The 57,671-nt window shown below is 39.3% G+C and carries 58 protein-coding genes and 5 pseudogenes (2 of these 63 cut by a window edge); 42 read left to right on the top strand and 21 right to left on the bottom strand.

The window, feature by feature from the left end:
• The 5 genes from J7E66_RS23095 to J7E66_RS23075 form a co-directional block, all read left to right on the top strand.
• On the top strand, positions 1-134 hold the 3' portion of the coding sequence (locus J7E66_RS23095; RefSeq protein ID WP_215004132.1) for a hypothetical protein. Its footprint begins 22 nt before the window's first position; only the last 134 of its 156 coding nucleotides appear in the window; its start codon lies off the left edge, out of view; the stop codon is at positions 132-134.
• Positions 135-500: 366 nt separating this feature from the next.
• Positions 501-2,069, top strand: coding sequence for an L-glutamate gamma-semialdehyde dehydrogenase (gene pruA, locus J7E66_RS23090; RefSeq protein ID WP_215004130.1), 1,569 nt, complete (start codon positions 501-503; stop codon positions 2,067-2,069).
• Positions 2,070-2,147: 78 nt separating this feature from the next.
• Entirely contained in the window at positions 2,148-3,062 is a 915-nt protein-coding gene (locus J7E66_RS23085) for a proline dehydrogenase family protein (protein WP_215004128.1), read from the top strand.
• 158 nt (positions 3,063-3,220) lie between these two features.
• Positions 3,221-4,519 (top strand): Glu/Leu/Phe/Val family dehydrogenase, encoded by a 1,299-nt coding sequence (locus tag J7E66_RS23080; RefSeq protein ID WP_215004126.1) that lies wholly within the window; start codon positions 3,221-3,223, stop codon positions 4,517-4,519.
• Positions 4,520-4,566: 47 nt separating this feature from the next.
• Positions 4,567-4,821: a biotin/lipoyl attachment domain-containing protein gene (locus J7E66_RS23075; RefSeq protein ID WP_214713742.1), complete on the top strand. Its 255-nt coding sequence runs from the start codon at positions 4,567-4,569 to the stop codon at positions 4,819-4,821.
• Between the two features lie 311 nt (positions 4,822-5,132).
• On the opposite strand, the pseudogene J7E66_RS32950 reads toward J7E66_RS23075, so the two are convergent.
• The 3 genes and pseudogenes from J7E66_RS32950 to J7E66_RS23060 form a co-directional block, all read right to left on the bottom strand.
• A pseudogene (locus J7E66_RS32950) lies at positions 5,133-5,221 on the bottom strand (hypothetical protein); the annotation flags it as partial.
• 96 nt (positions 5,222-5,317) lie between these two features.
• A complete protein-coding gene (locus J7E66_RS23065) occupies positions 5,318-5,539 on the bottom strand; it encodes a hypothetical protein (protein ID WP_308162569.1) in 222 nt (73 codons plus the stop codon).
• Between the two features lie 5 nt (positions 5,540-5,544).
• Entirely contained in the window at positions 5,545-6,846 is a 1,302-nt protein-coding gene (locus J7E66_RS23060) for an MFS transporter (RefSeq protein ID WP_308162568.1), read from the bottom strand.
• A 204-nt stretch (positions 6,847-7,050) separates the two neighbouring features.
• Between J7E66_RS23060 and J7E66_RS23055 the strand changes: the two genes are divergently transcribed.
• On the top strand, positions 7,051-7,275 hold the full coding sequence (locus tag J7E66_RS23055) for a hypothetical protein (protein ID WP_215004122.1): 225 nt from the start codon (positions 7,051-7,053) through the stop codon (positions 7,273-7,275).
• Between the two features lie 506 nt (positions 7,276-7,781).
• Here J7E66_RS23055 and J7E66_RS23050 read toward each other — a convergent pair.
• Positions 7,782-8,123 carry a hypothetical protein gene (locus J7E66_RS23050; RefSeq protein ID WP_374103881.1) on the bottom strand — a complete coding sequence of 114 codons (342 nt, stop codon included), beginning with the start codon at positions 8,121-8,123 and terminating at the stop codon, positions 7,782-7,784.
• Between the two features lie 179 nt (positions 8,124-8,302).
• Between J7E66_RS23050 and J7E66_RS23045 the strand changes: the two genes are divergently transcribed.
• Entirely contained in the window at positions 8,303-8,557 is a 255-nt protein-coding gene (locus J7E66_RS23045; RefSeq protein WP_215004120.1) for a DUF1292 domain-containing protein, read from the top strand.
• A 59-nt stretch (positions 8,558-8,616) separates the two neighbouring features.
• Here the strand turns inward: J7E66_RS23045 and J7E66_RS23040 are convergent, their stop codons facing one another.
• From J7E66_RS23040 to J7E66_RS23030, 3 genes are all read right to left on the bottom strand, one after another.
• On the bottom strand, positions 8,617-8,853 hold the full coding sequence (locus J7E66_RS23040; RefSeq protein WP_168244628.1) for a hypothetical protein: 237 nt from the start codon (positions 8,851-8,853) through the stop codon (positions 8,617-8,619).
• 139 nt (positions 8,854-8,992) lie between these two features.
• Positions 8,993-9,913, bottom strand: coding sequence for a DMT family transporter (locus tag J7E66_RS23035; protein WP_251033090.1), 921 nt, complete (start codon positions 9,911-9,913; stop codon positions 8,993-8,995).
• 172 nt (positions 9,914-10,085) lie between these two features.
• Positions 10,086-10,223, bottom strand: a complete 138-nt coding sequence (locus J7E66_RS23030) for a hypothetical protein (protein WP_168244534.1) — start codon at positions 10,221-10,223, stop codon at positions 10,086-10,088.
• 161 nt (positions 10,224-10,384) lie between these two features.
• Here J7E66_RS23030 and J7E66_RS23025 point away from each other — a divergent pair, with 161 nt between their 5' ends.
• From J7E66_RS23025 to J7E66_RS23005, 5 genes are all read left to right on the top strand, one after another.
• Positions 10,385-11,113, top strand: a complete 729-nt coding sequence (locus J7E66_RS23025; RefSeq protein ID WP_215004118.1) for a gamma-glutamyl-gamma-aminobutyrate hydrolase family protein — start codon at positions 10,385-10,387, stop codon at positions 11,111-11,113.
• 35 nt (positions 11,114-11,148) lie between these two features.
• Entirely contained in the window at positions 11,149-12,264 is a 1,116-nt protein-coding gene (locus tag J7E66_RS23020) for a cysteine desulfurase family protein (RefSeq protein WP_215004116.1), read from the top strand.
• Between the two features lie 342 nt (positions 12,265-12,606).
• Positions 12,607-13,593: an aldo/keto reductase gene (locus J7E66_RS23015; protein WP_215004114.1), complete on the top strand. Its 987-nt coding sequence runs from the start codon at positions 12,607-12,609 to the stop codon at positions 13,591-13,593.
• Between the two features lie 250 nt (positions 13,594-13,843).
• The gene (locus J7E66_RS32390; protein WP_374103879.1) at positions 13,844-13,954 is read left to right on the top strand and encodes a DinB family protein; all 111 of its coding nucleotides are present in this window, start codon (positions 13,844-13,846) and stop codon (positions 13,952-13,954) included.
• Positions 13,955-14,016: 62 nt separating this feature from the next.
• On the top strand, positions 14,017-14,799 hold the full coding sequence (locus tag J7E66_RS23005; RefSeq protein WP_098933267.1) for a putative protein N(5)-glutamine methyltransferase: 783 nt from the start codon (positions 14,017-14,019) through the stop codon (positions 14,797-14,799).
• Between the two features lie 172 nt (positions 14,800-14,971).
• Here the strand turns inward: J7E66_RS23005 and J7E66_RS23000 are convergent, their stop codons facing one another.
• From J7E66_RS23000 to J7E66_RS22985, 4 genes are all read right to left on the bottom strand, one after another.
• On the bottom strand, positions 14,972-15,751 hold the full coding sequence (locus J7E66_RS23000) for a Cof-type HAD-IIB family hydrolase (RefSeq protein WP_215004112.1): 780 nt from the start codon (positions 15,749-15,751) through the stop codon (positions 14,972-14,974).
• Between the two features lie 400 nt (positions 15,752-16,151).
• Positions 16,152-16,832 carry a zinc metallopeptidase gene (locus J7E66_RS22995; protein ID WP_215004110.1) on the bottom strand — a complete coding sequence of 227 codons (681 nt, stop codon included), beginning with the start codon at positions 16,830-16,832 and terminating at the stop codon, positions 16,152-16,154.
• A gap of 181 nt (positions 16,833-17,013) precedes the next feature.
• The gene (locus J7E66_RS22990) at positions 17,014-17,295 is read right to left on the bottom strand and encodes a hypothetical protein (RefSeq protein ID WP_088088321.1); all 282 of its coding nucleotides are present in this window, start codon (positions 17,293-17,295) and stop codon (positions 17,014-17,016) included.
• Between the two features lie 127 nt (positions 17,296-17,422).
• Complete coding sequence (locus J7E66_RS22985; RefSeq protein WP_215004108.1) at positions 17,423-17,614, bottom strand: hypothetical protein; 192 nt, start codon at positions 17,612-17,614, stop codon at positions 17,423-17,425.
• Between the two features lie 230 nt (positions 17,615-17,844).
• Here J7E66_RS22985 and J7E66_RS22980 point away from each other — a divergent pair, with 230 nt between their 5' ends.
• The 6 genes and pseudogenes from J7E66_RS22980 to J7E66_RS22960 all read left to right on the top strand — a co-directional run bounded on the left by J7E66_RS22980 (position 17,845) and on the right by J7E66_RS22960 (position 24,719).
• On the top strand, positions 17,845-18,414 hold the full coding sequence (locus J7E66_RS22980) for a class I SAM-dependent methyltransferase (RefSeq protein ID WP_215004106.1): 570 nt from the start codon (positions 17,845-17,847) through the stop codon (positions 18,412-18,414).
• Between the two features lie 105 nt (positions 18,415-18,519).
• Complete coding sequence (locus J7E66_RS22975) at positions 18,520-19,683, top strand: iron-containing alcohol dehydrogenase (protein WP_215004104.1); 1,164 nt, start codon at positions 18,520-18,522, stop codon at positions 19,681-19,683.
• 227 nt (positions 19,684-19,910) lie between these two features.
• Positions 19,911-20,036, top strand: a pseudogene (locus J7E66_RS32005) (phosphogluconate dehydrogenase (NAD(+)-dependent, decarboxylating)); the annotation flags it as partial.
• A gap of 39 nt (positions 20,037-20,075) precedes the next feature.
• On the top strand, positions 20,076-20,738 hold the full coding sequence (fsa, locus tag J7E66_RS22970) for a fructose-6-phosphate aldolase (protein ID WP_215004102.1): 663 nt from the start codon (positions 20,076-20,078) through the stop codon (positions 20,736-20,738).
• A 412-nt stretch (positions 20,739-21,150) separates the two neighbouring features.
• Positions 21,151-22,374 carry an AraC family transcriptional regulator gene (locus tag J7E66_RS22965; protein WP_215004100.1) on the top strand — a complete coding sequence of 408 codons (1,224 nt, stop codon included), beginning with the start codon at positions 21,151-21,153 and terminating at the stop codon, positions 22,372-22,374.
• A gap of 221 nt (positions 22,375-22,595) precedes the next feature.
• Complete coding sequence (locus J7E66_RS22960) at positions 22,596-24,719, top strand: glycoside hydrolase family 3 protein (RefSeq protein ID WP_215004098.1); 2,124 nt, start codon at positions 22,596-22,598, stop codon at positions 24,717-24,719.
• Between the two features lie 70 nt (positions 24,720-24,789).
• Here J7E66_RS22960 and J7E66_RS22955 read toward each other — a convergent pair whose 3' ends face one another.
• Together J7E66_RS22955 and J7E66_RS22950 are read right to left on the bottom strand one after the other, a co-directional pair.
• Positions 24,790-25,194 (bottom strand): YsnF/AvaK domain-containing protein, encoded by a 405-nt coding sequence (locus J7E66_RS22955; RefSeq protein ID WP_215004096.1) that lies wholly within the window; start codon positions 25,192-25,194, stop codon positions 24,790-24,792.
• Between the two features lie 74 nt (positions 25,195-25,268).
• A complete protein-coding gene (locus J7E66_RS22950; protein ID WP_215004094.1) occupies positions 25,269-25,793 on the bottom strand; it encodes a YsnF/AvaK domain-containing protein in 525 nt (174 codons plus the stop codon).
• A gap of 254 nt (positions 25,794-26,047) precedes the next feature.
• Here J7E66_RS22950 and J7E66_RS32385 point away from each other — a divergent pair, with 254 nt between their 5' ends.
• The 4 genes from J7E66_RS32385 (at position 26,048) to J7E66_RS22930 (ending at position 30,348) form a co-directional block, all read left to right on the top strand.
• Positions 26,048-27,211, top strand: a complete 1,164-nt coding sequence (locus J7E66_RS32385; protein WP_285289249.1) for a YecA family protein — start codon at positions 26,048-26,050, stop codon at positions 27,209-27,211.
• Positions 27,212-27,225: 14 nt separating this feature from the next.
• Positions 27,226-28,215 carry a Gfo/Idh/MocA family protein gene (locus J7E66_RS22940; RefSeq protein ID WP_215004092.1) on the top strand — a complete coding sequence of 330 codons (990 nt, stop codon included), beginning with the start codon at positions 27,226-27,228 and terminating at the stop codon, positions 28,213-28,215.
• Positions 28,216-28,925: 710 nt separating this feature from the next.
• Positions 28,926-29,231 carry a hypothetical protein gene (locus tag J7E66_RS22935; RefSeq protein ID WP_215004090.1) on the top strand — a complete coding sequence of 102 codons (306 nt, stop codon included), beginning with the start codon at positions 28,926-28,928 and terminating at the stop codon, positions 29,229-29,231.
• 421 nt (positions 29,232-29,652) lie between these two features.
• On the top strand, positions 29,653-30,348 hold the full coding sequence (locus tag J7E66_RS22930) for a YoaK family protein (RefSeq protein WP_215004088.1): 696 nt from the start codon (positions 29,653-29,655) through the stop codon (positions 30,346-30,348).
• Positions 30,349-30,430: 82 nt separating this feature from the next.
• Here the strand turns inward: J7E66_RS22930 and J7E66_RS22925 are convergent, their stop codons facing one another.
• Positions 30,431-30,688, bottom strand: a complete 258-nt coding sequence (locus J7E66_RS22925; protein ID WP_098933234.1) for an HPr family phosphocarrier protein — start codon at positions 30,686-30,688, stop codon at positions 30,431-30,433.
• Between the two features lie 238 nt (positions 30,689-30,926).
• On the opposite strand from J7E66_RS22925, the gene J7E66_RS22920 reads away from it, so the two are divergent.
• From J7E66_RS22920 to J7E66_RS22900, 5 genes are all read left to right on the top strand, one after another.
• Positions 30,927-31,364 carry a heterocycloanthracin/sonorensin family bacteriocin gene (locus J7E66_RS22920; protein WP_308162571.1) on the top strand — a complete coding sequence of 146 codons (438 nt, stop codon included), beginning with the start codon at positions 30,927-30,929 and terminating at the stop codon, positions 31,362-31,364.
• 175 nt (positions 31,365-31,539) lie between these two features.
• The gene (locus tag J7E66_RS22915) at positions 31,540-33,504 is read left to right on the top strand and encodes a putative thiazole-containing bacteriocin maturation protein (RefSeq protein WP_215004084.1); all 1,965 of its coding nucleotides are present in this window, start codon (positions 31,540-31,542) and stop codon (positions 33,502-33,504) included.
• Complete coding sequence (locus J7E66_RS22910; RefSeq protein WP_215004082.1) at positions 33,501-35,447, top strand: TOMM precursor leader peptide-binding protein; 1,947 nt, start codon at positions 33,501-33,503, stop codon at positions 35,445-35,447. The genes J7E66_RS22915 and J7E66_RS22910 overlap by 4 nt, the downstream gene beginning before the upstream one ends.
• A 24-nt stretch (positions 35,448-35,471) precedes the next feature.
• Positions 35,472-37,049, top strand: a complete 1,578-nt coding sequence (locus J7E66_RS22905; protein ID WP_215004080.1) for a SagB family peptide dehydrogenase — start codon at positions 35,472-35,474, stop codon at positions 37,047-37,049.
• A gap of 331 nt (positions 37,050-37,380) precedes the next feature.
• A complete protein-coding gene (locus J7E66_RS22900; protein ID WP_215004078.1) occupies positions 37,381-39,180 on the top strand; it encodes a S9 family peptidase in 1,800 nt (599 codons plus the stop codon).
• Positions 39,181-39,416: 236 nt separating this feature from the next.
• Here J7E66_RS22900 and J7E66_RS22895 read toward each other — a convergent pair whose 3' ends face one another.
• The 4 genes from J7E66_RS22895 to J7E66_RS22880 are packed head-to-tail and all read right to left on the bottom strand — an operon-like array spanning position 39,417 to position 43,590.
• Positions 39,417-40,514, bottom strand: a complete 1,098-nt coding sequence (locus tag J7E66_RS22895) for a Gfo/Idh/MocA family protein (protein WP_215004076.1) — start codon at positions 40,512-40,514, stop codon at positions 39,417-39,419.
• Between the two features lie 49 nt (positions 40,515-40,563).
• A complete protein-coding gene (locus J7E66_RS22890; protein WP_215004189.1) occupies positions 40,564-41,283 on the bottom strand; it encodes a ThuA domain-containing protein in 720 nt (239 codons plus the stop codon).
• Positions 41,284-41,330: 47 nt separating this feature from the next.
• Positions 41,331-42,491, bottom strand: a complete 1,161-nt coding sequence (locus J7E66_RS22885) for a Gfo/Idh/MocA family protein (RefSeq protein ID WP_215004074.1) — start codon at positions 42,489-42,491, stop codon at positions 41,331-41,333.
• A 58-nt stretch (positions 42,492-42,549) separates the two neighbouring features.
• Positions 42,550-43,590 (bottom strand): LacI family DNA-binding transcriptional regulator, encoded by a 1,041-nt coding sequence (locus J7E66_RS22880; RefSeq protein WP_215004072.1) that lies wholly within the window; start codon positions 43,588-43,590, stop codon positions 42,550-42,552.
• Positions 43,591-43,798: 208 nt separating this feature from the next.
• Here J7E66_RS22880 and J7E66_RS33105 point away from each other — a divergent pair.
• Positions 43,799-43,897 (top strand): annotated as a pseudogene (locus J7E66_RS33105) (KPN_02809 family neutral zinc metallopeptidase); the annotation flags it as partial.
• Between the two features lie 53 nt (positions 43,898-43,950).
• On the opposite strand, the gene J7E66_RS22870 reads toward J7E66_RS33105, so the two are convergent.
• The gene (locus J7E66_RS22870; protein WP_215004070.1) at positions 43,951-44,628 is read right to left on the bottom strand and encodes a cell wall hydrolase; all 678 of its coding nucleotides are present in this window, start codon (positions 44,626-44,628) and stop codon (positions 43,951-43,953) included.
• 312 nt (positions 44,629-44,940) lie between these two features.
• On the opposite strand from J7E66_RS22870, the gene J7E66_RS22865 reads away from it, so the two are divergent.
• From J7E66_RS22865 to J7E66_RS22835, 7 genes and pseudogenes are all read left to right on the top strand, one after another.
• On the top strand, positions 44,941-46,299 hold the full coding sequence (locus J7E66_RS22865; RefSeq protein WP_215004068.1) for an amino acid permease: 1,359 nt from the start codon (positions 44,941-44,943) through the stop codon (positions 46,297-46,299).
• 272 nt (positions 46,300-46,571) lie between these two features.
• Positions 46,572-47,300 carry an amino acid ABC transporter ATP-binding protein gene (locus tag J7E66_RS22860; protein WP_088088296.1) on the top strand — a complete coding sequence of 243 codons (729 nt, stop codon included), beginning with the start codon at positions 46,572-46,574 and terminating at the stop codon, positions 47,298-47,300.
• Between the two features lie 15 nt (positions 47,301-47,315).
• Entirely contained in the window at positions 47,316-48,122 is an 807-nt protein-coding gene (locus tag J7E66_RS22855; RefSeq protein WP_214713811.1) for a transporter substrate-binding domain-containing protein, read from the top strand.
• A 90-nt stretch (positions 48,123-48,212) separates the two neighbouring features.
• Positions 48,213-48,851 (top strand): amino acid ABC transporter permease, encoded by a 639-nt coding sequence (locus tag J7E66_RS22850; RefSeq protein WP_168244506.1) that lies wholly within the window; start codon positions 48,213-48,215, stop codon positions 48,849-48,851.
• 12 nt (positions 48,852-48,863) lie between these two features.
• The gene (locus J7E66_RS22845) at positions 48,864-49,526 is read left to right on the top strand and encodes an amino acid ABC transporter permease (protein WP_215004066.1); all 663 of its coding nucleotides are present in this window, start codon (positions 48,864-48,866) and stop codon (positions 49,524-49,526) included.
• A gap of 200 nt (positions 49,527-49,726) precedes the next feature.
• Positions 49,727-49,823: pseudogene (locus J7E66_RS22840) on the top strand (thioredoxin family protein); the annotation flags it as partial.
• Between the two features lie 233 nt (positions 49,824-50,056).
• Positions 50,057-51,127: pseudogene (locus J7E66_RS22835) on the top strand (pyruvate kinase).
• A gap of 150 nt (positions 51,128-51,277) precedes the next feature.
• Here the strand turns inward: J7E66_RS22835 and J7E66_RS22830 are convergent.
• Both J7E66_RS22830 and J7E66_RS22825 read right to left on the bottom strand, forming a co-directional pair.
• Positions 51,278-51,463 (bottom strand): hypothetical protein, encoded by a 186-nt coding sequence (locus J7E66_RS22830; RefSeq protein WP_088088290.1) that lies wholly within the window; start codon positions 51,461-51,463, stop codon positions 51,278-51,280.
• A 213-nt stretch (positions 51,464-51,676) separates the two neighbouring features.
• On the bottom strand, positions 51,677-52,192 hold the full coding sequence (locus J7E66_RS22825; RefSeq protein ID WP_215004064.1) for a J domain-containing protein: 516 nt from the start codon (positions 52,190-52,192) through the stop codon (positions 51,677-51,679).
• Positions 52,193-52,458: 266 nt separating this feature from the next.
• Here J7E66_RS22825 and J7E66_RS32380 point away from each other — a divergent pair, with 266 nt between their 5' ends.
• From J7E66_RS32380 to J7E66_RS22790, 7 genes are all read left to right on the top strand, one after another.
• Positions 52,459-52,668, top strand: coding sequence for a Fur-regulated basic protein FbpA (locus J7E66_RS32380; RefSeq protein WP_308162567.1), 210 nt, complete (start codon positions 52,459-52,461; stop codon positions 52,666-52,668).
• Positions 52,669-53,103: 435 nt separating this feature from the next.
• Positions 53,104-53,955: a MurR/RpiR family transcriptional regulator gene (locus J7E66_RS22815; protein ID WP_215004060.1), complete on the top strand. Its 852-nt coding sequence runs from the start codon at positions 53,104-53,106 to the stop codon at positions 53,953-53,955.
• A 23-nt stretch (positions 53,956-53,978) separates the two neighbouring features.
• Complete coding sequence (locus J7E66_RS22810) at positions 53,979-55,130, top strand: amidohydrolase (protein WP_215004058.1); 1,152 nt, start codon at positions 53,979-53,981, stop codon at positions 55,128-55,130.
• 12 nt (positions 55,131-55,142) lie between these two features.
• Positions 55,143-55,931 carry a transporter substrate-binding domain-containing protein gene (locus J7E66_RS22805; RefSeq protein ID WP_215004056.1) on the top strand — a complete coding sequence of 263 codons (789 nt, stop codon included), beginning with the start codon at positions 55,143-55,145 and terminating at the stop codon, positions 55,929-55,931.
• 12 nt (positions 55,932-55,943) lie between these two features.
• A complete protein-coding gene (locus J7E66_RS22800; protein WP_215004054.1) occupies positions 55,944-56,600 on the top strand; it encodes an amino acid ABC transporter permease in 657 nt (218 codons plus the stop codon).
• A gap of 49 nt (positions 56,601-56,649) precedes the next feature.
• Positions 56,650-57,372: an amino acid ABC transporter ATP-binding protein gene (locus J7E66_RS22795; RefSeq protein WP_215004188.1), complete on the top strand. Its 723-nt coding sequence runs from the start codon at positions 56,650-56,652 to the stop codon at positions 57,370-57,372.
• Between the two features lie 28 nt (positions 57,373-57,400).
• Positions 57,401-57,671 carry the beginning of a GNAT family N-acetyltransferase gene (locus tag J7E66_RS22790; RefSeq protein WP_215004052.1) on the top strand. It continues 557 nt past the right edge of the window, so only the first 271 of its 828 coding nucleotides appear in the window; its start codon is at positions 57,401-57,403; its stop codon lies off the right edge, out of view.

Genomic DNA, 57,671 nt, shown 5'->3' with positions numbered 1-57,671 from the left:
TAAATTCAAACAATATTACAATGTTTGAATTTGACACGAAAAAAGAAGCAATAGAAGCTTTCGAAAAAATCCAAGGTTGCAAAATTCTTTCGGAGGTTGTTTATTTTAGTGATTCCTGTTTAGCTGCGGTTTAAGATTCTGGATCAAAATTTACTGTTTGCAAAAAACCTTCCAATTTCGTAAATTGGAGGTTTTTTTTGTGCATCTGGTATTTCCAACGTTTTATTTTTGATAAAGATTCATCAATTGAACATAGTTGTTCATTTTAAATTAATTTATTAAGCAATTATGTTTAATAAATTAAAATATGAACAATTTTTAAAAAAGGTGTACAAAGTTGTTTAAAGTATTTATAATTCATTTATACACAAGTCGAAACATTGCACAGATTTTAAATTTTCCGACAATAGCAAAGGTGGCGATATTGCAGTAACACAAACTTTTTATGGAAAAATAGAAAAAGTTAAAAAATTACTATTATTCAAAAGGGAGAGAAACTCATGATAACAGAATATAAAAACACGGTTAAACCATATAAACATGAACCATTTACCGATTTTGCACTTGAAGAAAATAAAAGAGAATTTGAAAAAGCGTTAGAAAATGTACAGTCAGAGCTAGGGAAAGAGTATCCACTTGTCATTGGAGAAGAATTTATCAAAACGGATGAACAAATAGTATCTATTAATCCAGCGAATAAGGAAGAAGTCATTGGCCGAGTTTCCAAAGCTAATAAAGAATTAGCAGAAAAAGCGATGCAAGCAGCACTATCCACCTTCAATACATGGAAAAAGGAAGATCCAGAAGTACGTGCGAACATTTTATTCCGTGCAGCGGATATCATTCGTAGTCGCAAACATGAGTTCTCAGGTTATCTGGTTAAAGAGGCTGGAAAGCCATGGAAAGAAGCTGATGCAGATACAGCAGAAGCAATTGATTTTCTAGAGTTTTATGCTCGTCAAATGATGCAATTAAAAGACGGGGTACCTGTACAAAGTCGTGAAGGAGAAGTAAACAAATTTAATTATATTCCACTTGGTGTAGGTATCATCATTTCTCCATTTAACTTTCCATTAGCCATTATGACAGGAACGGCAGCTGCAGCAATTGTGGCAGGAAACACGATTCTTTTAAAACCAGCTAATAATACGCCAGTTGTGGCAGCGAAGTTCGTTGAAGTGATGAATGAAGCAGGTCTTCCACAAGGTGTGCTGAACTACATTCCAGGAAGTGGTGCAGAAGTAGGAGATTATTTGGTTAATCATCCTAAAACTCGTTTTGTCTCTTTTACTGGTTCTCGTGAAATTGGCTGCCGTATTTATGAGCGTGCCGCAAAGGTACAACCAGGACAAATTTGGTTAAAGCGTGTCATTGCCGAAATGGGTGGAAAAGACACGGTCGTTGTAGATAAAGATGCAGATTTAGACTTAGCAGCGTCTTCTATCGTTTATTCTGGATTTGGATTCTCAGGGCAAAAATGTTCTGCTGGTTCTCGCGCAGTAATACATCAAGATGTGTATGAGGAAGTACTTGAAAAAGCAATAACTTTAACAAAGACGTTAACGTTAGGGAATCCAGAAGATGTAAATACCTATATGGGACCCGTTATTGATCAAGCTTCTTATAACAAAATTACAAAATATATCGAAATTGGAAAAGAAGAAGGCCGGTTGGTGGCAGGTGGAGAAGGGGACGATTCCAAAGGATTCTTTATTCAACCAACTATTATTGCTGATGTAGATGAAAAAGCACGTCTCATGCAGGAAGAAATTTTTGGACCTGTTGTTGCCTTCTGTAAAGCACGTGATTTCAATCATATGATGGAAATAGCGAACAATACAGACTACGGATTAACGGGTGCGTTACTTTCTAACAATCCTGATCACATTGAGCGTGCAAAAGAAGAATTCCATGTAGGGAACCTTTATTTCAATCGTGGTTGTACAGGAGCAATCGTTGGGTATCATCCGTTTGGTGGGTTTAATATGTCAGGAACGGACTCCAAGGCAGGAGGACCCGATTACCTTATTTTGCACATGCAAGCGAAAACAACTAGCGAAACACTTTAAGAATAGGTTGGGCAACTTTTTGGTTGCCCGCTATAAAATATATCATTCAAAAAGAGGAACATATCTGGGGGGATATAAATGTTGGCAGAGGTATCAAAAAATGTTTTTCTTCACGCTTCCCAAAGTAAAGCTTTAAATCAGGCAGCGAAAAAATGGGGTCTTCGGTTTGGCGCTTCTCAAGTTGTGGCGGGAGACACAATCGAGAGTGCCGTTAAAAAAGCCCAGGAATTAAATAAAAAAGGCTTGATTTGTACAATGGATCATTTAGGAGAATTCGTTTCAAGTAGAGAAGAAGCGTTAGAAGCAACAGAATATAACGTAAATACGTTAGAAGCCATCGCCAAGGCTGGAGTAACTAGTAATTTATCTGTGAAAATGACCCAGTTGGGGTTGGATATTGATCGGGATTTTTGCGTTAGTAACATGCGGAGAATTCTTGAGACTGCAAAAAAACACAACAATTTTGTCCGAATCGATATGGAAGATCACGCACATTGTCAAATCACTTTAGATATCCTGAGAGAACTGCGCCAAACCTATGATAATGTAGGAACCGTGATTCAAGCCTACTTGTACCGTGCTGAACAAGATGTGAAAGGATTAAAAGGAATTCCTCTGCGATTAGTCAAAGGAGCTTACAAGGAATCTCCAGAAGTCGCTTATCAAGAAAAAGAAGAGGTAGATCAAAATTATATGAGAATCATTGAAGAGCATTTGCTAAGCGGAAGTTATGCAGCGATTGCTTCCCATGATCATCATATTATTGCCAAAGTAAAAGAATTTGCTCAAAAACATAATATCCCACGTGATCAATTTGAATTTCAGATGTTATATGGATTTAGAACAGATATGCAGCTAAGTTTGGTTAAAGAAGGATATAAAATGCGTGTTTACATACCTTTCGGCAATGATTGGTTTGGGTATTTTATGCGCCGTTTGGCAGAAAGACCACAAAATGTAACCTTTGCTCTTAAAGGACTCTTCTCCAAGTAAATGTGGAACGAAAAGATAGGTGGGCCTAAAAACTATCATTACTATAATATTGAAAGGAAAACTACCTTTTAGGGATAGGAACAAGAGACATAAAACCATAGACCGTCTTCACAGAATGTTTCAAATGCAAACAACTCATAATATAAGAGGTGTAGAGAATGAAAGCGACCGCTCTTGCTAATAGTGACCTAGTTAAAAAGCCAGACCAACAGAAAAGTGAAACGTTAGATTTATTAAGTTCAACTCAGTCTATTATAAAAGAGGCGATTCAAAAGTTAGGTTATAGCGATGAAATGTATGAATTGTTGAAAGAACCGCTTAGAATCCTTACTGTACGTATTCCTGTTCGAATGGATGATGGTTCCATTAAAATTTTTACTGGCTACCGTTCTCAACATAATGACGCTGTTGGTCCTACAAAAGGGGGAATACGTTTTCATCCTGAAGTCAGTGAAGACGAAGTAAAAGCTTTGTCCATGTGGATGAGTTTAAAGTGTGGTATTTTTAATCTTCCTTACGGTGGGGGAAAAGGCGGAATTATATGCGATCCTCGTAGCATGTCTCTTCGAGAGTTAGAACGTTTAAGCAGGGGATATGTACGTGCCGTTAGTCAAATTGTTGGACCCACGAAAGATATTCCCGCACCAGATGTATTTACTAATCCGCAAATTATGGCCTGGATGATGGATGAATATAGCCGTATCCAAGAATTTGATTCACCAGGATTTATTACTGGAAAGCCGATTGTACTTGGTGGTTCGCAAGGGCGTGAAACAGCTACAGCAACAGGAGTCAGCATTTGTATCGAAGAGGCAGCAAAAAGAAAAGAGATTCCATTAAAGGGCGCGCGCGTGATTATCCAAGGATTTGGAAATGCAGGAAGTTACCTTGCAAAATTTATGCAAGAGGCAGGGGCAAAAGTAATTGGTATTTCTGATGCATATGGGGCGCTGTATAACCCGGATGGGCTTGATATTAATTATTTGCTTGATCGACGCGATAGTTTTGGCACCATAACTAATTTATTCACAAACGTCATTACAAATCAGGAATTACTTGAAAAAGAATGTGAAATTCTTGTTCCGGCTGCCATTTCCAATCAAATTACAAGTGAAAATGCACGTAATATTCAAGCTAAAATTGTTGTCGAAGCTGCAAACGGGCCAACAACGCTTGAAGCGACTAAAATACTAGCAGAGCGTAACATATTACTTGTACCGGACGTACTTGCTAGTTCAGGTGGCGTAACCGTTTCATATTTTGAGTGGGTCCAAAATAACCAGGGTTTTTATTGGACAGAAGAAGAAGTATCCCATAGGTTACACCATAAAATAGTTGAGTCTTTTGAAAGTGTTTTCTCTACAGCACAAAGATACCAAGTAGATATGCGTTTGGCTGCATATATGGTTGGAATAAGAAGGATGGCAGAAGCATCTCGTTTTCGTGGCTGGTTATAAGTTTTTAATTTTATTTAAATTATATGTGTGAAAGAGAGGATTAAAAATTGAAAGAAGTTATAGAACCTATCTATAGTCCTTGTTGCGGAAAAATCGAGACCCTATTTGTTAGCCAAAATTCTTATGTGTATGAGTGGGAAAAGTTGATGTTAATTCATACACCCGATAACCATAAAGTTGAGGTAAGGGCTGGTGTAAGTGGTCATATTGTTTCACTAGAAGTAATAGAAAAGCAAAGTATTACCAATGATACTTTGTTAGTAAAGGTAAAAGATGATCTATTAATCACAGGAAGTGAATGATAATAGAATTTAGCAGCTCCTGTTCTCAAAACATATAGTACCATCAGTTGTAAATAAGATACAAAGGGGTTAATAGTTTGAAAGAAAAAACTGTCATTTATCTTGGAAAAGAATACACACTGTTTTACCAGTATGATTCAGGATATTGTGAGATTATGGGAAGGGACACGGCTATAGACAACGTAAAATTAGTGCATTTCTCGGAGCTCGAACATGAAAATTTAAAAAAAGGGTAGGCAAAATTTAATCTGTACCCTTTGTAATGGACATTTTAAAAAAGAGGCTAGGCTGCCTTAAGTAGGTGATCACTGTTAATGAACAGGGATCATTTTTTTTAAATCCACTAGTACCTATAGTGGTTGTAGTAAGTCATATACTCCATAATTTCCCCTTTAAATTCCTCATGAGTTTGGCAGGAGATTTGTCCATCATAAGGTTCACATGTGAAACTTCAAAGTGCCCGACCTCAGCAAGAGTGGTCATGGGCACAGTTAATCTAGCTCGATAAACGTATGTTGTTTTGGTTTCCTGTTAAATTGTTAACCATTTTTTTAGTTTCGTCAACAGTGTTCATAGCCACGTTTTCCGTGGTTTCTAACGCACTATGAATGGTATGAAAGGCTGCTCCTGCGGTTTCTTTAATGCCATCTGCAACGTATTTGTTCCTTTTTGCTTGGTCCGACATCGCTAAATCCATTTCCCTATATCTATTAATCACTTATATTAGCTTTTTTCAGTCATGGTTTGATTGCTACGAGACCAGATCACAACAGGGATTAGAAGTAAGGAAAGGATCCCTCCAGCAAATGAGAGTCCAGCATAACTTGTTTGTGCAACCACCATTCCGGAAAGCGCTCCCCCGGATGCCCCAGCCAAAGCAATTAAAACATCTACCGTTCCCTGTGTTTTGGCCCGGTTAGAGGGGGATGTTGAATCGACAATCAGTGCAGTCCCACTAATTAACCCAAAGTTCCAGCCAAGCCCGAGCAAAACGAGTGCAATGATAAGGACCAGCATGGAATCAGGAGGTGCACTGCCAGCAAGAATGCCAGCTGCCAGGAGCGTGGCACCGGAAGCGATGGCCATTGTAGTTCGGCCTATCTTATCTACGAGAATACCTGTTATGAGAGAGGGAAGGTACATGGCACCTATATGGAAGCCGATGACCATTCCGACTTCTCTCAGACCATGCCCATGATGTTTCATGTAAACTGGTGTCATTGTCATGATGGATGTCATGACAATCTGAGTTAAAACCATAATTGTCGCAGCAACAACGATTCCTCGTTTATTGATTGCTAGATTGCTAGATTGTTTTACTAAAGGATTACTACTATTGATTTGCTGCTTAACTGCAATGGCATCGGCAACAATCAGAGGATCTGGGTGCAGGAAAGCTAAAAGTACTAAACCAGCAAGGATAAAGGCAGCCGCGCCAAGAATAAATGGACCGGCTAGAGCAGGGACACCAATTGACGTGGCAAATCGACCCATTACATCGACCAAATTGGGTCCCGCCACAGCGCCGAATGTGGTTGATACCATGGCAATACTGATTGATGTTGCTCGCTGTGTTGGTTTTGCTAAGTCAGTTCCGGCATAGCGCGCTTGTAAGTTTGAAGCTGAGCCTGCACCATAGACCAGAAGCGAGGCGAAAAGAAGAAAGATATTACTTGTGATGGCGGAAACGATCACTCCAATCGCACCGATACCGCCAGTCAAGAATCCTCCCGCAAGTCCTATTCGTCGGCCGAAACGTTGTGAGACTCGACCGATAAGCCACGCTGCCCCAGCAGAACCCAACGTTAACAACGCTGCTGGAATCCCTGCATAACTATCCGTCCCTAACATATCTTGGGCAAGAAGTGCGCCAACCGTAATTCCAGCAGCAAGCCCTGCCCCACCGAAAATCTGTGACATGACAACAATCAGTAATGTCCGTCGATATAACTTCTCCTGCTTTTCTGGTGAATTTATGTAACTCTTCAACCAATCTGGTTTTGAATCGAACGGGTTGTGTGCCACACGAAACCTCTTTCTGAAGGACAAACCCTTCTTCATTTGTTTTTTATTTTATCAAGAAAAAATAGCAGTTTATATAGAGAAATGTCGAAAAATTCAATATTTGTTCATATGAACTAGGCGGTGATGGAGTTTATTTATGATAGGATAATAGTGGTTGTATTACTATATGTTTACAGCTAATAAATTAGAAAAAGGAGTTAGAAAATGGAACTGGATATGTATTTAGTTTCTGTACCTAAGATCACAGGAATGGACTATGATGAAATCGTTTTAGCAAGTGCACAAATAAGTAAGCATAAAGCAGATCAGGATAAAATCTATGAAAAGCTAAAGCCACATATTAAGCATTTTAAGGAATATGATTCCTCATGGTCAAGTATTTATGAAGAAGTTGCGTACTGGCGAAAGGCCAACCAAATTCACAATTGATTTGTGGAAACACTCTATAACGGGGAAGATGACCCTCTTTTCACACAAGAAGGTACAAAGAAAAATTTGCTGGACCTAAATAACTTATGTCTTCAAGTTCTAAAGGAAAAGGACCCTCCTAATAATATTTTACAACAAGACCTGGTTGTTTTTTTGGAAGCCTCTCTTATGATTCCTATTATTACAGGGAACTAGAAGAGACCCAGAAGTTATTAGCAGCCCTCATTAAACACTTCAATTTTGAAACCCACTATTTATTGTACCAATGTTCTTGGTAAACACACTTAAACCCTTTTTACCTTTCAAAAAAATTCAATAATAATACAATCAAACCTTTAAGATTATGTGAAAAGAGAAAGAAGTCTAAGCGACCGAACACAGGAAGAAAGAGAGAGAAGGGTCGCCAAAATGGCGTCTAAGCGACCGAACACATGAAAAAGAGAGAGTGGGTTCGCCAATATGTTTTTTACCTAGTCCTTATTTCCTTTTTTATCAAAGTCAAAGTATTACTGTTTATACTCTGCATCATAGGAATTTTCACCGGCATGAACCGACAGCAGAGTATCCGCGTACCCAACGAGTTTATTTACCACCTCGTCTGCGACCGCATAGACAAGAGGGTGGACATCTGGTTGAAATAGAGCAGGATCGTCAATTATCACCGTGGTATTAATAAAAATGTCTCGATTACCGTAAAGATCATAATGGACAATAGCTTTCCCAGCGGCTCCTCCTGTTCGAGGATCTTGATATCCAGGCAAAAAAAGATACCACTCTTCAGCCGTGGCCGAACGAAAATTTTTCGTAAAAGTCATGCCATTAACCATTCGATCGATTTCTTGTTGCATCTGCGGTGTGACTGCCTCAATAATTTTGTCTGTCATAATAGTCCCCTTATTAAAGCTTGTTATATTATTTTTCCCAATTTCCAATCGAGTATTTAATGGTATTAACAATATTTTTCCACTGAACTTTTTTGTGGGTAAGGGAACAATATTTCTGAGTACTTTTGTTGAGGTGAGGGACGATGAATCATGATGAACCACGTGATTATATAACGATTGAAGATGACCACGGGAATCTTAAAGAATTTGCTGTTGAAGCCTTGTTTGATATGAAGGATGAATCCTATGCTCTACTAAATGCAGAGGATGAAACCATCGTAATGAAGATTGAGGGTGAGGAAGGTAACCAAGACTTAGTGGGTATTAATAACCCTTCCGAAAGTGAAGCGATTTTGGCTGCATACCAAATCGCCGTGGAACATGCTCCGGCTGAATAAAACATAGCGCAACGAAAGGTAGCCCGGATAATAGGGGGTCCTTTCGCTGCGTTTTTTAATCAGTAGTAATTAAAGCCAAGATAAATGATATAAATAATGATAGCTGCAATGGCGATAATCCAAACAAGAAACACTGGATTCAGTAAATAAGGATGTCTTTGAGTTTTTTCATTGATTTGCGTATCAAATTCACCTGATCTAGTACTGACCATTCTTCCAGTCCCTAACGTAAAAATTAAACCGCCAATCAACACTAACAATGCAATACCAGACAAAATGAGATGCCAATTACTCACTTATATAACCACCTTTTTTTCATATAATTTGAAAAAAAGTAGAGAAATATGCATTTATCTTTTTGATAAGTAGGTTTAAATTTCATCAGGAAAGAAAACGGCGGTGATTAGCTAAATCACTGCCGTTTTGACCTTTAAGTCATGCTGCTTGTAATTTTCTTCTAAATAGTTTCGTGTTGGTTCCAATATATACCCCAGTTAAAACAAAGGCGGCACCTATTCCTTGAGCAAATGTAAAGGTCTCACCTAAAAAGAAGGTAGCCATCAAGACAGCTGATAACGGCATCACATTAATAAAGATAGAAGCCTTCGCAGCACCAACCTCTTTTATGCCGTAATAGTACATGATAAATGAAACCACCGTTACAAAAATGCTCATATGTGAAATGGCGATCCAGGTTGAAACACTAGCAGTTTGTACATCGTGCCAGGATGTTTCCACGTATGCAAACGGAAATAAAAATATGGTACCAAATGCAACCGCATAAGTGGTGGATTCCACCGCACTGAATTTTTTTAAAACGACTTTACCAACCACACTGTACAATGCCCAGCTTATTACTGCACCTAGTAAAACAAAGTCGACCGTCTCAAAACCGTATTGGAAAAGTGAGAGTAGGTGACCATCGGTAATAATGAAGGTAACCCCAGTTAGGGCAATCACCATTCCAATCATATGATTTTTGGTGATTGTTTCTTTTAAAAATAATCCTGATAAAAGGACAATCAGTACTGGGTTTGAGGCAATAAATAAGGAACTCTTAATAACCGGTGCATGTTTGGTAGCCATAAAAAAACAAATATTATATATTGCAATGCCTGTTAATCCAAGAACGGCAAATAATCCATAATCTTTGAGGGTGGGCTTCTTTCGATTTTTTTCCATCAGCCACATTAGCGGAAACAAAAGGATCGCAGCCCCCAAAAAACGTAAAAAAGCAACGGTTGCCGGTTCAAAGTCTTTTACGGCGACTTTACCAGCAAGAAATGCACTTCCCCATGTAGCCGTGGCAAAAAATAACATCCCATAAATCAGCCATAGCTTCTTATTCTTATTCATCCAATCCCCTACAATCCATTTCAATTTAATAAATAGATTTTAACATCTTTTTCGAATTTCGAAATAAATTTTAATAAAATATTTAAATTATTTAATCAATTAAAAAATCATACACACTTTTTAAGCATGAAAAAAGCTGGTTAAGGAGTTTTCCTTTTCCAGCTTTATCTTTTTAAGTTAGATTTTTTAATTCTGATAAATGAACCAATTGTACATTATGAACACTTTCTATTTCTTTAATCTCGCAGTACCCAGAATCATACGTATAAAGGATAATATATTTCTTTCCATTGTAAAGAACATGCTCCATAGTATCTCCATCCTTTGATCATGTTAATATTATTGTATAATTACAATACAGATTAATATATGAAGTACATTTTAAGATTATGTAAATTTTTTCACAGCTGTATTGAAAAATTATTGTGTTAAGATATCAATATTAGTGTCAAAGTCATAGGGGGAAGAAAGATGAACAGAAAACCAATTATCGGAATAACGGGTGCCTATGTTAAACATAACGACTATATGGAAGGTGTTTATGTGCACCATGATTACCATAAAAGTGTTGTCGCCAATGGTGGGATTCCTATTATCCTTCCATATATTAACCCCGAAATTTCTTTAGAAACGCTTGGTTTATGTGATGGAATTATCCTAAGCGGGGGAGAGGACGTCGATCCTAAACTTTTTAATCAGGATCCTCATCACCACTTAGGTCCAACTACACCAGAGCGGGACTTGGCAGAGATAGCGATTGTTAAATATGCGCTTGAGAACGATATTCCCCTTCTTGCGATTTGCAGAGGTGTGCAAATTTTGAATGTTGCTCTGGGAGGAACCTTAATTCAGGATATCCCGAGTCAAGTCAATGAACCAATCCAACACTCTCAGAAGATTGATAGAAGTCAAGATACCCATTGGGTGACCATCTCCAAAAATAGTAGATTGTTTGAAATAGTAGGATCTGATCGTATCCGAGTTAATAGTCTCCATCATCAAGCAATCGGTGAGGTAGCCAGCGATCTTCGTATCGTTGCACAATCATCCGATGGAATCGTTGAAGCAGTAGAATATAGCCATCCAACCACATTTACGGTGGGTGTTCAGTGGCATCCTGAATCCATGGCAAGTACAAACGCTGAGATGAATAATTTGTTCTTAGAATTTATTAAAAACAGTGCAAAGGTCATGGTTTAATCATCGGTTTATAGTGGAAGGGAAGGAATCAATCGATGGAAAAAATTTATCTTGATTACAATGCCAGCACACCTATGGCTCCTGAAGTAGTAGAGGCCATGAAACCGTTGCTAGATGATTTTTATGGGAATCCATCCGCCTTACATTGGGCGGGGAGACCTGTAAAAGAATTATTACATAGTGCCCGAAAACAGGTTGCTGAGTTAATTGGATGTTCCCCTAGAGAAATTATTTTCACAAGTGGGGGCAGCGAAGCCAATAACCTTGCATTAAAAGGTTTTTATTTTAAAAATCGGCATAAAGGAAACCATATCATTACTTCTAAAATTGAACATCCTGCAATTATGAATCCTTGCAAATTCCTCGAACAAATTGGGGCAAAGGTCACATATGTAGACGTGGATGGGACCGGGAAAGTTACACTAGAAGAAATAGAAAAGGCGATTACCAAGGAAACGATCCTGATTTCGTTTATGCATTCCAATAATGAAACAGGTACCTTACAGCCAATCCAAGCGATCGGTGATATAGCTAAAGAGCATGGGATAGCTTTTCATACGGATGCTTCTCAATCGGTTGGAAAAGTCCCGGTAAATGTGAATGATTTGAAGGTAGATATGCTCACGATTGCCGGCCATAAACTCTATGCTCCGAAAGGAATTGGAGCACTCTTTATACGAGAGGGAATCGAATTGGAACCACTCATACATGGGGCTGGGCATGAGTTTGGCCTGCGTGCTGGCACAGAAAATACTTTACTAGCAGTGGGATTAGGAACGGCTTGTGAAATTGCTAAACAACAGGAAGGGAATCGTGGCATAAAAGATTTGACCGACTATTTTTGGCAGCAATTACAGGATGCATTTGGAGACCAGGTAGTATTGAATGGACACCCAGAGGAACGTCTGCCCAATACTTTAAATGTAAGTTTTGTAAGAAAAATTGGTCAAGACTTGTTGTCAGCCATCCCATATTTAGCGGCTTCAACTGGATCAGCCTGTCATGCCGGCAGCATTGAATTATCTCCGGTATTAAAAGAGATGGATGTTCCTAAAGAGGTGGGCATGGGTGCGATCCGCTTTAGCTTAGGCCGATATACGGCGAAAGATGAGATAGATCAAGTGATGGAATCGTTAAAAAGAATCTATTAATTTCTTCGGTCAGGGACTAACTATTGGCAGTTAGTCTTTTTTCTCTGGGATTAAAGGTTCCTATCTTTACATAAGCTTTTAGAATCGCTCTATACTACTGATGTCAGATAATTTATTGGGTTAGGGTAAGAAAGAGGTGCTTTATCTCACCGAAGTTAGATAATTTATCGGGATAGAGTAAGAAAGAGCCAGTTTATTTTACCGAAGTCAGTTAGTTTATCGGGTATAGGTATAATAGAGCCACTTTTCTATATTCACTAGTATCTTTAACTCATTTACTCAATGTAATTGGCGTATTATAATGTTCTTAATACGGAACGACATGAAGGAAGGTGTGTTGGAATGCAAAAAAGAATATTAGGTAAAACTGGGCTGGAAGTATCGGCGCTTGGACTAGGCTGTATGGGGATGTCGGATTTTTACAGTGGGAGAGATGACGACGAGTCTATTAAAACAATCCATTGTGCCATTGAAATGGGGATTACGCTTCTCGACACAGCTGATATGTATGGCGTAGGTAAAAATGAAGAATTACTCGGACGGGCAATTAAAGGTCGTCGGAATCAAGTGGTTGTTGCCACTAAATTTGGAAATGTAAGATCTGAAGATGGAGCTTTTCTGGGAATAAATGGCCGCCCTGAATATGTCAAAGAAGCCTGTGAAGCTAGCCTTCGCCGCTTAGGTGTGGATCATATCGATCTATTCTACCAACATCGAGTCGACCCAAACACACCAATTGAAGAAACAATCGGCGCCATGGCGGATTTAGTTAGGGAAGGGAAAGTGCGCTTTTTAGGTATGTCAGAAGCAGCCGCCCAAACTATTAGACGTGCATTTGCTATTCATCCGATTACCGCTGTTCAGACCGAGTATTCCCTTTGGAGCCGTGACGTCGAAGATGATATTCTGCCCACTTGCCGGGAACTGGGAATCGGTTTTGTCCCTTACAGTCCATTAGGAAGAGGATTTCTAACAGGGCAGATTCAGAAATTTGAAGACTTAGCAGCCGATGATTATCGCCGCTTTTCTCCTCGATTCCAAGGAGAAAACTTCCAGAAAAATTTGGAACTGGTCAATAAAATTAACGAAATAGCACGGGAAAAAGCCAGCCAGCCTTCCCAGCTTGCCCTTGCCTGGCTGCTAGCTCAAGGAAATGACATTGTTCCAATCCCAGGCACGAAGAGAGTCCAATACTTAGAGGAAAATGTTGGTGCACTTGATGTATCATTAACAGAAACTGACTTAGCACGTATAAACGAAGTTGCTCCTCGGGGTGTTGCAGCCGGAGAACGTTACCATGAAGCTGGTATGAAAGGCGTTAATTTGTAATTAGAAAAAGGTAGATATTTGGGAGTAGCATAGGTGGAAAGAAAGGTGTAAATCCATAACAGGTTCAGTTAACTCTCATAAAACATTAAAAATGTAATGTAAAATGACCATCAAATTGTAAGTTAATTTGATGGTTATTTTTTATTAATAGATTGTGAAACTTAAGCCTTGTTCCGTTAGTTTAAGAAGGAACATTAACTTTCACAGAGAATATATGAATTAAAAGAGAGGAGAAAAATGTAAACCGAGGATTCATAATCAATACGATGTAACACCTGAGTGGATTATCTACCATCTCATTGAACACGAATCACATCATAGAGGACAGATTTTCCAGATTCTTGCGAATTTAAAGGAATAAATAAAAGCCAACTTATAAGGAAAGATTGGGTGGTATCAATAGTAAAGCAAATTAAATTTTATATGGATGACCAAACTGAAGAAATTATCATCCATAAGCTTCGGACTTCTGGTAGTGTTTTTGCAGAAGAAGAGGCACTGCTACTTATATCTGAAGCACCGACATTGGATGACCTTATGAAAATGGTCGAAATGCGAACCGAGGGGATACCTCTTGAACACGTCATTGGGTACACAGAGTTCTGTGGTCTGAGGATAAAGATAGACTCTGAGGTCTTCGTGCCTCGCAAACGAACAGAGTTTCTTGTCCGTCAGGCAGAAACCCTAACTTGTTTAGGGGATATCGTTGTTGATATGTGTTGCGGGTCAGGAGCTGTAGGTGCAGCTCTTGCAGCAACTTTAGGACGGGTAGCCTTGTACTCTGTTGACCTCGACCCCGCTGCAGTAAGCTGTGCTGGCGGCAACATAACAGCTTTTGGTGGCCACGTTTTTCAAGGGGACTTGTTTACAGCCCTACCCCACTCCCTTCAAGGCCGTGTGAACATCGTAGTTGCTAATGCTCCTTACGTACCTACCGAGGCGATCAAGCTGCTTCCCCGGGAGGCTCGCCTGTATGAACCAAAACTGGCCCTTGACGGAGGGAAGGACGGACTTGACCTACAGCGTATGGTAGCGAAAGAGGCACCTCTCTGGTTAGCTCCGGGAGGGCACCTTTTGTTAGAAACGAGCGAACAGCAGGCATACCAAACCTTTGAAATTTTTTCTAGTATGGGGCTTATCCCTAAAGTAGCCAGAAATGATGAATTGGACGCCACGGTGATCATCGGTACTAAACCTAGCCTCTAAAGTAAATAGACAACTAGATTTAACCTAATATGATCATTACTTGGTACGATACACAATGAAAAATCCTTCTTCAACATAAGAGTGCAAGAGCTTTAGTTCATTAAGCTTTAAAAGATTAAAATAAGGAATGGCTCAGAACAGTGAACTGAGCCATTTTTTAAAAACACGACGATTAAATTAAACCGAGGCGCTTTAATCCGTAGCGAACTCCGTCTTCTTCTGCGGAGAGTGTGACCATATCGGCTACTTGTTTCAATTCATCACGAGCATTTCCCATGGCTACTCCCATTCCGACCAATGACAGCATTTCCATATCATTTAAACCATCGCCAAAGGCAACAGCTTCATCAGGTGCAATGCCGAACCTTTCCAACAATTTAGTCAAACCAACTGCTTTATTGGAATTGGACAAATTCACGTCACAGGTTCTTGCTCCTGAACTCCATCTTCTGAAATCTAATTCCGGAATCTTTGTTTGATAAGAAGCCTCTTCCTCCACGTCACAATGAAGGAACATTTGATAAATATCCTGTTCTGTCCAAAATTGAGGTGGGGCAAGTTCGGGCTTCCACGGATCATGTTGGTACGCTTCCACGACGAATGGATGGCTTAGATCGGTAGCTTTAAAGCTCGTAACTCCCAAAAAAGTCAGTGGATGTTGATAATCATTGGACAAAAGATGTACTCTCTCTAAAACATGTTTTTCAATCGCATTCTTGTATATTTCTTTTCCTTCATGATAGGCATACGATCCATTAAAAAAGACCATCGAGTCTACCCCAGTTTCCGAAAGGATGGACTCTGAAAAATAGGGAGCTCTCCCCGTTGCTATAACCACGTTTATTTTTTTCTCTCGTAACCGCTGAATCGCATCCTTTGTGGCAGGACTTAGCGTTTTTCCATGCGGGACGATCGTTCCGTCAATATCTAAGATGACAACCTTGTAATTCATATAACACACTCCTACAATGCAATCTTGCTTTGTTACGCAGGTATACTGCACAGTATAACATATTGCATAAAAAACCTATAAAAGCAACACTTATACATTTTAAAATGCAATAGGTAATATTATCAGATGGGTATATATATAAAAATTGTGTTGGCTAGAAATATTCAATTCATGATTACTGTAATAATATTATGTAAACTAACTCTTTTTAGGCTTAGAAAAAAAATCATTTATTTTTTTGGGGTAGCAGACCTAAAAAAAGACTGACTAAAAATAGTCAATCTAAGGTGACGAAAGGTGCTTCCTTTCGTCTTAGTATATTGTATGCAAGAGATAGGACAAGCGATACTATAAGCTTGATTAAAATTTACTAGGACTATCCACAACATCAATTATCTTATTAGTCCTCATCATTCCGCATACCTGTAAACATTAGAACAAAACGAAGTAATTCAGCTACAGCTACTACAGTCGCAGCCACATATGTTAATGCCGCAGCATTTAGTACTTTCCTCGCCCGATACTCTTCTTCATTTCTAATCAAACCAGAACCAATCATTACATTCAGTGCTCTTGAACTTGCATTGAATTCCACCGGTAATGTAATAACCTGAAATAGCACGGCCGCAGCCATTGCGATGATTCCTAGTAATAAAAGATTGGCTGAAGAAAGAAGTAACCCTATTAAAATTAAGATAAATGAAAAATTAGAGCCGATATTAGCCACAGGCACTAATGCATGTCTCACGCGTAAAGGTACATATCGGTCCCTTTGCTGTAAACAGTGACCCACCTCGTGAATCGCAACTGAAATCGATGCAATCGAAGTACCATTGTAATTAGTGGAGGAAAGTCTAACACTTCTACTTTTTGGATCATAGTGATCTGATAAATGACCAGACACTTGTTCGACTGACACATCATACAAACCATTTTGATCCAAGATTCTTCTAGCCGCCTGGGCTCCAGTTAAACCCGAGGAAGCTCCTACTTTTAAAAATTTAGAATAAGTATTTCTCAAGTACATTTGCACTAATAGTGGAATGATCATAATTAGAACAAAATAAACAATAAAACCCATGAAAGATGCTCCTTCTTTAGATGTCTAATTTACATACATTATTATACTTTATAGTGCACTTTTTTAGTATTAATGTGCTTGTTTCATTAAGGCCTAAAGATGTCATGAGAAATGGAGAAAGATAATAATTGAAGTGGGAGAAGCCTAAAGTGCTTTTTTAATGGTGAGATAAGCGATTTTACTATTTCCTTTGTTTATTTCTGAAAGCAATAATATTTGTTTTTAATGAAGCATATGTTCCGATCGCTGCATATCCATAAAACCAACCCATAAATATTCCGCCAAGGGTGTTGTGCTTGTGACTAATAAAAATTGAGATTCCCAGGCCAAAAATAAGTGCAATCGTCGGTACAAACCATTTCGGTATTTTGAAAAAAACCTTAATTAGTTGAGTTAACAGTATAATGATTGGAATTGCAAATATTGCATCCCAAAAATTCGTTTTAATAGTGGGAAAATCCATCGGCAATCACACCTTTTTTTGGTTAATATGTGCAAATGCCATAGATTTATTAATCATTATTAAAGGAAAAGTTATCAAAAAGCAGCGTAAAAACCCTAGCTTCAGCTATGGGGATACTCATAAATGTTTAGTTCATCGCAATATACCAAGCCAATCCTCCGATTGCACCTAAGATGACAATTACATAAATAGCCGTCAACCGTACTGTGTTTTGTTTTGTTGAACCTTTATAGTCCTCATCAGGTTTTCCTGTTAGCGCAAGTGTACCAATCAGGGCAGCTACTAAAATGATAATAATAAGAGCCATACCAAACTTCATATGTTTCATCCTCACTAAGATTAATAATCGAAAGAAACTGAATTATTTAATAATAAATAATTTTTTGCCAAAATTATGGACTTTTCATTAAAGTTTCAATGTATGATTCTTATATTAAGGTTTATGATATAAAAAATAACCATCCAATTAACAAAAAATTTGACCATCCACTTTTGACTTATTGATCACTGCTAACTCGAATTATTACAGTCACAGTTAAGGAGTTCCAAATGAATCCGAAAAATAAATGGAATAGCAAATATAAAGAACGTATAAATCAATTGGAAGCACCAATGCCGAATGAGAGATTAGCAATCCTGTCACCTTATTTAACCGGCGGGTCTGCGCTCGATCTTGCATGTGGGCTTGGTGGAAACAGTCTGTTTCTGGCACGATTAAATTTTCAAGTACAAGCGATTGATATATCAGATGTAGCTGTCAACTATCTCGAGGAAATAGCAGGAAAGCAAAAGCTCGCTATTTTTCCTCGTTTGTGCGATCTGACGGATATGACCCACCTTAATTTGAATAATAGTTCTTTTAGTTTGATTGTCATCACGTATTATCTTGATCGATCACTATTTCCGCTGGTTAAATCAATCGTTAAAGACAATGGATATTTCTTTATGGAAACCTTTTATAAGTCTCCAAAAAAAGAGAGTCAGGGAGTATCCGACCAATATAAACTGCTACCTGGAGAATTATTGGCTGAGTTTAGTGATTGGAAAGTTCTTTTTTATGAGGAAAATGAACATGATGGACGACAGACGATTTTTTGTCAGAAACAAAAAAGTGTCTGAAACTATAAGAGCATTCTTTAAGTGTCAGGCACCATTGATAATAGGAATGAAAGCGGTTGTTTTTAATCTCTTAAAAGTTTACTATATTGTGTGGGAGGGATAAACATGATAGATTTTGTTTTTCAAAACAGTACAAAGTTAATATTTGGTAAATATCAGGAGCAATTAGTAGGTCAAGAGGCCGTTGTTTATGGAAAAAAACTTCTCTTGCATTATGGCGGAGGTAGTATCAAGATCAACGGACTATATGATAGGATTCTGCAGTCATTACTTGAACAGGGCATCGAAATAATTGAATTGGGCGGAGTAAAGCCGAACCCTCGAGTCAGCCTTGTTAGAGAAGGAGTTGCCCTTTGTAAGGAACATAACATTGACCTTATTCTTGCTGTAGGTGGAGGAAGTGTAATTGATTCGGCCAAAGCGATCGCTGCTGGTGCGAAATATGATGGGGATGTATGGGATTTCTTTGAAGGGAAATCTACAGTTCAAGACTGTCTGCCGATCGGAGTAGTGTTAACCATACCTGCAGCGGGAAGTGAATCTAGCTCGGGCACGGTTATAACGAACGAAGATGGATGGTATAAGCGGTCGACGGGTCATTCGACCATGCGTCCTAAGTTTTCCATTCTAAACCCTGTTCTTACATACACCTTACCATCTTATCAAACAGCATGTGGGATCACAGATATGATGGCGCATATCTTGGAAAGATATTTCACTAATGAAAAGAATGTAGAATTAACAGATCGATTGTGTGAAGGGGCATTACGAGCCATTATAAATAATGCACATACAGTCATCGAGGACCCAACCAATTACGATGCAAGAGCTGAGATTATGTGGTCAGGCACAATTGCACATAATGATTTGTTAGGGACAGGAAGAGTTGGTGATTGGGGAAGCCACGATATTGAACATGAGATCAGCGGCATTTATGATATTGCACATGGAGCTGGTTTGGCGATTGTATTCCCAGCCTGGATGAAGCATGTGTATAAACATGATGTAAATAGATTTGTTCAATTTGCTAATCGAGTCTGGGATGTAGAAATTGACTTAAACAATTTAGAAAAAACCGCTTTAGCAGGAATCAAGAAAATAGAACAATTCTTTAGCTCCATCGGTATGCCGGTAACATTGAAAGAAGCTGGTATTGGTGAAGAGCACTTGGAGGAAATGGCTAAAAAGGGAACAGAAAGAGGACCACTAGGCAATTTTGTAAAGTTACATGAAGCTGATGTTGTACAGATTTTACATTTGGCTAAATAAGAAAAAAACCTCGCTCACAACATTTTAGCGAGGTTTCGTTTTGTTAATTTTATTTGTAGAAAAATTTAACTGATGAAATAAATATCATTAATTCAAGATATTTTACTTGACGATTTTTGTCGGATAGATATATTCTTGTTACATACTTAAGAAGTATAGTTTAACAAAATCTAACAAAATATCGGGGCTATTTGAGGGGAAAATAATAAAGGTCTTTTGATTTAATTGCTACGCCAGTTATTGCCAAGTCTTTATTCATATGATATCGTTCCTTTGAGAAGGTCACCTTTACAGGTAAAGTTGTAGCAGCATTAAGAAATGTGTTTGGTGGACATGCTGTCGAAAAGAATTAAAAAAAGCATTTATTTTATTAAAATTGGAGGAAAAAGATTATGAAATTTTTTATCGATACTGCAAACCTAGAGGAAATCAAAAAAGCCTATAAAATTGGTGTGTTATCAGGAGTAACAACCAACCCTTCTTTAGTGGCAAAAGAGGGAGTAAAATTCGAAGACCGTATTGCTGAAATCCTTAATGCTGTACCAGAGGTTGAGTCTGTTTCTGCAGAGGTAACGCCTAATGCTTTGACTGCTGATCAAATGATTGCAGAAGCAAACGAACTTATTAAAATTAACGGTGGCGATAAAAACATCACCATTAAACTTCCAATGACGTTAGATGGATTAGAGGCTTGCCGTTATCTAACGAAAAAAGGTGTAAAAACCAACGTTACCTTGATTTTTAGTGTGAACCAAGCATTGCTCGCTGCACGAGCAGGTGCAACTTATGTTTCACCATTCTTAGGTCGGTTGGATGATATTAACGAAGATGGTGTAGAATTAGTCGCAAAAATTGCTAAGATGTTCCAGATTCAAAACTTGGATTCACAAATCATTGCTGCATCTGTTCGTCATCCAGATCATGTAACCCGTGTAGCGATGGCTGGAGCTCATATTTCAACGATTCCATTCAAGGTAATTGAGCAATTATCAAAACATCCATTAACAGATCAAGGGATTGAAAAATTTGCTGCAGACTGGAAAACGACTGTTTAAAAACAGATTCTTAATACGTATTTCTATATAGAGTTATTTAAGCACCTTTATCTTAGTCAAATGATAAAGGTGTTTTTTTTTAATATTGAAGAGTATTCAGCATTAAGAAACAGTAAAAATACCTCTCCATAATAAAATTATGGAGAGGTATTTTCATCTATAACCATTAAATCTCATTGATTGGTGTATCTTCATGGTTTCCAAATCCTGGGAAGTTTGATAATTTCACATAATCTTCTATAATAAAACAAAAAGAAAATCCTCTGAAATCAAGATAATTTCGCGGTTTCCGGAGAGATAGTTAGTTCAAGAAATGAATTTATAGTATTAAAATTTTGCTAGATTTTCAGTGGATTACATTCTTTCTTTGATTTTATTACATAGTTTTAAAGGATTCTGAAGGGTGATATTAGTGGATGAACTGATAAGTAAATGTTGGCTAATTAAAAATGCTTTTAATATTGATGTACAAGCGGTCGATCATCAATTTCAAACGATTCTGCACATATCTGATGATAGTGAACCCCTAATTTTTGCAGAAGCTCGAAAAAAAATCTATTTGGACCTTAAAAAAGCTTTAGAAAAGGCAAATAAAAACAGTTTTTGTATTCATACAGATTCATTCCAACTATCGTATATGGCGATGCCTATAAACGAGGAAGAACTGTTTCAAGGAATGGTTTTGGTTGGGCCTTTCTTGAATGAGCGGGTCACTGACCATTTTATCTGGAATGCGATGAGGGAAAATCATCTTGAAAATAATTGGGTAAAACCATTGGAGAATTTTTATAAATCCTTACCCTATTTGGGACAATCATACATAGCAATTGGCGATTTGTTAGTGAATCTATTAGCGAATCCGCGAGTTGACTCCCATTTTATTACGACAAAAAAGCATAGTGAGCAATATCAACCGGATGTACAGCCGCAGGATTATGGCCAAGATGGTTTGGAAGTTAAGCTAAGGTATGAGGCAGAAAAGAAATTTTTACATTTTATCGAAACTGGGGATAAGGAAAATGCAATGAAAGCTTTGATTGAATTCACAGGTGATTTTTCATATAGAGTTCCAGGGAATCCTTTGCGAGCGAAAAAAAATCTTAGCTTTTCAAGTAATACTATGAATAGGATGGCTGCTGCTAAGGGAGGAGTTGAACCTCAATATTTACATGCTATTTCGGAAAAATTCGCACTTAAGATTGAGGCAGCGGTAGCGATGTCCGATTTAGATGCGATAAATTTCAGTATGATTGAAGAATATTGTGATGCGGTTAAGAATTTTGCTGTTAATGGATATAGTTCTGTTGTAAGGAAAGCATTAATGTATATAAATATCCACTTTAAGGAAACTATAAATGTGCAATCTGTAGCAGCTGAAATTGGATTTAATCGAGCATATCTTGCGAAGAAGTTTAAAAAAGAATTGAATATAAGTGTCATTGATTATATTCATAAAAAGCGGATTGAAGAGGCAATTTTTCTTATGGAACAGGGTCATTTATCTATTACAGATATTGGTATTCAAGTGGGTTTTAGCAGCTATAATTATTTTTGTAAAGTATTTAAAGAAATAAAAGGAATGACAGCTACAGAGTATAAAGGGAGTAAACCATTAGAAAAAAAGGAGTATGATTAAAATCATTGACTCTTCAACGTTAACTTTGTATTTTTATAAATTTGATTCAATTTCACTCTAAATAAATTTTATTTATAAAAAATAATTTAAAATACTGTTCAATTTTATATAAAAGTTAACAATAATGGATGTGAAAACGAACTCAAATTGCTAACATGAATCTATCACTTGTCCCAACTTTTCCCGAATGATGGGGATGAACAAGTTAAGGAGGCATTCAAATGGAAGTTAACCATAAACAACCGAATTTAGAAGTAAGAGTCAAGAACATTATTGAAGTTGATGGACTAAAATTTAAAGATCTGAATAACAGTGGGAAATTAGAACCATATAAGGATTGGCGTTTAAGTCCGAGAGAACGTGCGGAGAACCTAGTCTCATTGATGAATACCGATGAAAAGGTCGGAATGATGCTTATTAATTCTCGTCAGATGGGTCTTTCTCAAAAAGATAAGAGTAAGACAAGCCATGATGGTGTGTTAGATGAAGGAATTGTTGAAAAGGGCGAAACTATTTTTGCACTGGCAAAAGTATATGGAACCACGCATACGATTGAAAACATGCATTTGCGCCACTTTATTCTAAGAGACAATTGGAGTCCATCCGAAATGGCAGAATGGGTGAATACCATGAATGAAGTATGTGAGGGAACACGCCTTGGTATTCCTTGTTTAATCGCATCGAATTCAAGAAACGAAAATACTGAATTCATTTTTGGTATGAATGATGCAGCTGGGATTTTTTCCACTTGGCCTGGAACGTTAGGACTTGCTGCAGCGGCAAAAGGAGATATGAAAAATGGCGGTGATGCCTCTCTTATTAGCCAATTCGCCCAAATCGCACATGATGAGTGGGATGCGGTTGGAATAAGAAAAGGATATATGTATATGGCGGATACTGTTACGGACCCGAGATGGCAGCGGATATATGGTACATTCGGTGAAGACCCAGAATTTATTTCTGATGTTATCGGCCGCATCATTGACGGCTTTCAAGGGAAGACCCTCGGAAATCATAGTATTGCTATGACGACCAAGCATTTTCCTGGCGGTGGACCAAGGGAAAATGGATTTGATCCACATTATGAAGAGGGGAAATGGAACCTATACCCAACGCCAGGGAGTCTAGAAAAGTATCACCTGCCTCCGTTTCGGGCAGCGGTAGAACATGGGACTTCATCTATGATGCCATATTATTCGATTCCTAGTATCAAGAAAAGTGTGGTTCAAGAATTCGAAGGGGAAGACATTCCTTTCGAAGAGGTTGGTTTTACATTTAATCATTATTTCTTAAATACGATCCTTAGAGAAAAACTAGGGTTCAAGGGTTATATAAATAGCGACAGCGGCGTTACAAGTAAAATGAGCTGGGGCGTTGAAACCTTAAGCGAGGCGGAACGTTTTGCTAAAGCGATTAATGCGGGGACAGATCTTATTTCTGACACTAATGATATTGAAAACCTAAAAAAAGCGATCGAAAAGAAATGGATCAGTGAGAAGCGGATTAATGAGGCCAATGTACGACTGCTTACAGAAATGTTTGCATTAGGACTATTTGATGACCGTACGTATATTTCACCCGACCATGCTGCTGAAGCGGTGAAAAATCCAGCAAACTGGGAAGCTGCTTATGAAGCGCATAAAAAATCGGTAACTGTACTTAAGAATCAGAAGCAGACATTACCTTTAACAGCTGAAAATCTTGAGGGTAAGAAGGTTTATGTGGAAGTTTTCCACAAGGAGACCGAACGAGCAACTTCATATACTGAAAAAGCTAGACAGGAATGTCAAGAGCTTGGTCAATTTACTTTGACCGATAATCATGAAGAAGCTGATGTAGCTATATTATTTTTAAGTCCAAAATCTGGAGCTTATTTCAATGCGACACCAGGACTATTAGAACTTGAAATATGCGAAGATAAAACGGTAGCTGCTTTGGATGGTACTTCCTACCAAGAAACGACTTTGAGTGGGATGAACCATTTAAAAGAAGTGGCCGACAGTATCCATATTCGTGGCGGCAAAGTAATCATGAGTGTTAATGTCATTCTGCCATGGATCCTTGGAAATGTTGAGCCATTGGCAGATGCATTGATCGCTGGATATGATACCTACTATAAGGCACAGTATGAGGTTATGGCGGGCAATAGCTCACCAGTAGGTGTGTTACCGTTGACATTGCCAGCGAGTGAAGCGGTCATTGCGGTTGATGAAAATGGTGAGTGCGTGTCGAGAAATGATGTACCGGGTTATGTCAAGGACGAATATATGCCTGAAGGACTTAACTATGCTTATAAAGATAGCGATGGGAATATCTATAAACTTGGTCATGGATTAACCTATTAATTTAGCTAAGAGTCATAATGTAAAAACTTGCCAATATTAACTTGGCGAGTTTTTACATTATTATAGCTTTCTACAATTTATCATCAACCACTACTTTTACATCCCCAATTGTATCTATTTGGACTTTTTCTTCTTTCACATTTTCGTTAATCTGAATAATCTCTTCAAACTGATTCCTAAAAATTTCTACATCATTAAGGATAGTTGGGTTTAATATGACCTCAATACGATCTTCGCAGAGAGGAATTTGAGTGGTTTCAATTTGTGTAGTTGTTCCACTTTCTGGATTTAATATCTTTTTCTCAATAATTAGCTCTTCACGGATTATAGGAACGACAATTTGTTTCTCCAGGGTATACGTTTTCTTATATACTCTAACATCTGCCGTCACAACCCACTTCTTGTTAACCTGCAATTCTTCCTTATGTAGTTGGATCGTTTTATCTTCTTGATGCTCGGTCTTCTTTTCAGGCAACTTAATCTCTCCCTCCATTGGAAAGTAGTGCAAACACCTTTCCATTGCCCAGCAATGAAAAGGTGTTTTTGTTTTTAGCTATTATTTATATCGTTAAAGCTTGACCCGTCAGAAACGATATCGACACTTCCGGTTGTATCAACATGAGCCTCTTCGTGTCTGAGTGTCTCTTGTACTTTCTGAGTATCCTCAATTTGACGTTTCGAAGCTGAAATCTCCTCGGTCGCAACCGTATACTTGTTTACCTCAACTTGCTCCTGGGTAACAGGAATCGTAATGGTTTCCTGAGATATAGTAGATCCATCGCTACGTTCGTTATTTAACGGTGTTCTTTTTATGACAACTTCCTCGTGCATTACAGGAACGTCGACAGTTCTTTGTTCTTCCACGACATCTTTAGAAATAACTACTTGTCCAGCATCGACATTATTCTTTACAATGTCTAACTCTTCTTTATGAAGCTGGAGAGAGCCGTCAGTTTTAGTATCCTGGGTACTTGTACTGGGATCGTTCCCTTGATTGCTCATAGTGGTTTGGCTATTTTCACTTTCAGTGTTTTGTGATTTATCATCACCGAATAATCCTAAAAAGTCGCTCATAAAAATCCCCCTTGTATGTTGTTTATGGTCAAGCCTTTTTTATAATGTACTCATGTGGGTTCTTTATACTTTAAAATCATTAGAAAAAAGGTATGAAAAGATGATATTCGAGCTGATGTAAGATTCACTATGTATGAAATATTTTCATGGCATAATTATTGTTTAATTATGAAACAATCTTGTTTGGAGCTGGTGACTAAAAAGAATATAATTAAATTGAGTTTGAGCAATTGTATTGTGGAGGGGATTTCATTTTGACATTTTTTGAAAAAATTAAACCACACTTGATTAGCCATGATATATTAATTCAAGAAACGGTGCTTCATGCATTACACGATTATCCAAACGTCCCAGAAGAATGGACAATCGAATTATTGACGGAAGCCTTTAAAAACCAGGACAAGCAATCCTCTATTTTAATCTACATAGAAAACATGAAAATCAATGAAGACGCTGTCAACGTTTTACTAGAAAATATTCCTAGGATGGACAAGACCAAGATCCACTTAGCGGTGAATTTGTTAGAACGTATCGATCCAAGGCTCGCTCTAAAATATAGAGAGCAACTGCAAAGATACATTGGTGAGGATCGTTGGCCATTATATGAGCTAATCGTAAACGGGACGGAAGAAGAAGTTTGGAATAAATATGCAAAAACAATAAATACTCTTGACCAAGCGGATTCTTATCAACATCCACTTTACATACAAGCTAAAAAACTGGCTGCATGCATCGTTCAAAATGGCTGGATCACTGAAGATGAAGTAGAAGTGATTCTTCAAGAGGAATTAAAGGAACAATGGTTTTCATTTAATGGAATCTTGACGGTGTATATGATTGGATTACTGAAACTTGACAAGCATATCCCATTTCTATCCAGTTTGTTAAACCGTGATGAAGATATCTTGTTAGAAGAAGTTGCATCGGCGTTAATTCGGTTTCAATCGGATAAGGTTGTGAAAGAGGTTGGACCTTATTTAAAGCAATCGGATTCGATTATTTTTGCTAGTTCTGTTATTGAAAATATTAAATCAGACCTCGCTGTTCAGGTTTTGAGAGAGGCCTATCAATATTCAGATGAACTCGAAGATCAGGATATTCTGATCGAAGCACTCTGTCATCAGCTTTCTAAAGATGCGCTTCCTGAAATTAGCGATCATATGAAAAAGGAATACTTCTCAAGCCTCGTAGATATTGAACAGACTGTTTATAGTTATTATTCCATTTTAGGCGAGCCACATCCGGAACTAATGAATTGGAAGCTAGCAGCACTTGGAAGAGAAATAGAATTTAGAAATAAAAGCAAGCAGGGTGGAATTTCCCAAAACGGTCCAATTTTAACTGAAAATAAAATAGGACGAAATGATCCGTGCCCGTGTGGAAGCGGCAAAAAATATAAAAAGTGCTGTGGCAAATAAGGAGATTAAGTGCGATGAAGTTTGATAAAGTTCGTTGGGGAATCATTGGATGCGGTGATGTGACAGAAGTGAAAAGCGGTCCAGCCTTCCAAAAAATTAATAATTCTGAGTTGGTTGCCGTTATGAGAAGAACGGGGGAACTTGCCAAAGATTATGCAGACCGGCACAATGTTAGAAAATGGTACGATAATGCGGATGAACTCATAAACGATCCAGATGTAGATGCTATCTATATTGCAACACCGCCTGGTTCGCATAAGGAATATACAATCAAGGCAGCAAAGGCAGGGAAACCTGTTTATGTAGAAAAGCCAATGGCACGCAATTTCGCGGAATGCCAAGAGATGATTGCAGAATGTGAAGAGGCAGGAGTCCCATTATATGTGGCTTACTACCGGAGGGCACAACAGCGATTTTTAAAAATAAAAGAGCTGTTGGAAAATGGGGAAGTTGGTGAGGTACGGTTTGTATCATCAACACAATATCAAAAAGCTACGGAAGATGTGTTGGACCCACAACATCTTCCGTGGCGAGTTCAACCTGAATTAGCAGGCGGGGGACTATTTTTTGATCTAGCCAGCCATACGCTTGATCTATTAGATTTTTTACTTGGACCGATTACGTCTGTGCAAGGATTTGCTTCTAATCAAGCAGGCTATTATCGTTCCGAAGATATCGTAACAGGTACATATCGGTTTGAATCTGGCGTCCATGGTGTCGGAAATTGGTGTTTTACTGCTTTTGAAGATGTCGATGTGAATGAAATCGTGGGGAGCCTTGGGAAAATCACCTTTTCCACTTTCGGAAACGAGCCCATTGTTTTAACGACAGCGAGCGGAACGGAGCAATGGAGTTTCGAGCGACCAGAGCACGTCCATCAACCACTTGTCGAAACGATTGTGGCTGACTTAACAAGTGGCAGCTCTCATTGCCCTAGCAGTGGAGTGACAGGAACCAGAACGAACTGGGTCATGGGAGAAATGGTGAAGAATTATTATCAGTAGTATGGGACTAGGATCAACCTTTCACGGTTGGTCCTAATTTTTTAGGTCGGTCATCTTATGCCAGCGAAAGTGTTTGGCCCTTTCAGAAAATGATTGGTGCCTGACACTTTTTTTTATTTATTTTCAGTGTTTTTAGTGTATGTAAGCGCATACATTTATAGGGAGCGCTGGAGGTGATTTAGTTGATCTATCCTTATGGGAATGATTATATCAAATACTTAAACGATGAAGGTTCTTATGGGATCACGTATGAACAATGGAAGTTTAAAAATAGTAAACAATACTCAGACAAGTGCAGACAATGCGGACATGAAAAACACCGCTTTCAACCTTGTCCAAAGTGTAATTATTAAACGCCTTTAGGCGTTTTTTTTACATTTGTATTTCCTCTAGAATCGTGCTCGGGTCCAGTGCCAATTGCTATCCAAGCAATAATAAACGCTACGGTCCACAGCCAAAAACCTTTCTTCGGTGAAAATCTACGCTTTGTTACCATCCAAAAAATCATAACATGTAGCGATAATGATTAGAGCAATCGGAAAATGCACCACAATGGGGTGATTATGTGACATTAATGTATGGTAAAAATGCTGTGGAAGGATGATCGAATGTTTTTTCATAGTTGTTATTGGATATGAAAATAATATGTTTGAGTAAGGATCAGATAAAACAGACGAGCTGCATTTTTAGAAAGAAAGGAAGTACTTATAATGGAAAACTCAATTGAGAAATTACAAAAGTTGCACGAATCGGTACAAAGATTGGAGTCGGTGTTACAAGAGGTATGGAGTATGGTTGACGAAATTGGTGAGGATGATCAGTTCTCTGACCTTTTAAATAAAGCCAAAAAATATCAATCAAAGAAACAAAGCACAGATGAAAGTATGGAGGAACTAATAGTCAGGCTGGATGAATACGATAATAGCATGGAGCAAATTCCAGAAGACGGGACGGCGGCTGTCGATTTTGAGGATGCGATCGCAGAACTTATCGATTGGATGAGGAATAATCAATAATAATGGGTTGTAAAACCTGGGACTAACTAATTGGGTTAGCCCCTTTTTCTTTGGATTCTACATTGGTACTTATTATCTATTTCGCTGATAGAACAAAGGAATTCGCTGATAGGATTGGCAAATTCGCTGATAGAAATGGCAAACTTTGATAGATTTCGCGATTCGCCCATTGAATGCGAAAATCCGCTCATAAAGTAGAAAAATTCGCCCATTAACTATAAAAATTCGCTCATAAAATCTAAAACTGCAAATATGGCTGAATTTTAATAGGAAAATAATAAAAATTTCACCGCAAATTGACGGGTTGAACAAATTATTTTCTTTTATTGTCAAAAATGTGGGAACTTTTCATTGTATAGTTTTCTTATACCATCTAGGAAATACTATTGAGGTTAGTAAATTGAAACAAGGAGATCACATAGTGAAAGATAAAATCCCCTCGTTATCGTCCAACTCATTTTATTTGGGTATTTTGTTAGCGGTCGTTGGAGGTTTTCTAGATGCCTATACTTTTATCAGCAGAGAAGGCGTATTTGCCAATGCCCAAACAGGAAATTTGGTCCTGCTCGCTGTAAAAGCAGCGAACAGGGATTGGCGTGGCTCTCTGCATTATATCCCACCCATTTTAGCATTTATCTTAGGTGTTTTGGTATCAGAAATGGCTAAAATTCCTCGTGTTAGACAAGTTCTACACAGCTATAGAAGGTCAATTCTTATCTTAGAATGCCTTGTATTAATTATTGTAGGTCTATTACCACGAAGTGTGCCGAACATCGTAGTAACTGTATGTATCGCATTTGTATCCTCTTTACAAATTTCTACTTTTAATAAAATCGACAAATGGGCTTACAATTCAACCATGACAACAGGAAATCTTCGGACGGCAACTCAAGCAGCCTATTTGGCCTTAAAAGAAGATAATGATGAAGCCAGAAAACAATTCAAAGAATTTTTTGTGATCATTCTTTCCTTTTTATTTGGAGCATTAACCGGGACATTTTCCACCACCTACTTAGGGAACACCTCTATTTGGATTGCTTCTGGAATCTTAGTGATTGCAATTATTTTGTATCACCGGGATCGAGGGTATATAAGCAAGTCCTTAACGATAAGATAGTATGTTAGGTGCCGGGTAATTGTGTAGAGGAGGCTGGAACAAAGGAGAACCAGCCTCTTCCTGTCTTCCTATTGAAATCTTCCTACTCAACCATTTCCAACGTATGAATTACCTCTCTTAGTGCTTCTATTTCATCGTCCCCGGAAACTTCTAATATAATTTCTGCCTGTTTAGGGATCGCTAACGATAAAACACCGAGTACCGATTTTACATTAACCTTCCGTCCTTTATAAGTAAGAAAGATATCAGCATTAAATCGAGAAGCATTTTGAACTAATTGATTGACCGGCTGAGCATATAAACCTGCATTCCTGTTGATTGTTACTGTTTGTTGTATCATGATTTTCCTCCTTGGATACGATGTTATAGCATCTGTAAATAATGCACTTTTCTTATGTATGAAACTACGTCACTAAAAATGCACCATTGACTCAATATGGGCCATTTTGTGTGGTAGTCCTTCTGCGCTGCCTATTGAGTTCCCTAGTACTTTAGTTTAAATCTAGTAAATTGAATAGATGTCCCATAAAAATAGGCTTTTGAATCAGTGGCAATACCCACCCATTTTTCATATTTTGATGGAGAGAGTACTTGAAGCATCGGTGAATTCACCTGTAACACACTTTTTTCTGATTTGTTCTGTTCCCCTTTCATGTGCTAGCACAAATTGTTCATTTAAAATAGACGGAGGTATGAAAATGAATCCTTTCCAAAATGATCTCCAAATGTTGAACGTTGGCGATTTCCAAGCGAGTCAGGCAGTTCCTTTTGACTATAACCAATACTACAATGATGATCAGTCCCGACAATTCGGCGGTTTTGGCGGTATTGGCGGTATTGGTGGTATTGGTGGTTTTGGCCGCTGTTTTAGTTGTTTTAGTTGCTTTAGCTGTTTTAACTGCTTTAACTGCTTTAGTTGTTTCCGTTGCTCTAGTTGCTTTAGGTGTTCTAATTGCTCTCATTGCTCTAATTGTGGCGGCGGCCATCGATGCGGTGGACATCGGTGCGGCGGTTAATCGTTCGATTTTTCTAATGTAAAACTGATTTTTAAGAAGAAGAGACAGTCCCTGCATGAGTTTTTGTAGGGGCTCTTCTCTTTTAGCTTAGACATAAGGGACAAATTGCGGTACATAGAATTATAGTGAAGTGATGTTACAGAATGGAGTAAAGCTACGGCTAAGGAGGAGCGAAATGACAAGTTTGAACCCTTCTATGCGTCTGAAAGTGAAAAGGGATACGTTTTTTCTCCCAGATTCAAACAACGGTGTGTATTTTCGGAACAACATTAGCTCGTTCCGTATGGAAGGCAGTACGATCGATCAGTGGGTTGAAAAGCTGATACCGATGTTCAACGGGGAGTATACTTTGGGGAATTTAACAGAGGGATTGCCGGGCCCATACCGAGATCGAGTGTATGAAATTGCAGAAGTGCTGTATCGAAATGGGTTTGTCCGTGATGTAAGTCAAGATCATCCGCATCAATTGGAGGATCAGGTTCTTAAAAGGCATGCTTTTCAAATTGAATTTGTCGACAGTTTTGTTGATTCGGGAGCGTACCGTTTTCAAACCTATCGTCAGGCCAAAGTGTTGGCAGTTGGCTCAGGTCCTTTTTTTGTTTCGTTAGTGTCTTCGTTAATTGAATCCGGATTACCCAAGTTCAAATTGTTAATCACTGACACGGTACCGACTAATAGACGGCGGTTAACGGAACTTGTGGCACATGCCTGTAAGACAGACCCTGAGGTGGAGGTAGAGGAGGTCAGCCTGAAGGACGATGGGGTGAGTTTTTGGCGGGAGTGTGTGCAGCCGTTTGATTCGATTTTGTATGTGTCACAAGAAGGCAATTTAGAGGAGTTGCGGCTTCTGCATACGGTTTGTGGGGAAGAGAAAAAGGCATTCCTCCCTGCTATTTGCTTACAGCAGGTGGGAATAGCGGGTCCGTTAGTGAATCCAGAATCTGAGTCGAGCTGGGAGTCTGCTTGGCGCCGCTTGCACCAATCTGTGCTACTCAAAGACCAGCAAATTACTGCTTTCTCTTCCACTGCCGGCGCAATGTTGGCCAATGTAATCGTATTTGAATTGTTTAAAGAGGTTACAGGAGTAACCGAACTGGAACAAAAGAATCAATTCTTTTTGCTTGATCTTGATACGTTGGAAGGACACTGGCACTCGTTTATTCCCCATCCACTGGTGACCGGACGAATATCGACTAAATGGGTAGAAGATTTCGATAGGCGGATTGGACAGGGATTAAGCAGTGATGAACCGAGTGAATTGCTACTTTTTTTCCACCAATTGACATCAAAAGAGTCAGGGATTTTCCATATTTGGGAGGAGGGAAATTTAAAGCAACTTCCGTTAGCTCAGTGTCGTGTGCAGGCAGTCGACCCTTTATCTGCCGGACCGGCTAAGCTGTTAGGAGAAATTGTCTGTTCAGGACTGACACATGAGGAGGCTCGAAGGGAAGCCGGTCTTGCTGGGATTGAAGCCTATGCGTCACGAATGGTCGATTTGCTCGCTACGAGGCTACTTCCACATCAGGAAGTAGAGGGTAGAATGATAGAATTGCAGGAATTTGTTGGGGTTGGGACTGGGGAAACGTTTGCGGAAGGAGTTTGCCGCGGGTTGCAAAAGTGTTTGGCCGAAGAGCTGAACATTCAACAGTTTAATCAGAAGATATCTATCTCTCGGGTGCACTTGAGTGCTGTAGAGGATGAGCGTTGCCGGTTTTATCTGCAGGCGCTGACTACAATGCAGGGGGCACCAGTTATCGGCTTAGGGGAGGAAGTGTCCGGTTTCCCTGTGGCATGGGTCGGTACAAGTGACGGCTGGTATCGCAGTGTAGATTTGAATATAACATTGGCGTTACGGAAGGCGTTACAACAAGCACTAATCAAAGTTCAAAACCCAAATACTAGCCTCACCGAGCAAGTGTTTGATGTTTCATCCTTGCTTCTGGAAGAAATGGTGCCGCTAAGCCTAGTAATCCCTGCTTGTGAAGAGAGGATAAAATCCGAGAACTTGCAGTCCGCTATGGAAGTCTTGGAACGAAATCATAAGCGGCTTTCGGTGTTCGAACAAGAAATAGAACCATTTTTGAAAGAAGGATTGGCAGGGGTGTTTGGTGTGTTGCTTCGAAAGGAGGAATCTAGGTGAGCGCTGTCGTGTTGGTTGTTGGAGAAGGGGTGGTGGCGGACAGTGTATGTGAAGAACTGTTCGCTCATTACCATGTAGTTCGCCAGACCGAATTCGAGGCGGTTGTACCGAAAAAAACTGATTTGGCTCTGGTGCTGCAGGATGCCTGGAATCCTTCCGTTCATCAAAAGGCAGAAGAGATATTTCGGCTAACAGGTACACCATGGCTGCGAGGCTTCGTTTCATTTGGAGAGGGTGTAGTGGGGCCGCTAATTCGACCAGGGACGCCGGGGTGTTCTCAGTGTGCGGATATGAGACGTCTCATGGCTGGACGCGACCGAAAAGAGATGTGGGAGATGAAGCAGAGGCTGAAGGAATACCGTGGTATGCAGCCTGAAGGCTGGGTATCCTTCACAGGACTCTTGCAGCTGTCATACCAGATCAGAGCAGAGGCACAGCGAATTTTGCAGGGTGATCATGCACTTTCGGAAGAACAGGTATGTTTAATTAATTTGAAAACATTAAAGAGTTCATGGCATTCCTTTCTCCCTGACCCGCTGTGTCCGGTTTGCAGCCATTTACCAGACGATTCGGAGGACGCTGCTCAAATCTCATTGCATCCAAGTCCGAAGATCAGCCTAGACAGTTACCGCTGCCGTTCGTTGGATGATCTGAATAAAGTTTTAGTTAAAGACTACCTAGATCATCGAACGGGCCTTTTGAATGGTAAAATGGTTGACCTCGTGCCGCCATTTGCCGATGTCAGTGTGAATCTGCCTTTGTTCGAGGGGGATGAGGGAACAGCAGGAAGGACAAATTCATATGAGGTAAGTGAGTTGACTGCCATTTTAGAAGGACTCGAGCGGTACTGCGGTCTGGAGCCACGCGGGAAACGTACAGTCGTCTTTGATAGTTTCAGCAATTTGAAAAATAAGGCACTTAATCCTATGAAAGTAGGTGTGCATGCAAAGGAACAGTATGAGCAGCATGGTTTTCCTTTTCAACCGTTTAATCCTGAACGATCAATGAATTGGGTATGGGGTTATTCGTTTTTGGAAGAGCGTCCGATTCTTGTGCCAGAGTTGCTTGCCTATTACAGCTTGGGCTGCGGGCAGCGTGGATTTGTCTATGAAACTTCCAACGGATGTGCATTAGGCGGAAGTTTGGAGGAGTCTATTTTTTACGGAATTATGGAAGTGGTGGAGCGTGATTCATTTCTAATGACTTGGTACGCACAGCTGAACCTGCCGCGTCTTGACCCTTCCTCAGCTGATGACCAAGAATTGCAGTTAATGATCGAACGTATGAGGTCGGTCGCGGGATATGATCTTTATTTGTATAACTCGACGATGGAGCATGGAATACCAAGTATTTGTGCGATTGCTAAAAACATGAAGAAAAAGGGGTTAAATCTCATCTGTGCGGCTGGAGCACATCTGGACCCGGTAAGAGCGGTTAAGAGCGCTGTCCATGAGTTGGCTGGCATGATGCTGACGCTTGACGAAAAATTGGAGTCTAACCAGGAAAAGTATAGCCGAATGCTGCAAGATTCATCTCTGGTGCAACAGATGGATGATCATGGGATGCTGTACGGTTTGCCGAAAGCGGAAGATCGCCTGGATTTTTTACTTGAAGATAATCGTCCCTTGAGAACATTTGACGAGGAATTCAAGTGGAAATCGAGGCATACGGACCTTACAGATGATCTGCTGGACATACTTCAAGTTTTTCGACCATTAAATCTTGATGTAATTGTGGTGGACCAGACGGCACCAGAATTGAAACGGAACGGATTGTATTGCGTGAAAGTGCTGATTCCGGGGATGCTGCCGATGACATTCGGACAACATCTTACCCGTGTAACTGGGCTGGAGCGTGTGCTCAGGGTACCGATGGAACTCGGTTATTCAAAACAACCGCTGACACTTAAACAATTAAACCCACATCCGCATCCGTTTCCATAAGAGGCGAACTAGGAGGCAAGGAGGATGAGTCTAGAGGAGTTTTTACACAATCTGCATTTTGACATTGATAAGGCAAGTGTGCCTAACTGGGAAGTGGATTGGGAAGATGCGCCACTTTCTTATAAGCTCTACAGTGGCTTACCTGTGGTACCATTTTCTCTAGAAGTACCGCTGACACTTGAAGGACAAGAACAGCCCGCAAAGCCTGATCTTCGTAAAGTCGGTCATTTCCTCTGGTATGTATACGGCCTTACTCAAGTTAGCCAGTCAGTCTTTCCCATGGGTTCCAAGGATAAAACGGCGAATCTAGTACAGTCGTTTCGGCGGTTTGCTCCTTCCGGCGGGGCACTGTATCCAAACGAATTATACATTTATCTTAAGGTAGAGGATTCGCCTGTTGGGATGTACCATTATGATGTGGCCCATCACCGCTTGGTATTGTTGCGAGAAGGAAATTTCGATTCCTATATCGCCCGTGCTCTTGGTAACCGCTGTGATATATCTGCCTGCTTTGGAACTGTATTTGTGTCAACCATGTTTTGGAAAAATTTCTTTAAATACAATAACTTTTCTTACCGTCTGCAAGGGTTGGATGCCGGAGTGGTAATTGGGCAGCTACTGGAAGTAGCAAAACGTTTTGGCTTTGCATCAGGGGTTTACTTTCAGTTTCTAGATCGGGCCATGAACCATCTTGTTGGGCTTTCCGAACAGGACGAGAGTGTTTATGCGGTTATCCCGCTTTCAGTAGAACCTACCATTTGGTCTACTGCCGGGAGTGAAAAAGAAGGTTTTGTCTCTGCCGCCGAATTGTGCCGAGAGTTAACAGCGATTCAGCCCCATCATTACATCCGGTCACGGAGGGTTAAAGAGTATCCAATGTTAACAATGCTGAATGAAGCCTCCATGCTTGATTCAACACAAGCGTTTCGGCTGATCGAGACGAAAGAGAGTTTGAATGGTAACGGTCATTCGGAAGAGCTGCCTCACGTGAATCGGTTGTCATATGATCTAGCGTCGGTCTGCAGCAAGCGATTTTCTCCAGACATGGATTTTGTTTTAGGAAAGGTAAGTCAACCTCAATTGGCAACACTAATGCAGGAGGCGACCGCATCCTTCTCGTATCGTAATGATTTGGATGAAGCACATAGGAAGAACGTGCCTCGTGTTTCACTGTATGGCTGTTTATATAATGTTGAAGGTATTTCAAATGGTGCCTATCATTATGACAGTGCTGCTCATGCGTTACGAATGGTGGATCTCGGTGATTATCGACTTCAATTGCAATCCGGAATGTCTCTAGATAATGTGAATTTGCTCCAAATACCTCTCTGCTTACATGTGGCAGGAGACAGGGAATCATTCAGAACGGCACTGGGTTACAGAGGATACCGGATCCAACAAATGGAAGCAGGCATGCTAGTACAACGATTATTGTTAGCGGCGTCAGCCCTTGGAATGGGGGGGCACCCACTCCTCGGTTTTGATGGAAACTTGAGTGATCAGATTTACAAGATGGAACCACTAGGAAAAACTAGTCTAATCCAAATTCCAATTGGTCCCTATCGACATCGTCCTTGGTTAAAGGGAAGCTTGCATAGTTAGGATTAATAGGTTTACTTTAGTTCTAAGGTTAGTGAGGAAGAACTTCATGATGTTCCAGATAATCCTATGGTTTCAAAAAATGAGTTTAGTCCAGAAGCGAGAAAGGGAAGTATTCATGAGGATTTATATTAAGATGCCTTCACTTCCAATGAATGGGTGAAGGCTTTCCCAATTGCTTCGAGTGGATTTGAACATTTCTATCAGGAAGGGATAAAACACTGTCTTAACTTTATGATTCTGATAAAAGATGTTCATGAATCTTTCTTAAAGACACCTTTTCATATTCTCCTGAGTGATTCAAAAAATGCCTTAATTGGATGGGGGGATGTTTATGGCTGCCATTGGTATAGAACCGTATTTGCATGTTCGTTTTGCCAAAAATCCAGTATACGATCCAATAGGCCACAAGTTAAGCTTTATTGCAGATTATACTGGTTTGCCACAGGTTTGGGAACTTAATCTAGGGGAAGGGTGTGAAGGATGGCCTATCCAAACTTCCTTTACAAAAGAAAGAATCACCTTTATTAGCTATCTAAATGGTAAATCTAATTTGATTATTGGTATGGATGTTGGCGGAAATGAAAATCAGCAATTGTACTTACTTAAGCAAGAAGGAAAACTAATTGAGTTGACAAACTCACCAGACCATATACACCGTTATGGCGGAAGCTCGCCAGATGGAAAATGGATTGCCTGGTCGAGTAATCGCCGTAATCCAGCCTTTTTTGATATCTATATTCAAAATCTGGAATCGTTGGATATTCGTCTTTTGAATACTGGTGATGGAATATTTTCAGCGGTTAAATGGGCTCCTGACGGTAAATCCATTTTGGTCCAGAAAATAAATTCCCCTCTAGATAATGATTTGGGCATAATCGACCTTTCAACAGGGGCTATGAACTGGATAACAGAACATACAGGGGAAGCAAGTTTTAAAGATGCCCATTTTAATAAGGATGCGGACCATATATATTTATTATCGAATAAAGACAAAGAATTCTATGGGCTTGCACTAATAAATTTAAAAACCAAACATCTCGAGTGGCTAGAGCTGGGTAAGTGGGATTTTGAGGATTTGGCAATGAATAGCGATAAAAATTTGTTAGCTTATTCGATAAATGAGGGGGGAATTTCCAAGGGAGTACTTTTAGACATAAATCGAAGTTACCTTTATACGTGGAAAACTCCAATCGGACTCATATCAAATCTGAAATTTTCCCCTGATAGCCAAAAATTAGCGTATGTGTTTAAGGGACCGACATATCCCTCTGATATATGGGAACTTGACCTAAACACCATTCAGGCAGAAAGGCTTACTTATGTTTCCCGTTCACCAGTCCTGGAACATAAATTAGTTGAGCCGGAGCTTATATCCTATCGCTCTTTTGATAACCTCGAAATTCCTGCCTTTTATGCGAAGCCGAGAGATTCCACTGAAAAACATCCTGTTGTTATATACATTCATGGCGGGCCTGAGAGTCAAGCCCGTGTGGTATACAACCCAATTCAGCAGTATTTACTAAACCAGGGTTATGCCGTGTGTACACCAAACATTCGAGGAAGTACAGGTTACGGAAAAACATTTACACATTTGGATGATGTCCGAAAAAGAATGGACGCTTTAAAGGATCTCATTTTTTTAGTGGAATGGCTAAAGGCAAATGGGAACGTAGATCCTAAAAAAATCGGGATCATGGGCGGGAGTTATGGCGGGTTTATGGTTCTTGCTGCCATCAGTCACTACCCACAGCTTTGGTCTGCTGCTATTGATATTGTGGGAATGTCCAGCCTTAGAACATTCCTTCAATCAACAAGTCCATGGCGTAAGAAGCACAGGGAGAGTGAGTATGGAACAATAGAAAGAGACGGAGAATTTTTTGATAGAATTGATCCATTGAATTATTCAGATCGAATAACCACCCCATTATTAGTAATTCACGGGAAGGGCGATCCGCGTGTACACATAAGTGAATCTGAGCAAATGGTCAACAAACTAAAGGAACGGGAACACGCAGTTGACTTTATTCGCTTTGAAGATGAAGGCCATTCCATTGACAAACAAAAAAATAAAATTACTGCCTATAAGGCAATGGTAAATTTTTTCGATCGATATATCGGTAATGGATCCTAACTCGGGTGAGGGATATGGAGATAAGCCCAAGAGTAGCGGGTACGGCAGTTGTTGATTTTGAGGTTGCCATCGCGGAACTTATTGAATGGATGAGAATTAATCAGTAAAACACGCAGCAATGGGACTAATTTACTTAAGGAAACTGAGAGGATTTAATTACCATATCACAGAAAATAGGAAAGAGTCTCCCCAAACACAGGGAGACTCTTATTTATCTATGAATAATGTAATCTATATTACTTAGAAAACTGTAGTTCTTCAGACACAGATTCAGGTTTGTCACAGGTACTTTCCATGATATAGTGTTTTCCATTTTCTGATGATTCATGGAGTCCGTGCATTGCTTCTAGAACATGGTATGCTAATTCACCATTGGCTCGATAGTTACCGCCATCGAGGATCGCCTTGGCCATATCTGCGACACCCAGTCCTCTGCAGTTTTGAACGTACCCAGAAGTCAGCGGGACCTCTACAAATTCTTTTTCGTCACGTTTTCTTACTCGAACAGGACCGCCAAATGTATTAGGATCTGGAACGAGTATTGTACCTTGACTTCCATAGATTTCAATAGGTGGCAGCGATGTTCCGCCAAAGGCGTCAAAGCTGGTTGTAATTGTCCCGATGACACCTGAGTTAAAATCAATCACACCGGAAAGATGGGTAGGGGTAGAGACTTGAATCTCTGTTCCTGCTTTAGGTTTACTAATCACGGTTCGTTTTGGATAACTAATACGAGCGGATCCAGTAATTCGGTTAATAGGTCCTAACAGTGCTATTAATGCTGTTAAATAATAAGGACCCATATCAAACATTGGTCCGCCGCCGGTCTTATAATAAAAGGCAGGGTCTGGGTGCCAATGCTCATGTCCACGGCAAATCATGAAGGCCGAAGCACCCACAGGGACACCAATTTCTCCTTGTTCAATTATTTGGATTGCTGTTTGAATACCAGCACCCAAGAAGGTGTCAGGTGCACTCCCAACTAAAAGATGATGCTTCTGGGCTGTTTCTAGAATTTGCTTACCTTCCTCGCGTGTAACAGCAAGCGGTTTTTCCGTATAAACATGTTTTCCTGCTTCGAGTGCTTGAATACAAACAAGGGCATGAGATTTTGGAATCGTTAAATTAATGACTAGTTCAATTTCAGGGTCTGAAAGCAGTTCCACGACAGAACAAGCTTTTGGAATCCCAAATTTCTCAGCCTGAGCCTGTGCACGCGGTAAATCTAAATCCGCACAGGCAACAAGCTCAAGGTGGGAGAATTTCTGACAATTTTCCATATAAATAGAACTAATATTTCCGCATCCAATGATACCGATTTTAAGTCTTCTCATTATTGGTTCCTCCGGTTTAATATTCTTGGTCATTGTATAAATCTAATTATTATTGACTGTCTCCCATACCTGTATAAACACGGCCATTCCCATAAAGAGCGGCTACATCCACACCTTCGGCCCGTTTCTTTCCTTCCGCAGCCCATAAAAATCCGCGGCGCATAATAAGTGTTACTTCTGGCATTGTAATGACATTAGCTTGGTGTCCTAATGAACTATAAAAAACATTTCCAAGACCCCAGCGTTTTGTCCAAACAACAGGCATATCAACGGCTTTATTTGCAGCATGAGGACCGTGAACAACTGGGAAGCGAGTGGTCGCTAACACTTCAACGGCTGGATCAAAATGAAGGTAATACTGCTCACTGACAACTTTAAAATCGGAGATGCCCTCTAATAACGGACTTGTAGAATGCTTGATGTTTACCATATATTCCACACCATCATTTCCAGGATGTGCTACCCAGTTCCCGCCTGTCATGAATTGCCAATCGACATTATTGCGGAAGGAGTCACACATTCCGCCGTGGCACCCTGCTAAACCAACACCAGCTATAACCGCTTCGGAAATATTTAAGGCATATTTATTTTCAATCTTACCCATTGTCCAGTGGGGAATAATTAGATCTAAGGATTTCAGCTTTTCCGTGTCTGCATAAGCGTCAAATGTATTGGAAACCTCAACTTGAAAGTTTTCTTCCTCAAGTATCCCTCTAAAGATTTCTGCTACCTGATCTGGTTGATGGCCATCCCATCCGCCCCAGACGATTAATGCCTTTTTTTCATAATTAGAGCACTCCTTTAATTTTTATTTTTTTATACTTCAGATATACGAATCCATTGACGTTTTTCTATCGATAAATCAACCGCCTCCAAAACTTCTTGGCACTTTACGCCATCACGGAAGTTTGGAACGGGCTGGCGATCTTCACGGAATGACGCCATAAGTTCAACTACTTCGTGAATAAACGTATGTTCATATCCAATCGTATGTCCTGGCGGCCACCATGCTTCCGCAAAAGCGTGGGAAGGGTCAGTCGCTAAGACGCGGCGGAAGCCTTGGACATCATCTCTATCATCAGCAAAATAAACCTGAAGTTCATTCATGCGTTCAAAGTCAAAGATGACGCTTCCTTTACTGCCGTTGATTTCAAAAGAATTCTTACAGCGATGCCCTGTAGCAAATCGTGTAGCCTCAAAGCTTCCTAAAGCCCCGTTAGCAAAACGGGCTAAAAATAGGGTAGCATCATCAACCGTTACTTCGCCTTTTTCATCACTATCGCTGCCTTTAGCAGATAAACCAGACATTTGAGAAGGAATTGGTCTTTCTTTAATAAAGGTTTCATTCATTCCAATAACCTCAGTAATATCACCGATTAGATAATGAGCCAAATCGACAAGATGGGCCCCCAGATCTCCATGAGACCCTGAACCAGCAATTTCTTTTTGCAGTCTCCAGGCTAGAGGGAAGTTCGGATCTACGAGCCAATCCTGTAAAAACCAGGCGCGGAAATGATAGACTTCTCCTAGCTTACCTTCGTCGAGAAGCTTTTTAGCCAGCATCACAGCAGGGGCAAAGCGATAGTTAAAGCCGACCATATGTTTAACTCCAGCAGATTCAACGACTTCAAGCATTTCTCTAGAATCCTCAAGTGTAAGCGCTAACGGTTTTTCGCAAAAAACATGCTTGCCTGCTTTTGCTGCTGCAATTGTTATTTCTTTATGTACATCACTCGGTGCATTGATATCGATAAGGTCAATATCTTCTCTTTGTAAAAGAGTTTTCCAGTCGGTTGTGTGTTCCTCCCAACCGAATTGCTTAGCTGCAGCAGCGACAGCGTTATGGTCACGACCACAAATCACCTTCATTTCAGGATGAATGATCTTAGGGAAAAATAGGGGAAGATCTCGATAGGCATGACTGTGGGCTTTGCCCATAAATTTGTAGCCAATCATTCCAATTTTTACGGTTTCCATAACGAATCTCCTTTTCTTATTTAAGAATTAAAAAGTATAAAATATTAATAGATTTTTATTAAGATTGTTTGGTGTAAGTTGTCTTAAGTTGTGAAGATGCCCGTTCTATAAAGGTAATTGGCAATCGTTCATTAATTTCTGACATGGTACCTTGAGTGATCAATTGGAGAACTTTTTCAGCTGCCATTTGCCCCATATCAAAAAGCGGTACATGAACGGTGCTAAGTGGCGGGGAAGTCATCCTTGAAATTTCAGAGTTATCATACCCAATGAGAGCATAATCACGACCTGCCTGGTAGCCTTGTTCACCTAAACCCTGCATAAGACCAATAGCCATTCGATCATTCCCGGCAAAAATAGCATGGATTTCTGGCAGCAAAGAAGCTATACCGGCAGCCGCTTGAAAACCACTTTTACGGCTATAATTCCCTTGAAAAACGAACTGAGGATTGTAGGGAATACCCGCATTCAAAAGGGCAGTTTCATAACCGTGTAATCGATCGATACTATTTGAAAATTCATTTGGTCCATTTAAAAAGATTATTTGTTCATTCCCATTCATTAGCAGAGAGGATACGGCTTGTAAACTACCATCAAAATGTTCTGCGTCAATGGAATGAAAGGGATAGCCCGAAAAAGTTTGATTCACAAGACAATAGGGGAGTTGCAATTGGTGTAAATTTTCAAGTGCTTCCACTTCACCAGAAACATCCTTGGAACCTAGGATGATGCATCCATCTACCTTCTGGGTATGAAAAAGCTTCACATAATCTTTCGGCTCATCAGGGGATTGAAATAAAAGTAGCAAACCATATCCAAACTCACCAAGCTTCGCTCCAATTCCACTTAAAAGTTCCGAAAAATAATGGGTAGTCATCAAGTTTACTCTTTGAAAATATGGAACAATGACCCCAATGTTGTTACTTTTCCCTCGTGCAAAGCTTTGGGCAATGGCATTAGGGTGGTAGTTCAGTTGTTGGGCGGCTTGCAAAACCTTTTGTTTTGTTTCTTCACGTAAGGGACCGATATTATTAAATACTCGTGAAACGGTGGCTTCAGAAACGCCGGCTAATTTTGCAACATCTTTCCGGTTAGCCAAAATATCACCTCTAAACTTATAATGTACACGCGTTCATTCTCACTTATTATCTGATAATTGTCAATATTAAAATTTGTTATTATTTATTTTTAAAGTTGATAATTTCCAGAAGATATACAATATTAATCATCTCTATTGTGGGTATACCATTATGGTAATAGTAAATTGGTTAATTATTCTTTCTCCATATTTTGGAGGAGGCATAACAATGAAATGGAAGGGAAGACGGCAAAGCGCAAACGTTGAAGACCGAAGAGGAATGGGCATGGGTGGCAAAACAGTAATTGGAGGCAGTATAGGCAGTATAGGCAGTACGTTTTTTTTAAGCAAAAAGAGCCGTCATCTACGGCTCTTGATTCATTATTTTGCAAATACATGATCACCAATCGTCTTTACTACTTCACGCGTACGAATCCAATCATCCGTTGCAATTTCCGGGTTATAAAAATAAATGCAATTATTTAAACGATCAGCCCTCGTTAATGCTTCTTCGACTGCTCGTTTCGACTCATCTGATGCTGGCTTTTTAATTTCACCATTTTGAACCGGAGAAAAGGCATAGCTATTGCCTACTACTTGTTTAATTACAGCGGTCACTGTATTTGGGAAATGAGGAGAATCAACTCGATTCAATACAACAGTCGCAACTGCAACTTTTCCTTCATAAGATTCACCTTTTGCTTCAGCCTCTACTAATCTGGCAAATAAATCTTTCTCTTTATTTGATATTGACACTGCTGGTTCCTCTTGTTTTTTTTCTGGCGTTTCTATTTCAGGTTTTGATGATTTTATTGCTTTTACTTTCGGTTGATCAGGATTTTGCAACATTTCTTCAATATAAACCCAATCGTTCGGTTGATTATTAACTTGTTCTATATTATTAGTGTCTAATCCATATTGTTGTCCTAGTTCCCAAGGGCTATCTCCTTTTACAACTGGAGATTGGGTAATAGCCTCGGCCGTATTAATTTGTAAACCTATAAGTGCAAATGTAGCTACACAAGCTACAACTAATTTTTTCATGTAATTGTTTTTCATGTGGCTACCTCCTGTAAATTCGTATGGTACTACTTTATCATGTGCTAGTACACGATTTACAGAACGCTACTGTTACATTTCTTTTTAATTTGATGAACAACATTACAGGTAGAATAGATTTATGACAATTTTCCTATATAAATGACATATTCCATCCAATATAACGAAATAGAGGAATATTTTACTTGGAATTTCTTGTAATGTAATGGAAGTATTCGGTGAAGAGTGAATTTATTGAATTTTCTTTCATGTGGAAAGGAATATCATTCTTAGTTATTGTAAAAGAATAATTATGAAGGGTGGAATATTAGTGTGGGCAAAAATCACGAAAGTGAGCAACTACAACGAGGTCTAAACAACAGGCACATCCAGCTAATTGCACTTGGAGGTGCGATTGGAGTAGGTCTGTTCTATGGTTCAAGTGCAACGATTCAAATGGCTGGTCCGTCAATTTTGCTCTCTTACTTAGTCGGAGGCTTAGTTATTTTTACCATTATGAGAGCATTAGGGGAAATGGCTGTAGATGAGCCGGTTTCCGGCTCATTTAGTTCATACGCAAATAGTTATTTAGGACCGTTTGCGGGTTACTTAACCGGTTGGACCTATTGGTTTATGTGGGTTGTCGTTGGGATGGCGGAAATTACAGTTGTTGGTGTCTATGTAAACTACTGGTTTCCAGAAATACCACAATGGCTGACAGCTCTTGCAACACTTGTTGTAATCACAATGGTAAACCTTACAAGTGTTAAAGCATTTGGAGAGTTTGAATTCTGGTTCGCGATGATTAAAGTGGTTGCGATTATTGGAATGATTGTTGTTGGATTAGGAATGATCCTCTTAGGTATCGGCAACGAAGGCCAGCCCATAGGTTTTAACAATCTTTGGACTCATGGAGGATTTATGCCAAATGGGATAAAAGGTATTTTCATGTCATTGGTTCTAGTGATGTTTTCATTTGGCGGGGTAGAACTGGTCGGGATTACCGCAGGGGAGGCTAAAAATCCTCGAAAATCAATTCCATCTGCAATCAACAATGTGGTCTGGAGGATTTTAATTTTTTATATTGCTGCACTAGGCATCATGATGAGTTTATATCCTTGGAATGAAGTAGGGACGAATGGAAGCCCGTTTGTGTTAATTTTTGATAAAATCGGAATTCCTGGGGCTGCCCATATAATTAACTTTGTCGTGTTAACAGCAGCTTTGTCTGCTTTTAATAGTGGTTTATTCAGTACTGGAAGAATGCTATACAATTTATCTCTTCAAAATAATGGGCCGAAATATTTTGGAAAGCTCAACAAGCATTCTACACCCCGACGTGGAATCCTATTTTCGTCATCATTTTTATTAGTGGCAGTATTTTTAAATTATATTGTTCCTGAAAAAGTATTTATCTATATTTCTTCTGTTGCAACGGTTGCGGTTATTACTAGCTGGACCATAATACTGATTACACAAATAAAGTTCAGACAATCAAAAACGACAGAAGAAGTAAAAAAACTAGCATTTAAAATGCCGCTATATCCAGTTTCAAGCTACTTAGCCCTTGCTTTTTTAGCACTTGTCGTGGTCTTAATGGCCTTTATTGAGGGTATGCGAGGAGCATTAATTGTAGCACCTATATGGTTTATGGTCCTTTATATAGGATATAAATTGAAAAAGAAGGAATAATCAGAGAGCTCGACTTACAAAGAAAAAGTAAGATAAATGTAAGCCGACAATCCTACATTAAAAGGTGTCAGGCACCATCCAATTTTGGATGGTGCCTGACACCTTTTTGCTATAGACATCTTTAACCCAAGAAAGTGTTAAATGTCGGGAAATTATAGGCAATTTGTCATGATTTGACAGTTCGACAAAATATAAATATAATTTAAGTTATTCTGAATATTACTAATAATGGGATTTTCACATGTAATAGCTTTTAAAACAGGAGGTCAAGAATGATTGTATTTAATCAGGTACATAAGTTTTATGGGGATTTTCATGTCTTAAAAGATATTAATCTTACAATCAATCAAGGTGAAGTAGTTGTAGTAATTGGTCCATCTGGATCAGGGAAAAGTACCTTGTTGCGCTGTATCAATCATCTGGAAACCATCTCTGACGGGACACTCACCGTAAATGGGATCTCAGTAGGCGATAAAAAAACAGATATCAATAAGCTGAGGCGCAATATTGGAATGGTTTTTCAGCACTTCTATTTATATCCGCACAAAACAGTGCTGGAAAATATCACTCTTGCGCCTATGAAAGTCTTGGGCCAATCCGAAAAAGAAGCTAAGGAAACAGCCCGTCATTATCTTACCAAGGTAGGCATATTAGATAAGGCTGAATCTTATCCTTCCCAGCTTTCCGGAGGTCAGCAGCAGCGTGTAGCTATCGCCCGTGGCCTTGCAATGAACCCGGAGATCATGCTTTTCGATGAACCAACCTCAGCACTTGATCCTGAAATGATCGGCGAGGTACTGGATGTGATGAAAGCCCTCGCCAAAGAAGGCATGACGATGGTCGTCGTAACCCACGAAATGGGCTTTGCCAAGGAGGTTGCTGACCGAATCGTTTTTATGGATGAGGGGCGAATATTAGAAGAAGCAGTTCCGGCTGAATTTTATGAGAATCCGCGTGAAGAACGGGCTCGCTTATTTCTCAGCCGTATATTAAATCATTAATAGGGAGGAAATGGAATGTTCAAAACAAAAAATTTCGTAAAAATGGCGGTAGTGTCAACTATGGCCGCTATACTACTTGCGGGTTGCGGCGGGGACAAGGCTTCAAAAGAAAGCAGCAAAGATGTACTTGCTCAGATTAAAGAAGAGAAAAAAATCGTATTTGGTGTAAAACATGATACTCGTTTGTTTGGATTGAAAAATCCCTCGACAGGTGAGGTGGAAGGGTTTGACATTGATCTTTCTAAGGCACTGGCTGAAGAAATGTTTGGCAAAGAGGTTAAGCCTGAGTATGTAGAGGTTACTTCGAAAACGAGGGTAGGACTCTTAAATAATGGTAAGGTTGATGCGGTTGTCGCCACTATGACCATCAATGAAGAACGTAAAAAAGAAGTCGATTTTACAGATGTATATTTTGATGCCGGGCAATCATTGCTAGTGAAAAAAGGAAGCAAGGTTAAGGGCATTGAAGACTTGAAAAAAGGAACAAAGGTGCTTGCTGTTAAAGGCTCGACCTCATCCGTAAATATTCGTGAGAAAGCTCCTGAAACAACCGTACTTGAATTTGAAAACTACGCTGAAGCATTTACAGCATTAAAGTCAGGTAAGGGTGATGCCCTGACCACAGATGATGCAATCCTTTATGGTATGGCAGAAGAAGATCCGTCCTTTGAGTTGGTTGGAGGTACGTTCACAGAAGAGCCTTATGGGATAGCTGTTAAAAAAGGCAATAAAGAGCTTGTCGATGAGTTAAATAAAGCATTAAAAAGCCTGAAGGATTCAGGTAAGTACGATGAAATTAAGGATAAATGGATTAAACATTAATTATTTATATCGGGTTTCTCGTCAGGTTGGGCAGCAGTCCGCAGGCAAGTTTGCGGACTTGCTCATTCTGATCAATTAGGAGGAGATCGTTTGCTGGATTTCTCGATACTAACAAATAATATCGATTCATTTTTGGAAGGATTAAAAATAACGATTATAGCTAGTTTAATAGCATTAATATGCAGTTTTATTTTGGGTACACTTATTGCAGTCATGCGAATTGCCCCATTTAAACCTCTTAACTTGCTTGGTTCGGCATATGTTGAATTTATCCGTAATATACCTGTACTGGTTATCGTGTTTTTCACTTACTTAGCTGGAAACTTTGGCGGGATGACTGCAGGAACCATCGGATTGACCATCTATACAGCCGCTTTCATTGCCGAAGCAATCCGTGCCGGAATTATGTCTGTTCCAAAAGGGCAAATGGAAGCTGCCCGCTCGACAGGATTGAGTTACGGCCAGGCAATGAGAATGGTTATACTCCCTCAGGCTATTAAGATCGTCATCCCTCCTCTTGGCAACCAATTTATCAATTTAGTTAAAAATTCATCATTGTTAGCCGTAGTCGCAGGTGGGGATTTAATGTATCAAGGGGATTTAATTTCGGCAAAGACATACATAACTTTTGATACCTATATTTTTGTGGCCTTATTTTATTTAATTTTAACAATACCTTTAAGTCTTGGCGTAGGATTTTTAGAAAAACGCATGGCTAGAAGTAATTAAGGAGCTGTGTAGATGGATTTTCTAGCACCGTTCATTGAAGTGTATACACTGGACAATATTAAATTTTTACTGGAAGGGTTTGGGGTCACTCTTAAGGTCGCTGCCATTTCAATTGTGCTTAGCTTCATTATTGGCGGTCTCACAGGAACGCTCAGATATGCGAGGATTCCCGTTGTTTCTAAATTACTTGCCGTGATTGTTGAGACAATTCGAAACCTTCCTTTGCTGCTGATCATTTTCTTCACTTATTTTGCATTGCCCGAAATCGGAATTGAAATGGAAATAACTTCAGCGGCTATTGCAGCATTGACGGTTTTTGAATCGGCGATGATATCGGAAATTATCCGAAGCGGTTTAAACTCCATCGAAAAAGGACAGGTGGAAGCAGGACGTGCGTCTGGCCTGACCTACATCCAGACATTACGGTATATCATCATGCCCCAAGCGCTGAGAAGAATGGTTCCTCCGATTGTGAGTCAATTTATTTCTCTGCTTAAAGATACATCGTTAGCTGTCGTCATCGCCTTACCGGATTTATTGCACAACGGACAAATTGTTTATGCGCAAAAGGGATCGTATGTGATACCTGTATTTGTCATAGTTGCGTTGATGTACTTTATTGTTAATTATGCTTTGTCACTAGTTGCACGAAAGTTAGAATTAAAGCAGACTTAAGAAATCCGGCTCATGAAAGGGCCCGGATTTTTTTACTTAAAAATACAAATGCTTTAATTGATAAAAAATTGAAGATCATTACACGATTAGCCGTTTTAATGGAAAATACTTTTATTGATTCCTGTTATATGTCTGGATTAAGACACAATAAAGCGAAAAGGCCTATTTGTCACGATTGAAATGAGTGAACATGACGAAACATCCCATCTTTATTAGTTTTTAAAAATGGAGAAAAGCTTTGCACATTTGCAGAGTGCAAATGCCAAAACTCCAGATGCAGTAGGAGAATTCTTATAAACAATATAAAAAGAGTTGGTGTTCCAAAAATTTGGAGCACCCTTTTTTGCTGTGGAAGCACATTGCACTATATTTTTATAATAAAAGTAATTGACCTAAAGACAGCGGAATGGGGATCCGACCCCATAGACCCTGAAGAAGAAAATCTGCGAGTGTCAGGCACACCTATTTAACATTCCTAATAAAAGCCACTTTGGGCACAATAATTCCGACCATAAAATTGAGGTGATACCATGTCAGTTGATCGTATATGTACCATTGGACCGGCAAGTAATGATAAAAAAGTTCTAACTGAGTTGATTAATCATGGGATGACGATTGCACGATTGAATTTTTCTCATGGGACTCACGACAGCCACAGGAATGTCATTCGATTATTAAAAACACTTAGCGGAGAGAAAGGACATCCAATTAAAGTATTGGGTGATCTCCAAGGTCCAAAAATACGACTGGGCGAAGTAGAAGGTGAAAAAATCACCCTTAACACAGGACAGTCCTTTTCCCTTCACATCGATCAAGTAGTAGGTAACGATAAACAAGCTAGTGTCGATTATGAAGGTTTAATTAAAGATGTAAAATCAGGAAATCGAATTTTAATTAATGATGGCGCCGTGGAGTTGGAAGTTACGAAGGTAGAGCAAACTAAAGTTGTTACCACAGTTAAATCAGGAGGGGAAATATCTTCCCATAAAGGAGTAAATCTTCCAGGTGTTGTTACCAGTTTACCTGCCCTTACAGAAAAAGATAAACAAGATATTCAATTCCTTTTACAAGAAGAAGTTGATTTCATAGCTTGCTCATTTGTCCGCAGGGCAACGCATATTAAAGAAGTTCGCAGCTTTATGGAAAGTGTGGGGGGACATACGCCTAAGCTGGTGGCCAAAATTGAAACGGTTGAGGCCATTCAAAATTTCTAGAAAATTTGTTCGGAAACTGATGCCGTGATGATTGCCCGGGGCGACCTTGGTGTAGAGCTGCCCTATCAATGGATCCCAATGTTACAAAAAGCGATGATTACCGAATGCAACCGGCTGGATACGTATGTCATAACAGCAACCCAAATGCTGCAATCGATGGTAGAGAATCCTCTGCCAACAAGAGCGGAAGTCACAGATATTTTCCAATCCGTAATGGATGGGACAAACGCTGTGATGTTGTCTGCTGAAAGTGCTGCAGGAAATTATCCTGTACAGAGCATTGGAACATTGAAACTTGTGTCCCAATTTGCAGACTGCGTGAGGAAAGAAGCACCTTTTGATTTTGCAGATATGCTAAAACTGTTGAATAATACAATTAGTAGTTAAAAAAGAAAAGCAGTTTTCGTAAAATTTGTTGTTTTTATAGACATCCAATATCCTTAAAACGTAATTCCTAGGAAAAAAAACATCCATTCCCTAACAGCAAAAAGGAAGGAAGGTGAATTTCACCTTCCTAATATTTTTTCTAATTTAATTTTAAGCTCGCTGAATCGTAGTGGTTGAGAAGTTTTTAACCATCTTTTGTAAGTTTCTATGGCCTTCTCTTAATTTTATTGTTTCTTCGATAATTTTTTGGAATCCTTCCAAATCTCTATCAGATGCATTTAATAACGACTTCGGTAGACCTTCGACGATTTGTTGTAGGGATAAATCCATACTCAAGGAAAATGACCACCTTTCAACTTATTCGTTAGACATCTGTTACGTCTTCTTTACTATTTTTGTAACGGGATGATTTTTTCCTGCTATCACGTTTTAAAACTTATCTACATTAATCTCCATATTTTATAAGGAATAGTTAAATTACTTCTTAATCGGACAAATTAAGACGGTAAATCATATGGTACCTCTACTGTTTGTAGAAAAATATTAAATTTAAATGGTCTTTTTGTAATGTTCATAAAACACTTTGAAAAGTCTCTCGTCACCAGATCGATCGGGATGAAGGGCTTTAAGTAGTTTCTTAAACTCTTTCTTCAACATTGCTTTGTCAGTCCCTGCATCTAAACCAAATAATGAGTTAAAGGTAAGTGGGGGATGATCGGAAAGAGCATATTCTGCTTTTAACATTTTTTTTAAGCCACTAACTTTTGCTTGTTCGATCCGAATAGTAGTTTTTACCTCTTCGATTTCCTCTTTTAACTTCTGGTTCTCTTGAAACGTCTTTTCCCAGTGCAGATAATCCATACCAAATTGTTTAATCTTGTCCTCAATTTTCTTTTCTAGTATGAATGCAACTAGATCTTTTGGTTGGATCAAGAAGTCAATATTAAGATGTTTGGTCCTTTTCGCTTTTATTTTCCCTTCGAGGATCCAACGTATGACGATTTGTTCACTAGCTGTTATCCCTTCATCCCTTAGCAGTTCAGTTACCTCTTTTACATTTAACATGTGATCCACTCATTCTTGTTTCTAATTTTTTTCACATTTCTATGTACTTTTTGTTTTTAAAGTTAAATTCAATGTATCATACATAAAAACTTTTCAGGTTTACGATAATATTAAGTTTTATTAAGAATTATTTCAAAATTAACTTTTAGATTAAATTTTTAGAAAGACATTTTCTTTTGTTAAAGAAGGTTAACAATTCCTTTAAAAGTCATTAAATACCCGTTCAATCGACAAATTCTTAAAAAATCTCATTTATAATTGCCCTTATGAAAGGAGTGGAACCCTTCTTAATGAAAAATAACCAACGAAAAGCAGTCCATCTAAAAAGGCAATTTTTAATAAATGAACTTATTAGATCCGGAATATTTAAAAAAAATAATAAACATTTGTATGAATGGACTTTGGGTGAACTAGAAACTGAGTACCAATATGTTGAAACAAATGGTTTGGATTCAAGTACAAAAACAATAAGATAAAAAAGCATTCTTCAACTGAAATAATCTTAGAATTTAATGATAATCGGGGCGGAGAACTATATTGTCATTTAATATGAAGTATGAAGTAGGAAAGTGATAATCGTAGGTTTACGAATTTGATTTCTTTAAAATTGTTTACATAGGTACCAATTATTAAATTAAAGGGAAGTAACAGTTGAAAATCTAGCTGCTTTGGCGGCTTTTTTGTTTTTTCCAATAAAGGATGCATCATAAAAGCTAGGTGTCAGGAACCACCCATTTACTGGATGGTGCCTGACACTTTTTTGTTTATAAGTGGATTTTAAAGAAACAAGAAATTTTTTATAAAAAAAGATTTCTAAATATTCAACGAATAGGGTATAATAAAAAAACAATAAAGAAGTTACTGCAACATTTATAAATTATGAAGCATTTCCTGCGCGGATTGGAGGACATATGAAAAGCTTTGAAACGATTATTAAGGAAAAATATGAAACGTTGTCTCCTGGACAAAAAAAAGTAGCCAAACATCTGATTGAAAAACTTGATGAATCAGCTTTTGACACGGCAACTATGATTGGACGAAAGGTAGATGTTAGTGAAACCACCGTCATCCGACTCTCCTATGCGTTGGGATTCAATGGATTTAGCGAAATGCTCCATTACATTCAACAGCAGATGGTAAACAAAAGTTTGCATCCATTCAATACAAATTCCAAAATCGAAAATAAAGAAGAAGAGCACACTTCTCTTTTTACGGAAATCTTGGAAAAGGAAATTCTTTCCCAGCGACAAACCAATCACCAGCTCAATGAAACCGAGCTTTGGAAGGTCGTTGATGTTTTAATCAAAGCAGATCGGATTTTCATTTTGGGAATGGGTGCATCCTATGCACCGGCTCACTGGTTTTCTTTTCAGCTTCATACACTGCGGGATCAAGTCACACTTTGTCCGTCAACAGGAGAAATCTATGAGCGGTTAACCGATTTAAGTGATCGCTCTGTTCTATTTATTATCTCGTTTCCTCGTTATTCGAAGGAAACCCTGCATATTGCAGAATGTGCCAAAAAACAAGGGGTTCCAATCATTTGCGTTACCGATCGATTATTGTCTCCGATTGGTCGAATCGCCGATTATACGCTGACAACAGAAGAAGATTCCGAATCGGCCGCCCACTCCATCACACCCGCGATCATTTTGTTGGATTTTATCATTGCTGGGATGAAGGTGAAAAATTCGGATGCAATCCAAGTTCGACAGCAAAAATTAGAAGAACTTTACTCAAACTATGGTGTGTTTGTTGAATGACAAATTTGGATGGGAGTTCCATTATGAGCCAGCTTATCAATTTTATGAACGAGCAGGAACAAGCGATTCTAAAGACTTATGCTGATCTGCACCAATTGGCGGAGCCAAGCTGGCAGGAACAGAAAACTTCACAATATATTCAGGAAGAATTAGCGAAAGCAGGGATCTCATTTAAAACATACGAAGGGCATTTTGGTATTGTTGCGGATATTCCAGGAGAAGGCAACGAGATCGTTGCTTTACGTGCGGATATGGATGCCCTTTTACAAGAAGTGAAAGGGAAGGTTCAACCCAATCATTCCTGCGGGCATGATGCCCACAGCACCATGGTATTACATACTGCCTTAGCCATAGCTGCTAATAAATCTTATCACACTAAACCGATCCGGTTTATTTTTCAACCAGCAGAGGAGAAGGGGGAGGGGGCGCTGCGAATGATGCACGAGGGTGCTTTGAAAGGCGTTCAATACTTATTTGGTGTTCATCTTCGTCCATGGATGGAAGTTCCAATGGGGAAAGTGGCTCCTGCCATTGTTCATAGTTCCTGTGCTACCATTTACGGGGTCATCAAGGGCAAGCAAGCACATGCATCGCGGCCTCAGGATGGAAATAACCCAATCGAAGCCGCTTCCTACTTAATTCAGGCATTGCAAAACATTCGCTTAAAAAGCCCGGACTCCTTTTCAATTAAAATGACAGGTTTACATGCTGGAGGAGATTCCTCCAATGTCATTCCGGAAACTGCAAATTTTATTTTGGATTTACGTGCAAGTACAAATGGAGCAATGGATGAACTGCAGTCGAGAGCAGTGGATTTGCTAGATAAGGTCGGTACTTTGACTGGGACAAGTATAAACGGAACCGTGAAAGAATTTGTTCCTGCTGCAAGATTAAATACTGAAGCTATAAAACTAGCAAATGCTGCCGCTGCCTCTGTCTTGGGAGAAGAAAATGTAGTAGACAATTGTATTTCACAAGGAGGAGAAGATTTTCATTTTTATACCCTGCAAAATCCGGATGTAAAGGCGACCATGATTGGATTAGGCTGTGACTTGCGTCCTGGACTTCACCACCCGGACATGCAATTCAATCAGAAGGCACTACTATATGGAACGAAAATATTAACAAGTCTACTTTATAATGCCGCTTCAAAAAATAATGAAAATAAACATTAATGGGGGATCATTATGAAAAAGTATATGGTTGGTTTGTGTTTAGCATGTCTAATCCTGATCATGGCAGCCTGCGGTGGCAGCAAAGAAACTAGCGGTTTAGCAAAAAGTGATCCCCTTAAATCCATTAAGGATAAGGGAAAAATTGAGATTGCAATGGAAGGGGCATATCCTCCCTATAACTACATCAATAAAAGTAATGAATTAGAAGGATTTGACGTAGACATTGCTCAAGAAGTGGCAAAAAGACTGGGTGTGAAAGCAGTTCTAGTCTCTAACCCATGGGATAGTATGATCCCTGCATTAACAGGCAAAAAGTTTGATATTATCATTTCCGATATGGCCATTACAGACGAAAGAAAGAAGAAAGTCTCTTTTAGTGACCCTTATTTTACAACTGGCAATCAGTTGTTTGTTCCAAAAGATTCTTCCATCAAAGCACCAAAAGACATGAAGGGGAAAAAAATTGGTGTAACGATCTCAACCACTGCTGCAGAAGAGGTAACAAAGCTTGGGGCCGATGTGAAACTTTATAAGAATGATTTTCTTGCCTTTGAGGATTTAGTAAATGGCCGATTAGAAGGTGTATCAACAGACCAAGGTGTCGGTGCAAAAATTATTCTCGATCAAAATTATAGTTTAGTAGCAATTGATGGTCTATTGAACACAGAGCTAGCAGGAATGACCATTCGAAAAGAAGATAATGATCTCCGTAAAGAGATCAATAAGATTATAGCTGAAATGCAAAAAGACGGAAAATATGAGGAAATTAGTAAAAAATGGTTTGGAAAAGACATCCGATAAGGAGCTAAAGATATGTTAGATTTTTCTCTTGTTACTCAGTACATTCCATTTCTACTCGAGGCATCTCTAATGACACTTGAAATCTCCATTGTTTCCTTAGTACTAGGGTTAATTATGGGAATCATTATCGTGATCATGAAGATTTCAAAGTTTAAGATTTTGTCTTTGTTCGCAGACTTTTATATTTGGGTCCTTAGAGGGACCCCACTTTTGGTTCAACTATTTCTTGTCTACTTTGGTCTTCCGCAAATAGGGATTGAGTTGAATCCCTTTACCGCCTCTGTTCTAGCTTTAGGAATAAATGCTGGAGCCTATATTGCCGAAATTTTAAGAGGGGGGATCTTGTCAATCCCTAAAGGACAGATGGAAGCAGCACAATCACTAGGTCTGAGTTATCCAACAGTCATGCGGAGAATTATTCTCCCGCAGGCGTTAAGAGTAAGCATCCCTGCGATTGGCAATGAGTCTATTACACTACTAAAAGATTCATCGCTCGCTTCTCTTGTTACCGTTTCAGAATTAATGATGACTTCACAAAGATTTGCATCAACCAACTATGCGTTTATCGAGTTCTATATTACTGCAGCCGTTCTTTATTTAGTGATGACAACGATCTTCTCGTTTTTCTTAAGAAAGGTCGAATTTAAGTTGTCGGTTAGCGAACGTTAGTAAGGGAGGACCTACCTTGTCAAATAAAGTGAAAGATCATCTTTATCCTATTATTGAAATTGAAAATGTCCATAAAAGTTTTAATCAGCTGGAGGTCTTAAAAGGGATTAATTTACAAGTGTACCCTGGCGAAGTGGTTGCCCTGATTGGTTCCAGCGGATCGGGGAAAAGTACACTCCTTCGCTGTCTGAACGGGCTCGAGACTCTTTCATCTGGCCGAATTTCAATTGATAGCACGGTATTGAACTATTCGCCGCGGAGCATTCAACAAATTAGACGGGAAGTAGGGATGGTGTTTCAACAATTCAACTTATTTCCGCACCTGACCGTTTTACAAAACATTATTGAAGCGCCGATTCAGGCGTTAAAGAAGTCGAAGGCAGAAGCCGTCGAAAAGGCATTAGTTTTACTAGAAAGGGTGGGGCTTAAAGATAAAAAAGATGTATACCCAAGGAAACTTTCTGGAGGTCAGCAGCAGCGAGTCGCGATTGCACGGGCGATGGCGATGAATCCAAAAATTATGCTGTTTGATGAACCGACCTCCGCCTTAGACCCAGAACTTGTTAGTGAAGTTCTTAATGTTATGAAGGGATTGGCCGAAGAAGGAATGACGATGCTGATTGTGACTCACGAAATGAAGTTTGCTAGAGAAGTGGCCGATCGCGTCATTTATATGTGTGACGGGGTCATTGAAGAACAAGGAGCTCCAGCACAACTGTTCACCAATCCTACTAGTGATCGTTTAAAAAGCTTTCTTAAAAATGTCATCTAATCAATTGGCAGGAGGATAGTTACTCAATATGGACTTACAAAAACTGATTACAATACGCATGTTACATACGACAGAAGAATTGACTGCTGTGAGAGATTTAGAAAGTCTTGTTTGGGCTGATGAGGATCCGGTCCCCGTTAACCATAGCATTGCCGTCGTTAAAAATGGCGGTATGGTGATTGGCGCTTTTTCTGGAACTCGATTAATTGGCTTTCAGTATAGCTTTCCAGGATTTGATGGGACAAAAGTCTATCTTTGTTCGCATAGTATGGGGATTCACCCAGATTTTCGGAAAATGG

Source organism: Bacillus sp. ISL-7, assembly GCF_018613065.1.
This window is presented reverse-complemented; position numbering and strand designations above follow the sequence as displayed.

Coding starts and splice junctions, on each gene's coding strand:
- pruA (WP_215004130.1), top strand. CDS start 501: ATGATAACAGAATATAAAAACACGGTTAAACCATATAAACATGAACCA.
- J7E66_RS23085 (WP_215004128.1), top strand. CDS start 2,148: ATGTTGGCAGAGGTATCAAAAAATGTTTTTCTTCACGCTTCCCAAAGT.
- J7E66_RS23080 (WP_215004126.1), top strand. CDS start 3,221: ATGAAAGCGACCGCTCTTGCTAATAGTGACCTAGTTAAAAAGCCAGAC.
- J7E66_RS23055 (WP_215004122.1), top strand. CDS start 7,051: ATGGAACTGGATATGTATTTAGTTTCTGTACCTAAGATCACAGGAATG.
- J7E66_RS23050 (WP_374103881.1), bottom strand. CDS start 8,123: ATGCAACAAGAAATCGATCGAATGGTTAATGGCATGACTTTTACGAAA.
- J7E66_RS23045 (WP_215004120.1), top strand. CDS start 8,303: ATGAATCATGATGAACCACGTGATTATATAACGATTGAAGATGACCAC.
- J7E66_RS23035 (WP_251033090.1), bottom strand. CDS start 9,913: ATGAATAAGAATAAGAAGCTATGGCTGATTTATGGGATGTTATTTTTT.
- J7E66_RS23030 (WP_168244534.1), bottom strand. CDS start 10,223: ATGGAGCATGTTCTTTACAATGGAAAGAAATATATTATCCTTTATACG.
- J7E66_RS23025 (WP_215004118.1), top strand. CDS start 10,385: ATGAACAGAAAACCAATTATCGGAATAACGGGTGCCTATGTTAAACAT.
- J7E66_RS23020 (WP_215004116.1), top strand. CDS start 11,149: ATGGAAAAAATTTATCTTGATTACAATGCCAGCACACCTATGGCTCCT.
- J7E66_RS23015 (WP_215004114.1), top strand. CDS start 12,607: ATGCAAAAAAGAATATTAGGTAAAACTGGGCTGGAAGTATCGGCGCTT.
- J7E66_RS23005 (WP_098933267.1), top strand. CDS start 14,017: ATGGATGACCAAACTGAAGAAATTATCATCCATAAGCTTCGGACTTCT.
- J7E66_RS23000 (WP_215004112.1), bottom strand. CDS start 15,751: ATGAATTACAAGGTTGTCATCTTAGATATTGACGGAACGATCGTCCCG.
- J7E66_RS22995 (WP_215004110.1), bottom strand. CDS start 16,832: ATGGGTTTTATTGTTTATTTTGTTCTAATTATGATCATTCCACTATTA.
- J7E66_RS22990 (WP_088088321.1), bottom strand. CDS start 17,295: ATGGATTTTCCCACTATTAAAACGAATTTTTGGGATGCAATATTTGCA.
- J7E66_RS22985 (WP_215004108.1), bottom strand. CDS start 17,614: ATGAAGTTTGGTATGGCTCTTATTATTATCATTTTAGTAGCTGCCCTG.
- J7E66_RS22980 (WP_215004106.1), top strand. CDS start 17,845: ATGAATCCGAAAAATAAATGGAATAGCAAATATAAAGAACGTATAAAT.
- J7E66_RS22975 (WP_215004104.1), top strand. CDS start 18,520: ATGATAGATTTTGTTTTTCAAAACAGTACAAAGTTAATATTTGGTAAA.
- fsa (WP_215004102.1), top strand. CDS start 20,076: ATGAAATTTTTTATCGATACTGCAAACCTAGAGGAAATCAAAAAAGCC.
- J7E66_RS22960 (WP_215004098.1), top strand. CDS start 22,596: ATGGAAGTTAACCATAAACAACCGAATTTAGAAGTAAGAGTCAAGAAC.
- J7E66_RS22950 (WP_215004094.1), bottom strand. CDS start 25,793: ATGAGCGACTTTTTAGGATTATTCGGTGATGATAAATCACAAAACACT.
- J7E66_RS22940 (WP_215004092.1), top strand. CDS start 27,226: ATGAAGTTTGATAAAGTTCGTTGGGGAATCATTGGATGCGGTGATGTG.
- J7E66_RS22935 (WP_215004090.1), top strand. CDS start 28,926: ATGGAAAACTCAATTGAGAAATTACAAAAGTTGCACGAATCGGTACAA.
- J7E66_RS22925 (WP_098933234.1), bottom strand. CDS start 30,688: ATGATACAACAAACAGTAACAATCAACAGGAATGCAGGTTTATATGCT.
- J7E66_RS22920 (WP_308162571.1), top strand. CDS start 30,927: ATGGAGAGAGTACTTGAAGCATCGGTGAATTCACCTGTAACACACTTT.
- J7E66_RS22915 (WP_215004084.1), top strand. CDS start 31,540: ATGACAAGTTTGAACCCTTCTATGCGTCTGAAAGTGAAAAGGGATACG.
- J7E66_RS22905 (WP_215004080.1), top strand. CDS start 35,472: ATGAGTCTAGAGGAGTTTTTACACAATCTGCATTTTGACATTGATAAG.
- J7E66_RS22900 (WP_215004078.1), top strand. CDS start 37,381: ATGGCTGCCATTGGTATAGAACCGTATTTGCATGTTCGTTTTGCCAAA.
- J7E66_RS22895 (WP_215004076.1), bottom strand. CDS start 40,514: ATGAGAAGACTTAAAATCGGTATCATTGGATGCGGAAATATTAGTTCT.
- J7E66_RS22885 (WP_215004074.1), bottom strand. CDS start 42,491: ATGGAAACCGTAAAAATTGGAATGATTGGCTACAAATTTATGGGCAAA.
- J7E66_RS22870 (WP_215004070.1), bottom strand. CDS start 44,628: ATGAAAAACAATTACATGAAAAAATTAGTTGTAGCTTGTGTAGCTACA.
- J7E66_RS22860 (WP_088088296.1), top strand. CDS start 46,572: ATGATTGTATTTAATCAGGTACATAAGTTTTATGGGGATTTTCATGTC.
- J7E66_RS22855 (WP_214713811.1), top strand. CDS start 47,316: ATGTTCAAAACAAAAAATTTCGTAAAAATGGCGGTAGTGTCAACTATG.
- J7E66_RS22845 (WP_215004066.1), top strand. CDS start 48,864: ATGGATTTTCTAGCACCGTTCATTGAAGTGTATACACTGGACAATATT.
- J7E66_RS22825 (WP_215004064.1), bottom strand. CDS start 52,192: ATGTTAAATGTAAAAGAGGTAACTGAACTGCTAAGGGATGAAGGGATA.
- J7E66_RS32380 (WP_308162567.1), top strand. CDS start 52,459: ATGAAAGGAGTGGAACCCTTCTTAATGAAAAATAACCAACGAAAAGCA.
- J7E66_RS22815 (WP_215004060.1), top strand. CDS start 53,104: ATGAAAAGCTTTGAAACGATTATTAAGGAAAAATATGAAACGTTGTCT.
- J7E66_RS22810 (WP_215004058.1), top strand. CDS start 53,979: ATGAGCCAGCTTATCAATTTTATGAACGAGCAGGAACAAGCGATTCTA.
- J7E66_RS22805 (WP_215004056.1), top strand. CDS start 55,143: ATGAAAAAGTATATGGTTGGTTTGTGTTTAGCATGTCTAATCCTGATC.
- J7E66_RS22800 (WP_215004054.1), top strand. CDS start 55,944: ATGTTAGATTTTTCTCTTGTTACTCAGTACATTCCATTTCTACTCGAG.